The 54554-nt window shown below is 70.5% G+C and carries 50 protein-coding genes (1 of these 50 cut by a window edge); 22 read left to right on the top strand and 28 right to left on the bottom strand.

The window, feature by feature from the left end; genetic code table 11:
- Positions 1 to 125 precede the first annotated feature (125 nt).
- From M8C13_RS09875 to M8C13_RS09860, 4 genes are all read right to left on the bottom strand, one after another.
- Positions 126 to 422 carry an antibiotic biosynthesis monooxygenase family protein gene (locus M8C13_RS09875; protein WP_252480202.1) on the bottom strand — a complete coding sequence of 99 codons (297 nt, stop codon included), beginning with the start codon at positions 420 to 422 and terminating at the stop codon, positions 126 to 128.
- Positions 423 to 491: 69 nt separating this feature from the next.
- Entirely contained in the window at positions 492 to 1943 is a 1452-nt protein-coding gene (locus M8C13_RS09870) for an NDP-hexose 2,3-dehydratase family protein (RefSeq protein WP_252480201.1), read from the bottom strand.
- Between the two features lie 282 nt (positions 1944 to 2225).
- Positions 2226 to 3047: an NAD(P)H-binding protein gene (locus M8C13_RS09865; RefSeq protein ID WP_252480200.1), complete on the bottom strand. Its 822-nt coding sequence runs from the start codon at positions 3045 to 3047 to the stop codon at positions 2226 to 2228.
- Between the two features lie 85 nt (positions 3048 to 3132).
- Positions 3133 to 3777: an NAD(P)H-dependent oxidoreductase gene (locus M8C13_RS09860; RefSeq protein ID WP_308202778.1), complete on the bottom strand. Its 645-nt coding sequence runs from the start codon at positions 3775 to 3777 to the stop codon at positions 3133 to 3135.
- A 183-nt stretch (positions 3778 to 3960) separates the two neighbouring features.
- Here M8C13_RS09860 and M8C13_RS09855 point away from each other — a divergent pair, with 183 nt between their 5' ends.
- On the top strand, positions 3961 to 4923 hold the full coding sequence (locus M8C13_RS09855; RefSeq protein ID WP_252480198.1) for an NAD(P)-dependent oxidoreductase: 963 nt from the start codon (positions 3961 to 3963) through the stop codon (positions 4921 to 4923).
- A gap of 1 nt (position 4924) precedes the next feature.
- Positions 4925 to 6043 carry a DegT/DnrJ/EryC1/StrS aminotransferase family protein gene (locus M8C13_RS09850; RefSeq protein ID WP_252480197.1) on the top strand — a complete coding sequence of 373 codons (1119 nt, stop codon included), beginning with the start codon at positions 4925 to 4927 and terminating at the stop codon, positions 6041 to 6043.
- A 67-nt stretch (positions 6044 to 6110) separates the two neighbouring features.
- Here M8C13_RS09850 and M8C13_RS09845 read toward each other — a convergent pair whose 3' ends face one another.
- The 3 genes from M8C13_RS09845 to M8C13_RS09835 form a co-directional block, all read right to left on the bottom strand.
- Positions 6111 to 7253, bottom strand: coding sequence for a glycosyltransferase (locus tag M8C13_RS09845; RefSeq protein ID WP_252480196.1), 1143 nt, complete (start codon positions 7251 to 7253; stop codon positions 6111 to 6113).
- Positions 7254 to 7315: 62 nt separating this feature from the next.
- Positions 7316 to 8119, bottom strand: coding sequence for an ABC transporter permease (locus tag M8C13_RS09840; RefSeq protein WP_252480195.1), 804 nt, complete (start codon positions 8117 to 8119; stop codon positions 7316 to 7318).
- Complete coding sequence (locus M8C13_RS09835; RefSeq protein ID WP_252480194.1) at positions 8116 to 9126, bottom strand: ATP-binding cassette domain-containing protein; 1011 nt, start codon at positions 9124 to 9126, stop codon at positions 8116 to 8118. Before M8C13_RS09835 ends, M8C13_RS09840 begins: the two co-directional genes overlap by 4 nt.
- Positions 9127 to 9397: 271 nt before the next feature.
- On the opposite strand from M8C13_RS09835, the gene M8C13_RS09830 reads away from it, so the two are divergent.
- Positions 9398 to 9904, top strand: a complete 507-nt coding sequence (locus M8C13_RS09830) for a hypothetical protein (RefSeq protein WP_252480193.1) — start codon at positions 9398 to 9400, stop codon at positions 9902 to 9904.
- A gap of 99 nt (positions 9905 to 10003) precedes the next feature.
- Positions 10004 to 10462, top strand: a complete 459-nt coding sequence (locus M8C13_RS09825) for a hypothetical protein (protein WP_252480192.1) — start codon at positions 10004 to 10006, stop codon at positions 10460 to 10462.
- Positions 10463 to 10527: 65 nt separating this feature from the next.
- Here the strand turns inward: M8C13_RS09825 and M8C13_RS09820 are convergent, their stop codons facing one another.
- From M8C13_RS09820 to M8C13_RS09800, 5 genes are all read right to left on the bottom strand, one after another.
- Complete coding sequence (locus M8C13_RS09820; RefSeq protein ID WP_252480191.1) at positions 10528 to 10950, bottom strand: nuclear transport factor 2 family protein; 423 nt, start codon at positions 10948 to 10950, stop codon at positions 10528 to 10530.
- Between the two features lie 39 nt (positions 10951 to 10989).
- Positions 10990 to 11805, bottom strand: a complete 816-nt coding sequence (locus M8C13_RS09815) for an AfsR/SARP family transcriptional regulator (RefSeq protein ID WP_256508797.1) — start codon at positions 11803 to 11805, stop codon at positions 10990 to 10992.
- Positions 11806 to 12147: 342 nt separating this feature from the next.
- Positions 12148 to 12927 (bottom strand): SDR family NAD(P)-dependent oxidoreductase, encoded by a 780-nt coding sequence (locus M8C13_RS09810; RefSeq protein ID WP_252480189.1) that lies wholly within the window; start codon positions 12925 to 12927, stop codon positions 12148 to 12150.
- A 27-nt stretch (positions 12928 to 12954) separates the two neighbouring features.
- On the bottom strand, positions 12955 to 13860 hold the full coding sequence (locus M8C13_RS09805; RefSeq protein WP_252480188.1) for an MBL fold metallo-hydrolase: 906 nt from the start codon (positions 13858 to 13860) through the stop codon (positions 12955 to 12957).
- Positions 13860 to 14327, bottom strand: coding sequence for an SRPBCC family protein (locus M8C13_RS09800; protein ID WP_252480187.1), 468 nt, complete (start codon positions 14325 to 14327; stop codon positions 13860 to 13862). The genes M8C13_RS09805 and M8C13_RS09800 overlap by 1 nt, the downstream gene beginning before the upstream one ends.
- 136 nt (positions 14328 to 14463) lie before the next feature.
- On the opposite strand from M8C13_RS09800, the gene M8C13_RS09795 reads away from it, so the two are divergent.
- Entirely contained in the window at positions 14464 to 15729 is a 1266-nt protein-coding gene (locus M8C13_RS09795; RefSeq protein WP_252480186.1) for a beta-ketoacyl synthase, read from the top strand.
- Positions 15726 to 16940: a beta-ketoacyl synthase N-terminal-like domain-containing protein gene (locus tag M8C13_RS09790; RefSeq protein ID WP_252480185.1), complete on the top strand. Its 1215-nt coding sequence runs from the start codon at positions 15726 to 15728 to the stop codon at positions 16938 to 16940. Before M8C13_RS09795 ends, M8C13_RS09790 begins: the two co-directional genes overlap by 4 nt.
- 66 nt (positions 16941 to 17006) lie before the next feature.
- Here M8C13_RS09790 and M8C13_RS09785 read toward each other — a convergent pair whose 3' ends face one another.
- Genes M8C13_RS09785 through M8C13_RS09775 form a run of 3 tightly spaced genes read right to left on the bottom strand, consistent with a single transcriptional unit; the run spans position 17007 to position 19303 of the window.
- Positions 17007 to 17276 carry an acyl carrier protein gene (locus tag M8C13_RS09785; protein WP_252480184.1) on the bottom strand — a complete coding sequence of 90 codons (270 nt, stop codon included), beginning with the start codon at positions 17274 to 17276 and terminating at the stop codon, positions 17007 to 17009.
- 39 nt (positions 17277 to 17315) lie between these two features.
- Positions 17316 to 18266, bottom strand: a complete 951-nt coding sequence (locus M8C13_RS09780) for an aromatase/cyclase (RefSeq protein ID WP_252480183.1) — start codon at positions 18264 to 18266, stop codon at positions 17316 to 17318.
- A 26-nt stretch (positions 18267 to 18292) separates the two neighbouring features.
- Positions 18293 to 19303 (bottom strand): acyltransferase domain-containing protein, encoded by a 1011-nt coding sequence (locus M8C13_RS09775; RefSeq protein WP_252480182.1) that lies wholly within the window; start codon positions 19301 to 19303, stop codon positions 18293 to 18295.
- A 206-nt stretch (positions 19304 to 19509) separates the two neighbouring features.
- Between M8C13_RS09775 and M8C13_RS09770 the strand changes: the two genes are divergently transcribed.
- Both M8C13_RS09770 and M8C13_RS09765 read left to right on the top strand, forming a co-directional pair.
- Entirely contained in the window at positions 19510 to 20943 is a 1434-nt protein-coding gene (locus M8C13_RS09770) for an alpha/beta fold hydrolase (RefSeq protein ID WP_252480181.1), read from the top strand.
- Between the two features lie 32 nt (positions 20944 to 20975).
- Complete coding sequence (locus M8C13_RS09765; RefSeq protein WP_252480180.1) at positions 20976 to 21695, top strand: methyltransferase domain-containing protein; 720 nt, start codon at positions 20976 to 20978, stop codon at positions 21693 to 21695.
- A 72-nt stretch (positions 21696 to 21767) separates the two neighbouring features.
- On the opposite strand, the gene M8C13_RS09760 is transcribed toward M8C13_RS09765, so the two are convergent.
- From M8C13_RS09760 to M8C13_RS09750, 3 genes are all read right to left on the bottom strand, one after another.
- Positions 21768 to 22718 (bottom strand): NAD(P)-dependent oxidoreductase, encoded by a 951-nt coding sequence (locus tag M8C13_RS09760; RefSeq protein WP_252480179.1) that lies wholly within the window; start codon positions 22716 to 22718, stop codon positions 21768 to 21770.
- Positions 22719 to 22724: 6 nt separating this feature from the next.
- On the bottom strand, positions 22725 to 23861 hold the full coding sequence (locus tag M8C13_RS09755; RefSeq protein WP_252480178.1) for a nucleotide disphospho-sugar-binding domain-containing protein: 1137 nt from the start codon (positions 23859 to 23861) through the stop codon (positions 22725 to 22727).
- A gap of 103 nt (positions 23862 to 23964) precedes the next feature.
- On the bottom strand, positions 23965 to 24837 hold the full coding sequence (locus M8C13_RS09750; RefSeq protein WP_252480177.1) for a sugar nucleotidyltransferase: 873 nt from the start codon (positions 24835 to 24837) through the stop codon (positions 23965 to 23967).
- Positions 24838 to 24946: 109 nt separating this feature from the next.
- Here M8C13_RS09750 and M8C13_RS09745 point away from each other — a divergent pair, with 109 nt between their 5' ends.
- Positions 24947 to 26167, top strand: a complete 1221-nt coding sequence (locus tag M8C13_RS09745) for a class I SAM-dependent methyltransferase (RefSeq protein WP_252480176.1) — start codon at positions 24947 to 24949, stop codon at positions 26165 to 26167.
- Between the two features lie 8 nt (positions 26168 to 26175).
- Here the strand turns inward: M8C13_RS09745 and M8C13_RS09740 are convergent, their stop codons facing one another.
- Complete coding sequence (locus M8C13_RS09740; RefSeq protein ID WP_252480175.1) at positions 26176 to 27363, bottom strand: MFS transporter; 1188 nt, start codon at positions 27361 to 27363, stop codon at positions 26176 to 26178.
- Positions 27364 to 27464: 101 nt separating this feature from the next.
- Between M8C13_RS09740 and M8C13_RS09735 the strand changes: the two genes are divergently transcribed.
- Positions 27465 to 28298: a helix-turn-helix domain-containing protein gene (locus M8C13_RS09735; RefSeq protein ID WP_252480174.1), complete on the top strand. Its 834-nt coding sequence runs from the start codon at positions 27465 to 27467 to the stop codon at positions 28296 to 28298.
- Here the strand turns inward: M8C13_RS09735 and M8C13_RS09730 are convergent.
- A complete protein-coding gene (locus M8C13_RS09730) occupies positions 28268 to 29539 on the bottom strand; it encodes a glycosyltransferase 87 family protein (RefSeq protein ID WP_252480173.1) in 1272 nt (423 codons plus the stop codon). The two genes, M8C13_RS09735 and M8C13_RS09730, sit on opposite strands and share 31 nt — an antisense overlap.
- A gap of 94 nt (positions 29540 to 29633) precedes the next feature.
- Here M8C13_RS09730 and M8C13_RS09725 point away from each other — a divergent pair, with 94 nt between their 5' ends.
- From M8C13_RS09725 to M8C13_RS09715, 3 genes are read left to right on the top strand one after another with little or no spacing between them, the layout of a single operon-like run.
- Positions 29634 to 30749, top strand: a complete 1116-nt coding sequence (locus M8C13_RS09725) for an acyltransferase (protein ID WP_252480172.1) — start codon at positions 29634 to 29636, stop codon at positions 30747 to 30749.
- Positions 30750 to 30754: 5 nt separating this feature from the next.
- Positions 30755 to 30952 (top strand): sigma factor, encoded by a 198-nt coding sequence (locus M8C13_RS45365; RefSeq protein ID WP_308202777.1) that lies wholly within the window; start codon positions 30755 to 30757, stop codon positions 30950 to 30952.
- A complete protein-coding gene (locus M8C13_RS09715) occupies positions 30910 to 31059 on the top strand; it encodes a hypothetical protein (RefSeq protein WP_252480170.1) in 150 nt (49 codons plus the stop codon). Before M8C13_RS45365 ends, M8C13_RS09715 begins: the two co-directional genes overlap by 43 nt.
- 96 nt (positions 31060 to 31155) lie before the next feature.
- Here M8C13_RS09715 and M8C13_RS09710 read toward each other — a convergent pair whose 3' ends face one another.
- The 4 genes from M8C13_RS09710 to M8C13_RS09695 form a co-directional block, all read right to left on the bottom strand.
- Complete coding sequence (locus M8C13_RS09710; protein WP_252480169.1) at positions 31156 to 31704, bottom strand: RICIN domain-containing protein; 549 nt, start codon at positions 31702 to 31704, stop codon at positions 31156 to 31158.
- A 16-nt stretch (positions 31705 to 31720) separates the two neighbouring features.
- Complete coding sequence (locus M8C13_RS09705; protein WP_252480168.1) at positions 31721 to 36805, bottom strand: sialidase family protein; 5085 nt, start codon at positions 36803 to 36805, stop codon at positions 31721 to 31723.
- A 218-nt stretch (positions 36806 to 37023) separates the two neighbouring features.
- Complete coding sequence (locus M8C13_RS09700; RefSeq protein ID WP_252480167.1) at positions 37024 to 38193, bottom strand: serine hydrolase; 1170 nt, start codon at positions 38191 to 38193, stop codon at positions 37024 to 37026.
- A 107-nt stretch (positions 38194 to 38300) separates the two neighbouring features.
- Complete coding sequence (locus M8C13_RS09695; protein ID WP_252480166.1) at positions 38301 to 38903, bottom strand: TetR/AcrR family transcriptional regulator; 603 nt, start codon at positions 38901 to 38903, stop codon at positions 38301 to 38303.
- Positions 38904 to 38972: 69 nt separating this feature from the next.
- Here M8C13_RS09695 and M8C13_RS09690 point away from each other — a divergent pair, with 69 nt between their 5' ends.
- Positions 38973 to 40514, top strand: a complete 1542-nt coding sequence (locus M8C13_RS09690; RefSeq protein ID WP_252480165.1) for an MFS transporter — start codon at positions 38973 to 38975, stop codon at positions 40512 to 40514.
- Here the strand turns inward: M8C13_RS09690 and M8C13_RS09685 are convergent.
- Genes M8C13_RS09685 through M8C13_RS09675 form a run of 3 tightly spaced genes read right to left on the bottom strand, consistent with a single transcriptional unit; the run spans position 40498 to position 45379 of the window.
- Positions 40498 to 42318: an FAD/NAD(P)-binding domain-containing protein gene (locus M8C13_RS09685; protein ID WP_252480164.1), complete on the bottom strand. Its 1821-nt coding sequence runs from the start codon at positions 42316 to 42318 to the stop codon at positions 40498 to 40500. The genes M8C13_RS09690 and M8C13_RS09685 overlap by 17 nt on opposite strands.
- 11 nt (positions 42319 to 42329) lie before the next feature.
- Positions 42330 to 44462, bottom strand: coding sequence for an aldehyde dehydrogenase family protein (locus M8C13_RS09680; protein WP_252480163.1), 2133 nt, complete (start codon positions 44460 to 44462; stop codon positions 42330 to 42332).
- Complete coding sequence (locus tag M8C13_RS09675) at positions 44459 to 45379, bottom strand: ribonucleotide-diphosphate reductase subunit beta (RefSeq protein WP_252480162.1); 921 nt, start codon at positions 45377 to 45379, stop codon at positions 44459 to 44461. The genes M8C13_RS09680 and M8C13_RS09675 overlap by 4 nt, the downstream gene beginning before the upstream one ends.
- Before the next feature lie 694 nt (positions 45380 to 46073).
- On the opposite strand from M8C13_RS09675, the gene M8C13_RS09670 reads away from it, so the two are divergent.
- The 8 genes from M8C13_RS09670 to fabF all read left to right on the top strand — a co-directional run bounded on the left by M8C13_RS09670 (position 46074) and on the right by fabF (position 54009).
- On the top strand, positions 46074 to 46709 hold the full coding sequence (locus M8C13_RS09670; RefSeq protein WP_252480161.1) for a GNAT family N-acetyltransferase: 636 nt from the start codon (positions 46074 to 46076) through the stop codon (positions 46707 to 46709).
- A gap of 18 nt (positions 46710 to 46727) precedes the next feature.
- Complete coding sequence (lanKC, locus tag M8C13_RS09665; RefSeq protein WP_252480160.1) at positions 46728 to 49364, top strand: class III lanthionine synthetase LanKC; 2637 nt, start codon at positions 46728 to 46730, stop codon at positions 49362 to 49364.
- Between the two features lie 220 nt (positions 49365 to 49584).
- A complete protein-coding gene (locus M8C13_RS09660; protein WP_185001966.1) occupies positions 49585 to 49677 on the top strand; it encodes a SapB/AmfS family lanthipeptide in 93 nt (30 codons plus the stop codon).
- A 50-nt stretch (positions 49678 to 49727) separates the two neighbouring features.
- Positions 49728 to 49820: a SapB/AmfS family lanthipeptide gene (locus M8C13_RS09655; protein ID WP_252480159.1), complete on the top strand. Its 93-nt coding sequence runs from the start codon at positions 49728 to 49730 to the stop codon at positions 49818 to 49820.
- 132 nt (positions 49821 to 49952) lie between these two features.
- Entirely contained in the window at positions 49953 to 51254 is a 1302-nt protein-coding gene (locus M8C13_RS09650; protein ID WP_252480158.1) for an MFS transporter, read from the top strand.
- A 40-nt stretch (positions 51255 to 51294) separates the two neighbouring features.
- Positions 51295 to 51486, top strand: a complete 192-nt coding sequence (locus M8C13_RS09645; protein ID WP_252480157.1) for a DUF5708 family protein — start codon at positions 51295 to 51297, stop codon at positions 51484 to 51486.
- A gap of 267 nt (positions 51487 to 51753) precedes the next feature.
- Positions 51754 to 52713 (top strand): hypothetical protein, encoded by a 960-nt coding sequence (locus M8C13_RS09640; protein ID WP_252480156.1) that lies wholly within the window; start codon positions 51754 to 51756, stop codon positions 52711 to 52713.
- A 15-nt stretch (positions 52714 to 52728) separates the two neighbouring features.
- Positions 52729 to 54009, top strand: coding sequence for a beta-ketoacyl-ACP synthase II (fabF, locus tag M8C13_RS09635; RefSeq protein WP_252480155.1), 1281 nt, complete (start codon positions 52729 to 52731; stop codon positions 54007 to 54009).
- 48 nt (positions 54010 to 54057) lie between these two features.
- Here the strand turns inward: fabF and M8C13_RS09630 are convergent, their stop codons facing one another.
- On the bottom strand, positions 54058 to 54554 hold the 3' portion of the coding sequence (locus tag M8C13_RS09630; RefSeq protein WP_252480154.1) for an isopenicillin N synthase family oxygenase. Its footprint extends 409 nt past the window's final position; only the last 497 of its 906 coding nucleotides appear in the window; its start codon lies beyond the right edge, outside the window; it ends in the stop codon at positions 54058 to 54060.

Here is a 54554-nt window from a genome sequence, read left to right as displayed (position 1 = left end):
GTCGGGGTCACGAACGCACGACTCAGGAGCGAAAAAATCCCGCGCGCGGAGCGCGCCAATGTAACAGCAAACAGCTAGCGAGCACCTGACCCCGCGATCCCCTTCCGCGAAGATCGCCCGCCCGCTCAACCCACAAACGCGTGCCGCTCCAAGTAAAGATCCGACTCGCTCACCGCAAGCGCCCGCAACGCCCCCACATGCGCCCCGAACTCCGGATGCGCCACCGCGGCCCGCAACGCCCCGGCATCGGTCCACACCGCGATGTTCACGTACTGCCGCGGATCCTCACTGTGCCGGGACAACGTGTACCCCTTGATCCCCGGCTGATCCGCCATGAACTTCGCCACCTGCGCAAAGGCCCGCTCGAACTCCTCCGGATCCCCCTGGACCGTGAACCGGTTCACAAACGTCACGCCACTCATCAAAGTCTCCTTGCGGGATGCGGTGTTCTGCCGAAAGTCTGCGGCGGCAAGCTCGAACCCGGATCGAACTCAGCCGGACAACCCGTGCAAGCAAGCGATCAAGCTACGCGCCTGCACATTGATGTAGTTGCTGTGCCGCAACAGATCCACCAGCTGCGCGAGCGTCAACCAGCGATAGCTCGGGTGCTCCGGCTCGAAGTCCGAGGCCACCTCCACCACCAGGTACCGGTTGCGGGCGTGGTAGAACCGCCCGCCCTCCTCCGAGTGCACCGCGTCGAACCGGAGCTGCTCGTGACCGGCCGAGAGCACGGTGTCCAGCAGCGGCGGACGGGCTTCCGGGGGCAGCGCGTCGTAGTTGGAGACCGAGCACTGCACGGTCGGCGCCAGCTCGATCACATCGACGTAGCCGGGCTCGGTCTTGGCCTGCACCAACAGGTGCAGCACCCCGTCGATCTGCTTGGCCAGGAAGGCGACCACGCCCTCGTCGCAGGGTTCGATCAGGGGCTGGCTCCAGGCGCGCACCTCGCGGCCGGCCGCGGTGATGCTGGCCCCGATCACGTTGAAGAACAGGCCGCTGTCGTGGGAGATCTTGCCGTCCTCGTGCCGCCAGTGGCTGACCTCGCGCAGCGGGATCAGCTCGACGTGGCAGACCTGCTCGGTGCGCACGTCGGTGATCCAGCCGAGCACCTCGGCCATGGTGTGCCTGGCCACCGCCTCCGCCGAGTAGGACCGGATGAGCGCGGCGGTGAACTCGTCGCGGCTGTCGGCGAACAGCGCGAGCAGGTCGGGTCCGGCGAAGGGCATGCAGGACAACACGGTGCGGGCGTCCATGTTCACCAGGTCGTCCACCGCGAGCAACTGGTGCAGCTGGCCGAGGGTGAGCCAGCAGAACCCGTCCAGCACCTCCAGGTCCTCGCTGACCTCCACCACCATGTTGCGGTTGCGCTTGCGGTGGAACCAGGAACCCTGCTCGGACTGCCGGACGTCGGCCAGCACCCGGTGCTGCGTGCTGTCCCGGAAGTAGTCCAGGTACGGCACGGCCGAGCCCTGGTGCACCCTGGTGTAGTTGCTGCGGGTGGCCTGCAAGGTGGGCGAGAGCTGGAGACCGTTGCAGTTGCCGGGCTCGATCTTGGCCTGCATCAGGCAGTGCAGCACGCCGTTGAACTGCTTGACCAGGATGCCCAGGATGCCCACCTCGGGCTGGTTGATGATCGGCTGCTGCCAGTGCGGCACCGGGCCGCCCGGCACCTTGGCGTCCAGGCCCTCGATGGTGAAGAACTTCCCGGAGTCGTGGCCGATGTTGCCGGTGTGCCCGTCGACCCGCCAGCCGCGCAGGCTCTCCAGCGGCACGGTGCGGACGTCCATGTGGGACCGCCGCTTCTCATCGGCCATCCACCGGTGGAAGTGCTCCAGCTCGGTGATGCGGCCGGAGCGGGCCAGCACGGACCTCGCGATGAGGGTCGAGGCCGGCTCGTCGTCGAGCCCGGCGCCGGTCGGCTCGACGGTCGGGGAGTAGATCAAGGCGGTCCTCCAGGTTGGCTCTTCTCAGTGCTGGGAAAGACACGCAGCCCGCAAGCCGGATCGTGTTGCGCGGCCCAATGTTCATTTCCCGGACTCGATGCCGCCTGCATTCGCACTTGAATCCGCTACGTCAAATGGATGACAAAAAATTGCCGTGCAAGTGACACGTCAAATCACGTCACGCGTGGTGGCCACAAAAAGTCCGGGGGCTCCGGCACCCGCGTGACCTGCTGCCGTCACCCGAATGCCGGAACCCCCGGCGTGGCGTTCTTTTGGCGTTGCTCAGCCGCCGAAGGCCGCCGCGTTCTCCCGCACCCACTGCGCGAAGGTCCGCCCCGGCTTGCCGGTGACCTGCTCGACCGTGGGCTGCACGGTGGCGCCCAGCTCAGGCGGGTTGGTCCGCATGGCCAGGAAGAACTCGATGTCCTCGCCGGAGTAGCCCTGCGCGCGCCACTGCTCGACCACCTCGTCCTGGGTCAGCTCCAGGTAGCCGATCTCCCGGCCGAGCACCTCGCTGAGCACCCGCACCTTCTCCGGCGGGGTGAGCGCCTGCGGGCCGGTCAGCCAGTACTCCTTGCCGGTGTGCCCGTCGCTGGTCAGCACCGCCGCGGCCACCGAGGCGATGTCCGCGTCGTGCACGATGGCGCTCTTGACCTCGGAGAACCCCTCGCGGACCAGGCCGTCCCGCTTGATCGAGTCGGCCCACTCCAGGGTGTTGGACATGAACTCCACCGGCCCGAGGTAGGTGTGCTCAAGGCCGGCCGCGGCGACCGCCTCGTCCAGCGCGGTGCGGTCCAGGTCGCCCTTGAGCACGGTCACCTTGCGCACGCCTGCCTGCTTGAGCAGCGCCACGATCTCCTCGCCGTTGAACAGCGGCACGTAGTTGTCGCCGAAGCTGATCAGGTGCGCGGCGGTGATCCCGGTGAACGCCTCGGCCAGGCTGTCGGTGTTGTCCAGGTTGCCCTGCACCACCTCGACACCGGCGGGCAGATTCGCCTTCGCCGGATTGCGGGTGAGTGCGCGAACCTGGTGCCCGGCCGCCACCAACTGCTCGACCAGCGGGCGGCCCACGTTACCGGTGGCACCCGAGACAAAAATGGTCATTGACTCTCCTTCTCCAGATAATTCGACGCCAGCGCAATCAGGGAACCGTCGAGACGGAAATGTACCGATTCTGTACAACCGATAATCAGCTCAGGCTTTCCGCGACCTGCTTGGCGCGTTCCATCACCGCGGCCTCGGCCTGCTGCAGCGAGGCCGCGCCCTTGGCCTGCTCGGCCGGGTCCTGCGCGGTGAAGGCGGCCAGCGTGTGCTGGGCGATGACCAGCTCCAGCTCATAGCCCAGCACCTTGTCCAGCACGGTGCGCAGGTACGGCGCGCAGTGGTCCATGCCGGCATCCGGCGCGCCCTCGCCGTAGTTGCCGCCGTAGGCCAGCACCACGGTGGCCGGGCGGCCGCCGAGCGGCTTGTGGCTCGGGTCGTAGGGCAGCGTGCGGCCCAGCACCAGCGACTGGTCCAGCCAGGCCTTCAGCGTCGAGGGGATGGTCCAGTTGTACATCGGCGCGCTGATCAGCAACGCGTCCGCGGCCAGGATCTCGGCCACCAGCTGCTCGTGCAGCGCGGCCGCCGCCTGCTGGTTTTCCGTGCTGGGCGGCGCCATCAGGGTGATGACCGCGTCCAGGTCCAGATGCGGCACCGGTTCGGCGGCGAGGTCCCGGTAGGTCACCGTCCCGTCCGGGTGCTCCTTGTCCCACACCGTGCGGAAGGCCGCGGCGAGCGTGCGGGACACCGAGTTCACGGAACTGGACGAGTCAATGTGCAGCAGCTTGGGCACGGCGAACCTCTCAGGGGCTAACAGGCGCGCGCCGGGCGGCGCGCTCGTGGCGGGCTCACCCTGGCCTGTTCGGCTCGAACCACGTCGGAGCCCGGCTTGGCGTCGGGCGGGACTTGAGTCAGCCGTGACCGGCCCGGTCCACGATGCGGCCGAAGTGCCAATTCGCAGCGGAGGAAGGACGACATGTCCGCTAACGGCAGCGCGGTGGTCCTGGGCGGCACGGGATTCGCCGGACGGCACGTGTCCGCGGAGCTGCGCGAGCGTGGCTTCGACGTGGTCGTCGTGGCCCGCAGACCGCCGGATCACGAGCAGGCGGGCCGGTTCCTCGCCATGGACCTCGCCCGGCTGCCCGCCGAGGAGCTGGCCAGGGAGCTGGCCGCGATCGGCCCGAGGGTGATCGTCAACGCCGCGGGCAGCAGCTGGGGCCGCACCGAGGAACAGATGTGGGCGGCGGTGGCCACCCCGACGTTCCGGTTGCTGGACGCGCTGGCGCAGCTGCGTCAGCGGCCCAGGGTGGTGCAGCTCGGCTCGGTGCTGGAGTACGGCGAGGTGAAGGCGGGCACCACGGTCGGCGCGGCCACCGTGGCCCGGCCGACCGGCGCCTACGGCGTGGCCAAGCTGGCCGCCACCCAGGCGGTGCTGAGCCAGACCCGCACCGGGCGGCTGTCCGGCATGGTGCTGCGCATCGCCAACCTGGCGGGCCCCGGCAGCCCGGCGGTCAGCCTGCTCGGCCGGGTCGCCACCCGGCTGCTCAGCGCCAACGGGCAGCCCGCGGTGGTCGAGCTGGACCCACTGCTGGCCTACCGGGACTACGTGGACGTGCGCGATGTCGCCGATGCCGTGGCGGCCGCGGCGCTGTCCCCGGTTTCCGGGCGGCTGGTGGACATCGGGCGTGGCCAGAGCGTCTCGGTGCGCACCCTGGTGGAGATGTTGATCTCCTGTAGCGGGCGGCCCGCACAGATCGTGGAACGGCCGGGGTCGGGGATCCGGCACTCCACCGAGGAATGGTCCCAAGTGGACATCAAGCCGGCCGGGCAGCTGCTCGGCTGGCGGCCGCACCGCTCGCTGGCCGAGGCGGTCGAGGCGTTCTGGCACGAGTTCTGCCAGCGACAGGTCAAGACAAACGCGAATGGGAGTGCGGTCTGACATGACTACCTACGTCTGGGACTACCTGCCCGAGTACGAGGCCGAGCGGGCGGACCTGCTCGACGCGGTGGAGACGGTGTTCCGTTCCGGCAAGCTGGTCCTGGGACCCAGTGTCGAGGGCTTCGAGCAGGAGTTCGCCGCCTACCACGGCGTGCCCTGCTGCACCGGGGTGGACAACGGCACCAACGCGGTCAAGCTCGGCCTCGAAGCCCTCGGCATCGGCGCGGGCGATGAGGTGATCACCGTGTCCAACACCGCCGCGCCGACCGTGGTGGCCATCGTCGGGACCGGGGCCACCCCGGTGTTCGTGGACATCCGCGAGCACGACTACCTGATGGACGTCGACCAGGTGGCCGCGGCGATCACCCCGCGCACCAAGGCTTTGCTGCCGGTGCACCTGTACGGCCAGTGCGTGGACATGGCCCCGCTGCGCGAGCTCGCGGCCGAGCACGGCCTGGCGCTGCTGGAGGACTGCGCGCAGGCGCACGGCGCCCGGCACCACGGCCGGCTGGCCGGCACGATGGGCGACGCGGCCGCGTTCTCCTTCTACCCCACCAAGGTGCTCGGCGCCTACGGTGACGGCGGCGCGGTGCTGACCGCGGACGCCGAGATCGACGCGCGGATGCGGCGGCTGCGCTACTACGGCATGGAGAAGACCTACTACGTGGTGCAGACGCCCGCGCACAACAGCAGGCTGGACGAGGTGCAGGCGGAGATCCTGCGGCGCAAGCTGCGCAGGCTCGACGACTACGTGGCCGGGCGTCGCGCGGTGGCCCGGCGGTACGAGGAGGGCCTCGGCGACCTGGCGAGCCGTGGGCTGGTGCTGCCCAGCACGAACGAGGGCAACGAGCACGTCTACTACGTCTACGTGGTCCGCCACCCGGAGCGGGACCGGATCATCGAGGCGCTCAAGCGGTACGACATCTCGTTGAACATCAGCTACCCGTGGCCGGTGCACACCATGACCGGCTTCGCCTACCTGGGCTACGACAAGGGTTCGCTGCCGGTGACCGAGCGGCTGGCCGAGCAGATCTTCTCGCTGCCGATGTACCCGGCGCTGCCGGAGGACTTGCAGGACAAGGTGATCTCCGCGGTGCGCGAGGTGCTGCTCGCGCTGTGAGCACACCAACGGAAAGGGGCCACCCGGTCGGCGGGTGGCCCCATTCCGTTGTGTGCAAAGGGTTTGCTCAGACCAGCTTCTCGATCTCCCTGACCACCTCGGCCTGCGGGGTCAGCCCGGCGATCTCCCGGGAGATCTCCTGCGCGCTGGCCCGGTAGCCGGAGTCGCCGAGGATCTTGGTGATCGCCCCGGCCACCTCGGCCACCGGCGGGTTGTTGCCGTCCAGGGTGATCGCGGCGCCGCGCTCATCGATCCGGCGCACCGAGACCGCGGAGGTGGGGATCTCCGGCAGCACCACCTGCGGCACCCCGGCGTTGAGCAGGGTCATCACGGTGACCCCGCCGCCGTGGTGCACCACCAGGTCCGCGGTCGGCGCGACCACGTCCAGCGGCACCCAGCCTGCCTTGAGGTCCGGGAACTCCGCGCGCAGCTGCTGGGCCACCGGCTCGGTGGTCGCGATGACCACCTCCACCGATCCGTCGCTCAGCGCCGGGTTGGCCAGCAGCGGGCGGAAGAAGTCCGGGCCCAGCGCGGGCACGAACTTGCTCCGCGAACCGGAGGTGATGACCACCCTGGGCTTGTCGCCCTTGGCGCACATCCACCGCTGCAACCCGACCTGCTGGTTGCCCGGCGCCCACCGCATCAGCCGCGCGGGCACCGCGTCGGCCGGCCGCAGGCTGGGCGGGGTGATGTCCAGGAACAGCTCGGCCTCCGGCATCTCGGCCAGGCCCAGCGCGGCCAGCTCCGGCTCCAGCTCCGCGGCCGCGCCCTGCCAGTCGGTCTCGGCGCGGTCGTAGAGGGCGTAGGTGTGGCTCACCAGCGGCAGGCCCAGCTGGTGCGCGACCAGCTGCGCGTGGTGGTTGTACTCGCCGCCGATGATCACATCCGGCCGCCACACCTTGGCCAGCGCCAGGGTCTCCTGGTAGGCCGCGGCCGACAGCCTGCCGAAGCCCCGCCCGATGAAGTCCAGCTGGGCGGTGAAGTCCTCCGGGATGGGCAGCGGCTCGCCGGCCCGGTCCTTGAGCATCGCGTCCGCGATGCCCACCGGGGTCACCCCGTAGGCGGGCAGGCCGACGTGGGCGATGAGGTCGCGGTTCTCCTCGGGACAGGCGACGATCACTTCGTGCCCCGCGGTGCGGGCCGCCCACGCCAGCGGGATGCCGGCGTGGACGGGAGCCGAGCCGCCCCCGGTGATGAACAGGAATCGCACAGTTTCTCCTTGTACATCAGGGACCGGGAGCCACGGCCGCACCGCGCCCAGCGGTCCACCAGCTACTTGCTGACGGCCTTCGTGTACCGGCGGATGGCCAGCGGGACGAAGATCGCCAGGATCAGCGCCACCCAGAGCAGGGAGGCGGTGATCGGGTACTGCAGAGGCAGCACGTCCGGCGCCACCCGGCCGGGCGGGATGTTGCCGAAGAGCTGCCGGCAGGCCTCGACGACGGCCGAGACCGGGTTCCAGTCCGCGACCACCCGCAGCGCGGGCGGCAGCACCTCACTGGGCACGAAGGAGTTCGAGATGAAGGTCAGCGGCAGCAGCACCATCAGCATGATGTTGCCCAGCACCTCGGGCGACTTGATGGTCAGGCCGATCGCCGCGGTGATCCAGGACGCCGCGTAGGCGAACAGGAACAGCAGCAGGTAGCCCAGCACCGCGTCCAGGAAGGAACCGCGGATCCGCCAGCCCATCAGCAGACCGGTGATGGACATCAGGATCATCACGATCACGTTGTTGACCGCGTCGCCGTTGGTCCGGCCGACCAGCACCGCCGCCTGCGAGATGGGCAGCGAGCGGAACCGGTCCACCAGGCCCTGCTTCATGTCGTAGGCGACGCCGGCCCCGGTGTTGGAGGCGGTCATCAACATGGTCTGGGCCAGGATGCCGACGATCATGAACTCCCGGTAGTTCGCCCCCTTCATGTCGATCGCGCTGCCGAAGACGAACCCGAACAGCAGGGCGAAGGCGATCGGCGCCGCGCTGGAGAACACCACGATGTCCGGGTTGCGCAGGTTCTTCAGGATGCTGCGCTTGCTCAGCGTGAGGCCGTCGCTGATCGCGCTGGTGACCACGTTCACTTGACCTGCTCCTTCGCCTTGCCGCGGACCTCGTCGCCAGTGCTCGTCGCGCCGCCTTGGTATTCCTCGCTGCCGGACTCCCCGGTCAGGGCCAGGAACGCCTCGTCCAGGGTGGGCCTGCGCAGGTTCGCGCCGACCAGGGCCACCTGCGCGTTGTCCAGCAACCGGATGCTGGTGATCAGCGCCTCCGAGCCGCTGCTCACCGGCACGATCACGTGCTTGCTCTCCTCGTCCACGGTGATCTCACCCTGCGCCAGGCCCTGCAACGCCTGCTGCGCGGCAGGCAGGTCCGCGGTGTCAGCCACCGCCAGCTCCAGCCGCTCGCCGCCGACCTTGGCCTTGAGCGAGTCCGGGGTGCCCTCCACGATCACCTTTCCGTGGTGCAGCAAGGTGATCAGGTCGGCCAGCTGGTCGGCCTCCTCCAGGTACTGGGTGGTCAGCAGCAGCGTGGTGCCCTCCCGGACCAGCTCGGCGATCACGCTCCAGAGCGCCAGCCGGTTCTGCACGTCCAGGCCGGTGGTCGGCTCGTCCAGGAACAGCACCTCGGGCTTGGCCACCACCGCGCAGGCCAGGTCGACCCGGCGGCGCATGCCGCCGGAATAACCCTTGACCTGCCGGTCGGCCGCCTTGCTCAGGTTGAACCGCTCCACCAGCTCGTCGGCCCGCCGCTTGGCCGCCGCGCCACCGAGGTGGTAGAGGCGGCCGATCATCTGGAGGTTCTCCCGCGCCGTGAGGTCCTCGTCCACCGCGGCGTACTGGCCGGACAACCCGATCCGGCGGCGCACCTTGACCGCGTCGGCCACCACGTCCAGCCCGGCGACCGTCGCCCGGCCGGAGTCGGGACGGAGCAGGGTGGAGAGCACCCGCACCATCGTGGTCTTGCCGGAACCGTTGGGCCCCAGCAAACCCATCACCGTGCCTTCCTGGACGGCCAGGTCGAGCCCGTCCAGTGCGATGGTCGAGCCGAAGCGCCTTCTCAAGCCCTCGGCGACGATCGCGTTCGTCATCACTCCTCCATCACCTTGCTGGTGGTTCGTGCTGTCACGGTTGGGCTCACCGAGGGGAGCCCAGTGTCGGTCCAGTCGCTGGACCTCCGGTCGAATGCAGCCGGATCCCTTGCGGTCAAGGGGGAATCCAGCCCTCCCATAGCGCGCGTCGCCAGCGTGGTCGCACCGCACCTGGGGGGCAGCGGCGGTGTCGTCGCGGACCATCCCGCTGCCAGGTGCCGGTCTCTTGTCTTGTCGAGCAGGCCCGGACCGGGCCGGAAGTGGATGACGGATGTTCAGAAGCACACTGCGCACCATCGCCGCCACGGCGGCCATCGCGGTCGCCGCAATGCTTGTCCCTGCAACAGTTTCCGCCGCGGCCGGGAGTTCCGCACCCAGCTCTGTGCGGGACGTGATCGGGCCGCCCATCGGGGTGTGGGACGGCCGGATCAGCCACCCGGACGGTCACATCGATATCAAACTCTCCTTCCGCCTCAACGGAACCCTGTGCTTAATCGCGCCGCCGCCCGACCCGGGCGGCGGCATCGAGGGCAGTGGCCGCTGGCGGCTGACCGACCCGAACTCCTTCAACTTCAACGGCAGGGAGCGCTACTTCGACGGCTCCGGCGCGACCACCGGCTCGCTGACCTTCGACATGAACGCCGACTACCAGGGCCTGACGGAGTTCGTCGGCAAGGGCACGGCGACGCTGTTCGACGCGCAGGGCAACGAGCTGGGCACGCTGCCCACCACCTCCCGGTTCAAGCGGATCTCGCTGGTGCCGGTGAACTGCTCGTAATCCGGCATCCCGGCCGTGGTCTGAGGTCTCAGGCCACGGCCGGTCGGCTGCATGTCCCACCGAACAGGCCCGCGCCGGGCCGGAAATGGATGACCAACGATGAGAAGGACGCTGCGCACCACCGCCATCGCGGTGGCCGCCACCACCGCGATGCTTGTTCCCGCAACGGCTTCGGCCGCGGCCGGGCCGCCGATCGGGGTGTGGACCGGCAAGATCACCTTCCCCGCGATGCAGGTCGATGGCAAACTCTCCTTCCACCTCAACGGCTCGCTGTGCTTCCTCACCAAGCCCGAGGACGGGGTGGAGGGCAAGGGCCACTGGCGGCTCACCGGGCTGACCTCCTTCGACCTCAAGGGCAGGGAGCGGTTCTTCGACAGCAGCGGGACCACCACCGGCTCGCTGACCTTCGACCTGGACGCCAAGTACCAGGGGCTGGCCGGCTTCACCTCTGCCGGCACCGCGACGTACTACGACGCGCAGGGGACCGAGCAGGACACCGTCCCCATCTCCGCCCAGTTCCAGCGGCGGTCGGTGGTTCCAGCGCCCTGCCCGTCATAACAGCCCTGCCCTTCCCGACAGACAGCCCTGCCCGTCCTGGCACTCCCGCCGGCCGTGGCCTGAACTCAGGCCGCGGCCGGCCGGTCGCGAACCAGCGTGCGCGAGCGCACCAGCAACCTCCCGTCCCGGCGCACCAGCTCGTCGGTGACCGCGAAGGTCGACTCGAACCGCACCTTGCCCTCCTTGTCGGTCAGGGTGACCAGCGAGCCATAGCCGACCGTGAGCTCGCCGTCGGCGTGCTGCTCCATCTCGTAGTGGTCGTTCCAGTGCCGGGGCACGTTCTCCCGGTACCTCGGCAGCGCGGCCTCGGCGAAGGCCCGCATCGCCGCCCTGCCCTCGAGCTTCTTGCCGTGGTGGACGTGGTGGGTGACCCCGTCCTCGGTGAACGTGCTCAGGTAGCCGTCCAGGTCCAGCCGGTCCAGCAGCGCCATCTGCCGGGCGTAGAACCTCAGCACCTCGACGTACAGCTCGGCGCCTACCTCCGCCATGCCCCGTTCCTTTCCTTGGTGGTCAAGGGATCTCGATGCCTAGGCGAAGCCGACCCGGCGGGCGGCGGCCACCGGCTCGGGCTGGTCGAGATCCAGTTCGGAGCGCAGCACGGCCTGCTGGAGGTTGCGCAGCCGCAAGGAGGGCTCGACCCCCAGTTCCTTGTTCAGCGTGTTGCGCAGGGTCTTGAACGCCTGCAGGGCCTGCCACTGCCTGCCTGAGCGGTACAGCGAGACCATGTAGTGCGCGCAGAGGTTCTCGTGCATGGGGTGCCGGGCGGTGAGCACGGTCAGCTCGCTGAGCACCGACTGGTGCCTGCCGAGCCCGATGTCCGCCCCGATCCGCGCCTCCAGCACGTTGAGCCTGCTCTCCTCCAGCCGGGCCACCTCGATGCTCAGCGGCATCCCGATCCGGACGTCGACCAGTGCCTGCCCGTGCCACTTGGCCAGTGCCATGCCGAGGAAGTGGGAGGCCGACTCGAAGTCCCGCGCCTCCACCGCCCGGTTGCCCGCCTGCACGAGGTTCTCGTACGCGCGGACGTCGACGTTCTCGGGGTCGATGTCCAGCACGTAGCCGTCGAAGCGGGTGAGCAGCACGTCCTTGGCCGTGCCCTTGGCCTCCTCCGGCATCGCGGACTCGATGAGCCTGCGCAGTTGCAGGATGTAGGTCTGCAGCGTGGTCCGGACGCTGAGCGGGGGGCGATCACCCCAGAGCTCCTCGATCAGCGTGGGCACCGAGACGATCTTTCCGGCGTGTAGCGCGAGCAGCACCAAGACCTGCCTTGGTTTGGCGGCGGTAGGTGCTACCGACCGCCCGTTCAATGTTGCCTCTAACTCTCCCAGAAGACGTACGTGCATTAAGAAACTCCCCCAGAGTTCGGATTCAGCGAGCGGGGCTGCGCACCCCGTGGAATCCACGATGCTACGTCGATGTAGGCGGGATCTGCCGCTGATTCAGCGACCAGTTAACCATGCCTTGCCCCCAGACCGCCCAGTACACGGCCTGCGATCAGCCTAGAGGGTGATCGCGAGATGGTCGAACAGCGCACTTGAACCTCACTCAAATCCAGCGTGCACAATTTTCCGTACAAACATGACTTGACAAGGTGTTCGATTTTCTGATAGCCACCCCAAGTACACTATCTCATTTCTATAACGCAGGTGGTAAAGGACGCAACTGTCAATAGGAGATAGCGCGTGTTAGTAGTTGCCCAATCCGCCGCAAACGTTGAGCGCCTGGGCGGTGATCGCGGCCGCCGCGTCCGTGGTCAGGTACCCGACCAGCCCGGCCACCTCCTCGGGGGTGGAGTAGCGGCCCAGCGGGATCTTGGCGTTGAACTTGGCCAGCACCTCCTCCTCGGTGGTGCCCCAGTACTCGGCGAAGCCCTGCCGGACCCGGACCGCCATCGGGGTCTCCACGTAGCCGGGGCACACCGCGTTGACCGTGATCCCGGACTTGGCCAGCTCAAAACCGACAGACTTGGTGAAGCCGAGAACCGCGTGCTTGGAGGCGGTGTAGGGCGCGGCCAGCATGACGCCCTGCTTGCCCGCGGTGGAGGCGATGTTGATGATCCGGCCCCAGCCCGACTTGGCCATGCCGCCGGCGTTGAGCACCTCCCTGGTCACCCGGAAGACGCTGTGCACGTTGGTGTTGAACACCTCGTGCCAGATCGCCTCGTCCATGGTGGCGATCTCGCCGCCGCCGCCGCGACCGGCGTTGTTGACCAGGATGTCGATCCGGCCGAACCGCGCCACCGCGGCGGCCACCGCGGCCTGGATGTCCGCAGGCGAGGTGACGTCGCAGGAGGTGCCCTCGGCGGTGTGGCCCTCATCCCGCAGCTCCTTCATCACGGTGGCCACCCGCTCGGCGTCGCGCGCGCAGCCGAAGACGGCGATGCCCTGCGCGGTCAGGTTCTTCGCCACGGCCAGCCCGATCCCGCTGCTGACACCGGTGACGAAGGCGATCTTCTGGTTGCTCATGCTGTTCTCCTCCAAGGGGTTCAGGGTCTAGGCGGCGCAGTGCGGCAGGCCGCCGTGGAACTCGGCCATCTCCCGGAACGAGGCCCCCACGTCCAGCCGCGCACCCGGCGCGAGGCCTTCCAGCTCGGCGTAGGCGCGGTGCAGGTTGCCCACCAGGCGTTCCGGGTCGACCAGCGCGGCGAACGGGCCGAGATCGGCCGCCCTGGCCACCTCCAGCGCGCGGGCGCCGTCGCGCAGCCCGTTCTCGGCCAGCTCCCGCACCCAGCGCAGGTAGGCCTCGGTGGCGTCGAGCACCTCGGGCCCGGCCACCGGGCCGTGGCCGGAGACGACCACCGCGGGATCCAGCGCGCGCATCCGGTCCAGCGCGCGCAGCGAGCCCTCGATCGAGCCCATCAGCACGTAGGGGGTCACGCCGGACCACACCACGTCGCCGGCGAAGAGCACCCGGCGCTGAGGCACCCAGGCGATGACATCGCTGGCGGTGTGCGCGGGGCCGACCATCTCCAGTTCCACGGTCAGCTCGCCCACGTGCAGCCGCAGCCGGTCGGTGAAGGTGACATCGGGCAGGGTCAGCTCCAGCTCGCCCCACTCCACGCCGGGCCACAGCCCGCACATCGCCAGCCCGGCCTCCGCGGAGTCCGCGCGGGTCTGCTCGTGCGCGATCACCGTGGCCTTCGGGGTGAACTCGGTGTTGCCGAAGACGTGGTCACCGTGGAAGTGCGTGTTGACCAGCAGGTCCGGCCCGCCCGGCACGAGCAGTCCGGTCTGCGCGCGCAGGTGCCGTGCCCTGGCCTGGGTGGCCGCGGTGTCGATGAGCACCGCGTGGCCCTGGGAGACGATGAGCCCGGCGTTGTTCAGGCACCAGCCGCCGGGCAGCTGCTCGTAGGCGTGCACCCCGTCGGCGACCTCGCGCAGCCGCGGCTCGGCGGACATCAGACCACCTCGGCGAAGCGCTGGAGGGTCTCACCGGGGCTGGGGCCGTCCAGCGCCTGGAAGATCCGCTCGGCGTCCGGGCCGTGCTTGTCCAGCCGGATGTGCGCCAGCTCCACCCTGGTCTGGCCGGGCCCGGCCGGGGTGAAGGTCACCTCGATCTCGCTGGCCCGCTCGTCGTCCGGGATGGACTGCCAGCGGCCGTCCACCCGCCAGGTCATCCGCAGCCGGTGCGGCGGGTCCCAGTCCAGCACCACGCCCCAGGCGATCTCGTTGCCCTCGGCGTCCCACTCGTAGTACCGGCCACCGGCCCGCGGCTCGATGGCCAGGCCGACCCTGGGCGCGCGCAGCAGCACGTGCGAGGGCGGCCACCAGTCGGCCGGTCGCTGGGTGAAGACCTCGAAGCAGTGCCGCGGGCTGGCCGCGACCACGACTGACTTGCGCACGTCCGGGATGACGCGTTGGGGCATGGGAATCCTCCGGCTGCGAGTAGTGCTGGCCGGGCCAGGCTCGCCGGGGTGGCTCGATCCCCTTTTGAACGGGCCTGGACCGTGAGTCGAGAGACCGCCCGCACGCTGCGCCCTGACGGCATCTCAAGGAGGCCCCATGGCCCGACGGGCAGTCATTACTGGAATCGGCGTGACCGCGCCGGGAGGAATCGGGACCCAGCCGTTCTGGGACCTGTTGGTCAGCGGCCGGACCGCGACCCGCAGGATCACCGCGTTCGACCCGAGCGCGCACCGCTGCCAGGTCGCCGCCGAGTGCGACTTCGACCCGCTGCTGCACGGCCTGAGCCGCCAGGAGGTCAGACGGACCGACCGCGCCACCCAGCTGGCGATGGTCTCGGCGCGGGAAGCCGTGCTGGACAGCGGACTGGACATCGACGGCGCGCTGGCCGAGCGCACCGGGGTGGCGCTGGGCAGCGCGGTCGGCGGCACCACCACGCTGGAGCGGGAGTACGCCGTGTTGTCCAACGGTGGCAAGGACTGGGTGCTGGATCCGGCCTACGCCGTGCCGCACCTCTACGAGGGCTTCCTGCCCAGCTCGATCGCGGCCGAGGTGGCCATCCGCACCGGCGCGCTCGGCCCGGCCTCGGTGATCTCCACCGGCTGCACCTCCGGCATCGACTCGGTCGGCTACGCCGCCGAGCTGGTCAGGGACGGGGCGGCGGACGTCATGATCACCGGCGCCGCGGACGCGCCGATCTCGCCGATCACGTTGACCTGCTTCGACTCGATCAAGGCCACCTCGGCCCGCAACGACGACCCGGCCACCGCGTGCAGGCCCTTCGACCGCAACCGCACCGGGCTGATCCTCGGTGAGGGCGCGGCCGTGCTGGTGCTGGAGGAGTACGAGCACGCCAGGCGGCGCGGCGCCACGATCTACGCGGAGGTGGCCGGTTACGCCGCCCGCTGCAACGCCTTCCACATGACCGGGCTCAAGGCCGACGGCCGGGAGATGTCCGAGGCGATCAACCTGGCGATGGCCGAGGGCGGGCTGAACCCCGAGGACATCGACTACGTCAACGCGCACGGCTCCGGCACCAAGCAGAACGACCGGCACGAGACCGCGGCGGTCAAGCGCAGCCTCGGCGAGCACGCCTACCGCACGCCGATGAGCGGCATCAAGGCGATCGTCGGCCATTCCCTTGGCGCGATCGGCTCGATCGAGATCGCCGCCTGCGCGCTGTCGATCAAGCACGGGGTGGTGGTGCCGACGGCCAACCTGACCGAGGCCGACCCCGAGTGCGACCTGGACTACGTGCCCGGCGCCGCGCGGGAACGCCGGCTGGGCGCGGTGCTCACCGTGGGCAGTGGGTTCGGTGGCTTCCAGAGCGCGATGGCGCTCACCGCAGGGGGGCGGGCGGCATGAGCGCTCAGGACGTGGTGGTCACCGGCATCGGCGTGACCGCGCCGAACGGGACCGACGCGGAGAGCTACTGGGCGGCGACGCTGAAGGGGGAGTCCGCGATCCGGCGGGTCACCCGCTTCGACACCACCGGCTACCCGGTCCGGCTGGGCGGCGAGGTGCCGGAGTCCGAGGCCGAGTTGTCCTTCCCGCGCAAGCTGATGCCGCAGACCGACCGGCTCACCCGGCTGGCCATGGTGTGCGCGGACGCGGCGCTGTCCGACGCGGCGGTGGACCCGGCGGCGCTGGAGGAGTATTCGATGGGGGTGGCCGTCTCCGGTGCCACCGGCGGGCTGGAGTTCGGCCAGCAGCAGTTGCAGAAGCTGTGGGGCCAGGGCTGGGAGGAGGTCAGCCCGTACATGTCCTTCGCCTGGTACTACGCGGTCAACTCGGGCCAGATCTCGATCAGGAACGGCATGCGCGGCCCGAGCGGGGTGGTGATCTCCGAGCAGGCAGGCGGCCTGGACTCGCTGGCCTTCGCCCGCAGGCGGGTGCGCAAGGGCACCGGGGTGATGACCGCGGGCGGCCTGGACAGCATGCTGTGCCCGTACGGCCTGTCCACGCTGTCGGTGGCCGCCGGGGTGTGCCGGGGTGACGATCCGGACCGGGCCTACCTGCCCTTCCACCCGGACAGCCGCGGTTTTGTGCCGGGCGAGGGCGGCGCGGTGCTGATCCTGGAGTCCCGCGCGGCGGCGGCCGGCCGCGGCGCGCCCACGGTGTACGGGGTGCTGGCCGGCCACGGCGCGGCCTTCGACCCGGAACCGTTGAACGGCAACGCCTTGGTGCGGGCAGCGCGGGCCGCCCTGACCGAGGCCGGGCTCACTGCCGACGCGGTCGACGTGGTCTTCGCCGACGCGGCCGGGGTGCCCGCCCTGGACGCCGCCGAGACCACCGCGCTGCGCACCCTGTTCGGCAACCGGCGGGTCCCGGTCAGCGCACCCAAGGCGCTGGTGGGCAGGCTGCTCTCCGGCGGCTCCGCGCTGGACGCGGCCACCGCGCTGCTCAGCCTGCGCGACGGCATGATCCCCGCGGTGCCGGGCATCGAGCCGGAGGAGACCGACCCGGCCATCGACCTGGTGGTGGGCTCGCCGAGGGCGCAGGAGATCAGCACCGCGCTGGTGCTCGCCCGCGGCCACGGCGGCTTCGCCTCGGCCATGGTGCTGACCAGGCCGTGAACAACGCGGACGGGGCGGGTGCGCCAGCTGCGCACCCGCCCCGTCCTGTTGTGCCGGATCGGCCCTTCAGGCCGTGGTTCCCGCCAGTGCCACCTGCTGGTTGACCAGGTCGATCAGGTGCCGCGGGGTCTCGATGTCCGCGGCTGCCGACTCCGGGACCTTGATCTTGAAGTGTCGTTCCAGCCTGCTCGTGGTGTCGATGATGGCCAGCGAGTCGAAGCCCAGGTCCATCAGGTTGGTGTCCAGGATGTCGCCGTCCAGTGCGACGGTCTCGTCCTCGCCCACCGCGCGGGCCAGGAACTCCTTCAGCTCGTCCAGGGTCAGCTGGGTCGTCATGTGGAGATCACCTTCTTCTCGGGATTGTGGATCACGGGGTCAGCGCGCTTCGACGTGCTCGCGCGCCTTGGCCAAGGTCGCCCGGCTGTTCGCGCCCAGGGCGTTGCGCACGGCGGTTCTGGCCGCGGCCAGCGACTCCGGCGGGTTGGGCAGGGCGGCGATGCCCTCGGGGTCCAGGAACACCTGGTGCCGGGCGGTCACCGTGACCTGACCGTCCGAAGTGGACTCGAACAGCCATTCGCCGTTGTGCGCCCGCAGCGCGGCGGGCAGCTTGACCTGCTTGTAGGAGATGCGCCGGTTCGGTTCGCAGACCCGGCCGGAGACCGTGGTGTGCAGCGAGCCGTCCGGTGAGCGGGTGTCCATCTCCATGTGCTGCAAGCCCGGCGTGTCCTCGCGCAGGTCCAGGCGGGCCACGTGCGGGAGCCGCTCCGGCCACCTGGCCGCGTCGTAGAGGAAGTCGTAGACCGCCTCCACCGGGCCGGCGATGGTCACGGTGTCGGCGAACTCGAACAGCAGCTCGGGCTCCTCCGCCGCGCGCTCGGCCACCCGCTTGAGGTTGGCCAGCTCGGCCACGCTGTTGGTCTCCACCGCGCTGGCGATGCGCGCCAGGTTCGCCGGATCGTCGCCGAGGGCCCGGTAGTGGTGGTCAAGCACGATCACGCAGCCGCCGCCGGGGTTCGGCCGCACCGTCCAGGCGCCACCCATCGCGGCCACTGGGTCCGCGGGCACGACCTGCTCGAACTCCACCCGGTGCCGGTCGGGGAACAGCCTGCGTCGGGACTCCCAGCTGCGCAGGTCGCCGTTGGCCAGCGCGCAGATCCGGATGCGCTCCTCGGTGTCGTCACCGGCCACCCGCTCGGCGTGCACGGTCGGCGGGAAGTACAACGGCCACCGGGACACGTCGGCGACGATCCGGTAGACCGCCTCCGCCGGTGCGGCCACGTCGATCTGGTGGGTGACCTCGGTGCGGGTCACGTCGGTGCTGGTCATCTTGCGCCTCTCTGCTTGGCCCGCGCTCACGCGGTGGGAATGGGCGAGGACAGGGCGAGCAGCTCGCGCCGGGCCGCGGCGGTGGCGTCCTGGTCGGCCTGGTCGCCGCGGTGGCGGTTGGGCAGCACCGGCAGCACCCGGCCGCCGCCGCGCACCACCGAGGGCTGGCGGCGGCCCAGCACGCTCAGGCTGGTGCCCGGCCCGGCCTCCACCAGCACGCAGTCGCCGTGCTCGGCCAGCAGCGCGGTCAGCGTGGGCGCGAAGTAGACGGTCTCGGCGGCCTGCCTGGCCCAGAACACCGGGTCCCGCGCGGTCTCGGCGCTGAGCACGCCCTGGGTGTAGGCGGAGTAGAGCTTCAGCCGCGGTTCGCGCAGCCGCACCGCACGCCAGCCGGGCAGGGTGGCGGCCACCGCCTGCTCCACCACCGGGCTGTGGAAGGCCTGCCGGGCGAAGACATCCCGGCAGACCACCTCCCGCTCGGTCAGCGCCCTGGCCGCCCGGTCCAGCGGTTCGCGTTCCCCGGCCAGCAGCAGCTGGCGGGGCGCGTTCACCGCGGCCAGGTGCACGCCGGCCCGCAGCACGTCCGCGACCTCCTCGACCGAGGCGGACACCGCGAGCATGCCGCCGGGCGGGGTGGCCGCGAACTCGGCGACCCGGTCGGTCATCAGGCCGATGCCGTCGGCGAGCTCCAGCACCCCGGCCAGGGTGGCCGCGGCCATCTCGCCGACGCTGTGCCCGAGCAGGGCGACCGGCCGGACGCCCCAGTCCAGCACCATCCGGCCGAGCGCGTGGTTCACCGCGTAGAGCAGCGGCTGGGCCACCGAGACGTCGTGGTACATCGGCGAGGGCTCCGGCGCGAGCCATTCCGCGCGCAGCCAGGACCCGTCCGCGCCGAAGAGCTCGAAGGCCCGGTCCATCCAGGCGGTGAACACCGGCTCGTGCCGGTACAGGCCGGCCGCCATCCGCGGGTGCTGGGCGCCCTGGCCGGGGAACAGCAGCACGACCGGCGGCGCGGACCGAGCTGTCGCTGTGGACATCTGCGCTCCCTTTCCTCGGTTGTCGCCGAGGTTGCGGGCGGCCTGTCGAGGCTCGCCTGAGCCTGGCCGGATCGCGGCCGGAAGGCCATAGGGCGTGTCCTAGCCAGGTCGAGCCCGCTTCCACGCGCATTCGAGGCGGGCTGGCGACTCTGCGCACAGGGAACTCTGAGGCGTTCTCCCCAATTCTGGAGGTCGAGCTGAGCGCCATGACTAATGAATCGCCACCGGCGAGCCTGTCCGAATTCTATCGCCAGGAACCGGTCTGGTCCGGCTCGGCGGCGGACGGAATTGACTACGCCACCATCGAGGTCCCGTTGAACTACGCGGATCCCGGCGGCGAACGACTGTCGATTGCCATCAGCCGGAAAAAGGCGACGGATCCGGCCCGTCGGCGCGGCATCCTGCTCACCCTCAACGGCGGTCCCGGCGGCTATTTCGGCCTCGGCACGCGTTTTCCGGCCACTCTGGCCAAAACGAGGCTGACCGAGCGCTACGACGTGATCGGGTTCGACCCGCGCGGCACTGGCGCCTCCACCCCGCTGCTCGCCGAGATCACCGCCACCCAGGCAAAACCCGACTCCAGGCCGCCGGAGAGCCGGTTCGCGACCATCGCCGAGGACGCTCGGGCACGCGAGCAGGGCTGCATCCGGGCGGGCGGACAGCGGCGGCTGCACTTCAGCACCCGCAACCTGGTCAGGGACATGGACGTGATCAGGGCCGCGCTGGGCGAGGACAAGCTCAACTACCTCGGCTACACCTACGGCACCTATGCCGGGGCGGTCTACGGCTCGATGTTCCCGGACCGGCTGGACCGCAACGTGCTCGATTCCTGTGTGCACCCGGACTGGTCCTGGCGGGAACAGCTGATGGCGCAGGGACCGGCAAATCGGGCGAACCTGGAGAAATGGGCGGAATGGGTCGCGGGACGATCCGGACATTTCTCACTCGGTGATTCCGCCGAGGCGGTGCTGGCCACCGTTGAGGAAGCCGTGGCCGCACTCGGCGCCCAGCCGGAGAACACCGGGCTGCGCACCCTGCTGGACTGCGCGCTGGGTTCCCGTTCCGCGGACCGGGCCCGCTGGACCGAACTGGGCCTGCTGGTCGCCGACCTGCGCACCGGCGACCGGGCGCTGGCCGAGAAGTGGCTGGCGGACGAGCGGATCTGGCCGCCGTCGGAGACCGAGGGCGAGACCCGCTGCGGGGTGCTGGACGCGGTGATCATGGAGAAGCCCTGGCCGAGTGACCTGGAGACCTACTTCGCGGACATGCGCGAGTACCGGGAGAAGTACCCCTACGCCAACGGCGTGATGCGCGCCCAGCCGTTCAGCGGCGCGCCCAGCTCCTTCACCCCGCCGGAGTCGCCGGTCGAGCTGCGCCGCGAGGGCTACCCGGCCGGGCTGGTCGTGCACGCCGACGGCGACCCGATCGACCACTACCCGGGCGGCGCGGCCCTGGCGAAGCGGCTGGGCCACCGGCTGATCACCATCGAGGACTCCGGCCAGCACGAGATCTACGCCTTCCGGGGCAACGCGGCCGTGGACGAGCTGGTCGAGAAGTACCTGCTGGACGGCGAACTGCCGGCCGCGGACACCGTGTGCGCGAGCACCGTGCCGCGCCCGAACGTGCCCGCCGGAACCTGAACCCCCCATCCCACACCGAGGTTGGTGATGACATGTACGGCGCGGACTACGCCGAGATCTACGACCTGATCTACGCCAGTCGCGACAAGGACTACGCGGGCGAGTCAGCCGAGCTGGCCGCGCTGGTGCGCGCGCGCAAACCCGACGCGGACTCGCTGCTCGACGTGGCCTGCGGCACCGGCGGGCACCTGGCCTACCTGAAGCAGGACTTCGGCACGCTGGCCGGGCTGGAGCAGTCCGAGCACATGATCGTCAGGGCCAACCGGGCGATGCCGGAGATCCCGGTGCACCAGGGCGACATGCGCGACTTCCACCTCGACCAGACCTTCGACGCGGTGGTCTGCATGTTCAGCTCGATCGGCTACGTGGGCAGCACCGCCGCGCTGGACCGCACGCTGAAGAGCTGCGCCCAGCACCTGAACCCGGGCGGGGTGGTCATCATCGAGCCCTGGTACTTCCCGGACCAGTTCCTGCCCGGCTACATCGCCGACGACCTGGTGCGCTCGCCGGAGCGGGTGACGGTGCGGGTGTCGCACTCCACCAGGGAGGGCGACCAGGTGTCGATGACCGTGCACTACATCGACGCGCAGAAGGACTCCGGCATCCGCCACCACACCGATGTGCACGCGATGAGCCTGTTCCAGCGCGAGCAGTACGAGGCGGCCTTCGAGCAGGCCGGGTGCAAGGTGGAGTACCTGCCCGGCGGCGGCCGGTTCAACTGCGGCCTGTTCATCGGCACGCGCGCCGACTAGCCACAACGCCGCTGGGCCGGTCCCGAAGTCAGGGACCGGCCCAGCGGTGTTTTTGTTGCGCTACAAGGGGTTTCAGCTACCGACGACCTGTTCGGCCACCGCGGTCCGCCACATGTCCCGCAGCGAGTCCGCCAGCGGGATCCGCGGCGACCAGCCCAGCAGCGCTCTGGCCAGCCCGATGTCGACCAGCGTCCAGTCCCCACCGAGGCTTTCCACCCGCCGGTTCCGCTCGTGCAGCATCTCCGGCGGCAGACCGGCCGCGGCGACGAAGGCGCGCACCAGCTCCCGGATGGTCACCGCCTGGCCGCTGCCCAGGTTGATCACGCGGCCGGTCACCTCGGCGGTGGCGGCCAGCCGGACCGCCTCGGCGGCGTCGCGCACGTCCAGGTAGTCCCTGGTCGCCTCGGTCACGGTCACCGCCAGCGGCGTGCCCGAGTCCAGCGCCGAGCACAGCATGGCGACCAGCTTGCCGACGAAGCTGGCCGGCGAGGGGTGCGGCCCGGAGATGTTGGACAGCCGCAGCACCACCGCGTCCACCGCACCGGCCTCGGCCGCGGCCAGCACCGCGGCCGAGCCGGCCAGCTTGGTCCGGGTGTAGGGCGTGCTCGGCGCCGGCCGCACCCGCTCGTCGATCAACGTCCCGGCCGGCACCTCGCCGTACTCCAGGATGGAGCCCATGTGCACCAGCCTGGGCCGCCAGGGCAGCGCGCCCACCGCGTGCACCAGCGCGTGCGCCAGGCCGACGTTGGTGCGGGCCAGCTGTTCCTCGGTGTTCTCCCAGCCGTCCGTGGCGTTGGCCGCGTCGGTCGCGTTGACCACCACGTCCACCCGCTCGGCGCGGAGCAGCTCGGTGATCGTCTCCGGCGCGGCCCGCGCCAGGTCCAGCCCGGCGAACCGGTGCCCGGCCAGCTGCGGCGAGGGGTTGCGCGCCACCACGAGGACCTCGTCACCGTGCTGGGCGAAACTCGCGCACACCTGCTTGCCGAGCCATCCGGTGCCGCCGAGCACCGCCACCCTGGTCACCGTCGCCTACTTCGCGACGAGCTTCTCGAGCACGGGCACCAGGTCCGCGGGCGAGGGCAGCTGGGCGATCTGATCCCGCACCTCCCTGGCCCGCACCCGGTAGCTCTCCTGGTCGAGCAGCGCCTTGGTGGACTCCAGCAGCAGCTCCGGGGTCAGCTCCCTGGGCTCGATCCGGCGGATGGCGCCGAACTCGGCCAGCTTGCCGATCGCGGCCAGCGGCTTGCCCATGCCGGGGATGACCACCTGCGGCAGCCCGTGCGTCAAGCAGGTCATCATAGTGCCCGGCCCGCCGTGGTGCACCACGGCGTCGCAGCCGGAGAGCACCGAGGTCAGCGACTGCCAGCCCACCGCGACCACCGACTCCGGCAGCTCGCCCATCTGCGGCACCAGGAAGTCGGCCACCGCGACCACCAGCTCCGCCTCCAGCGCGCCCAGCGCCTTGAGCAGCTGCACCAGCACCGGCAGCCCGCCTGCCTGCGGCTGCACCGAGCCGAGGGTGACCAGCAGCCGGGGCTTGGTCCGCGGCTGGAGCACCCAGCCGGGCAGCAGGCCGGGCTCGCCGTAGGGCACGTACCGCATCGGCTGGGCGCCGGGGATGGACTCGCCCAGCAGCGGCGGGGTGTTGTCGATGACCAGGTCCGGCTCGGGCAGCCGGTCCAGGCCGTGGCGGGCCAGCTCCGGTGCCAGCTCCTCGTTCAGCGCGGGCACGATCGGCAGGTCGCCGGGGCCGACGGTGTGCTTGACCCACGGCACCCCGTTGACCTTGGCCGCGATCGCGGCGGTGGCGAAGGAGTAGGACTCGGCGACCACCAGGTCGGGCCGCCAGCCGGCCACCAGGTCGAGGGTGCCTTCCAGCGTCCGCTCGGCGAGGCGGGCGAACCCGGCCCCGGTCATGCCGCCCATCTGCTCGTGCGACTCGGGGAACTTCAGCGGGTTGCCCGCGCGGTCCTTGCCCATCACGTCGCGCATCTCGATCGGCCCGGACACCGCGGCCATCGGCAGGCCGGAACCGCGGACCACCGCGTCCCAGTTCTCCGGCGCGGCCACCAGCACCTCGTGCCCGGCCGCGCGCAGCGCCCAGGCCAGTCCGACGACCGGGAAATACAGCGGGTGGGCGGGACCGGTGTTGACCAGAATCTTCATCTTCACACCTTAGGAATGAGGACAGCGGAGCTGGAACAGAGCGCGGAAAAGAAGGGTGCTGGGAATTGCTCGAACCCGGCTGGAGACCGGCTGGACGCGGCACTCAGGCAGGGGCGAGTTCGGCCGCGATGGCCATGACGTATTCGCCGTAGGGTGAGCGGGCCAGCCTTTCGCCGAGCCGGTGGCATTCCTGCGCGCTGATGAATCCCATGCGCAGTGCGATCTCCTCCACACAGGCGATGCGCGCGCCCTGCCGTTCCTCCAGGGTGCGCACGTAGTGGCCGGCCTGCAGCAGCGACTCCGGGGTCTCGGTCTCCAGCCAGGCGAAGCCCCGGCCGAGGTCGACCAGCCTGGCCCGGTCCCGGCTCAGGTAGGCGCGGTGCACCCCGGCCAGGTCCGGCTCGCCCGGCCCGGTCGGCGGCAGGTTCTTGGCCAGGTCGACGATCTCGTTGTCGTAGAAGCCGAGCCCGGTGACCGCCCGCAGGCCGCGCCGGGACACCGGGCGCCTGCCGACCGAGAGCAGCCGCCCGTGCTCGTCCGCCTCGGCCGCCCCGCACCGGCCCGGCTCGGCCGCCTGCGAACCGAACAGCACACATCCGCGCAGGTCAGCGCGTTGCTGGGCGAGCACCGAGTAGAACCGCTGGCCGTGGAAGATGTGGTCGCCGTGGATCAGCGCGACCGGGTCCTCGCCGATGTGGTCGGCCGCGAGGACCACCGCCTCGGTGGTGCCGCCCGGCTGGTCCCGGTAGTCGATGCGCAGCCCCAGCTGCCCGCCGTCGCCCAGCAGGTGCCGCAGCCGGGGGATGTCCGCGGGCGCGGCGATGATCAGGATCTCCCGGATGCCGGCCAGCATGAGCACGCTGAGCGGGTAGTAGATCATCGGTTTGTCGCCGACCGGCAGCAGTTCCTTGGGCACCGCGAGCGTCATCGGGTGCAGCCGGCCCCCCGATCCACCCGCGAGTATTATTCCCCGCATGCCCGCCTCCCGGTGTCTCACCTGTCGCCACAGCGGCGGGTGCAGTACCGCAGGCGTGGTCTGAGCCCAGCTCGACCACCACTCAATCCGGCGCACTTATGGTGCGAATATGTCTACCTGCCGCATCTGCCGGGGCCCGGTCTACCAGTTCTTCGATTTCGGCCAGCAGCCGATCTCCGACGCTTTCCGCAAACCGGAGGACACTTCCGAAGAGTTCTTCTTCCACATGGCCATCGGTGTGTGCCAGCAATGCACGATGGTTCAGCTGATGTCGGAGGTGCCAAGGGAGAAGATGTTCCACGAGGAGTACGCCTACCACTCCTCCACCTCGGTGCGGATGCAGGAGCACTTCGCCGGCACCGCGCTCCGCCTGCTGGAGACCGAGTGCGCCGGGGTGGCCGACCCGCTGGTGGTGGAGCTCGGCTGCAACGACGGCATCATGCTGCGCACGGTGGCCGAGCGGGGCGTCCGGCACCTGGGCGTGGACCCCTCGGCCAACGTGGCCAAGGAGGCCGCGAGCAAGGGTGTCCGGGTCCGGGTCGCCTTCTTCGAGGAGTCGGTGGCCAGGGAGGTCCGGGCGGTGGACGGGCCTGCCCAGGTGATCTACGCGGCCAACACCATCTGCCACATCCCTTACCTGGACTCGGTTTTCCGCGGCGTGGACGCGCTGCTCTCCGACACCGGCGTGTTCGTCTTCGAGGACCCCTACCTCGGCGACATCGTCGAGCGCGCCAGCTTCGACCAGATCTACGACGAGCACTTCTACCTGTTCTCGGCCACCTCGGTGCGGGCAGCCGCGCGGCAGTTCGGCTTCGACCTCATCGACGTCGAGCGCCTGCCCACGCACGGCGGCGAGGTCCGCTACACCATCGGCCGCCCCGAGCACCGCCAGCCGTCGGCGCGGGTGGACGAGCTCATCGCCGAGGAACGTCAGCGCGGCATCGACGACCTGGCCACCCTGGAGCAGTGGGGCACCGAGGTGAAGCGCAACTGCGGCGAGCTGGTCGCCCTGCTGCGCAAGCTGAAGGAGGAGGGCGCCACCGTCTACGCCTACGGCGCCACCGCCAAGAGCGCCACCGTCACCAACTACGCGGGCATCGGCCCGGACCTGGTGGCCGGGGTGTTCGACTCCACCCCCGGCAAGCAGCACCGGCTCACCCCCGGCGGGCACCTGCCGGTCCGCCCGCTGTCGGAGTTCACCCCGCCGTACCCGGACTACCTGCTGCTCTTCGCCTGGAACCACGCCGAGGAGATCATCAAGCGCGAGCAGGCCTTCCGCGAACAGGGCGGCAAGTGGATCCTCTACGTCCCCCAGGTGCACATGCTGTGACCAGCCTTTCACCGGCGGTCGGCCGGTCCCACCGTGCCCCGGCCGGCCGCCATCGAGACGATCAGTTGCCCGGTCGCGGCCAGGCACAGCAGCAGGACGGGCGCCTGCCAGCCCGCGGTGGCGGTGTGCAGCAGCCCGAAGACCGCGGGGCCGGCGGCGGCCAGCAGGTAGCCGATGGACTGGGCCATCGCGGACAGTCCGCCCGCGGTGGCCGCGTCCTGGGCGCGCAGGCTGAAGAAGGCCAGGGCGAGCACCAGGCTGGCGCCGCCGCCGAGGCCGAGCAGGATGCTGCACAGCACCGCCTGGTCCGGGGCCAGCAGGAGCACCAGGTAGCCGGCCAGCAGGAGTGCGGAGCTCGCCGCGGCCGGTGCGCGCTGGTCCCGCGTCCAGCGCAGGGCGGCGGGGGTGGCCAGGCTGGTCAGCACCGCGACCGCCTGGAGCAGGAACAGCAGCCAGCCGGCGGTGGCCGCGGTCACGCCGTTGTCCTGGAACACCTGGGGCAGCCAGGTGACCACGATGTAGAAGCCCAGGGACTGCAAGCCCATGAAGGCGGTGACCGCCCAGGCCAGCGGCGAGCGCCAGGGCAGCCGGTGCGCGCGGACCGAGGTCGCGGGTGGCTGGGCGGCGCGCAGCTGCGGGAGCCAGAGCAGGATGGCCACCAGGGCGAGCAGGATCCAGCCGCCGAGGGCGGTGTGCCAGCCGCCGGGGGCCAGTTCGCTGATCGGGACGGCCACACCGGAGGCCACCGCCGCGACGCCGCCCATCACGGTGGCGTAGGCGCTGGTCAGCAGGCCCACCCTGGTCGGGAAGTCGCGTTTGACCAGGATGGGCAGGACCACGTTGCCGACGGCGATGCCCGCGCCGACCAGCACCGTGCCGGCGAACAGCGCGGGCGCCGCCGGTATCCAGCGGGTCGCGATGCCCAGGGTCAGCACGACCAGTGCGAGGCCGAGCAGCCGCTCCGGGCCCCAGCGCGCGGACAGGCGCGGGACCACCGGGGACAGCGCGGCGAAAGCCAGTAGCGGCAACGTGTTCACCAGGCCCGCCGCGGTGGGGGTCAGGTCCAGATCCGCCTGCACGCGGTCCAGCAGTGGGCCGACGCCGGTGATGCTGGCGCGCAGGTTCGCCGCCACCACCAGCAGTCCCCACACCAGCAGCGCCTGGCCGGAGCGCGGCTTCGACCGCGTGCTCGTCATGGCCACCATGATCGGTGCGCCCCCGGATCAGAGCCAGGCCGCGCGCAGGCTGGCCCCGGCACGGCCACGCTGGCCGCCGGGCCGCGCCCTACGCTGCCGGTATGGGCAAGCCGTTGGGCGACTTCATCCGGGCCAAGCGGGACAGCGTGCAGCCGGAGTCGCTGGGCCTGCCTGCGCGGGACAGGCGGCGCTCGCCGGGGTTGCGGCGGCTGGACCTGGCGGCGCGGGCCGGCATCAGCGTCGAGTACCTGACCCGGATCGAGCAGGGCCGGGACACCAACCCCTCGACCGCGGTGGTCAACGCGCTGGCCGACGCGCTCAGCCTGGACCCCTCGGAACGCAACCACCTGCGCTACCTGGCGAAGATCACCCGCGGCGGGTGCGCCGTCCGGATCCAGCCCGTGCCACCGCCCCGGCAGGTGCGGCCGTCCGTGCTGGCGACGCTGCGGCTGCTGGAACCGGGCATCGCGATCGTGACCAACCGGCTGGGCGATGTGCTCGCCTGGACGGGCGGTTTCGAGTCGGTCGCGGGTGCGGCCGGGGTGCTGGACGCCGCCGCCCCGAACCTCACCCGCTACGTCTTCACCGACCCGCGCGCCCGGAGCTTCTTCGCCGACTGGGACGACATCGCCGATCAGCAGGCCTTCGACCTGTGGCTGGCGCCGTCGGTGGAGAACCTGGAGTGGCTCACCGCCGAGCTCGCCCCCGTCGCCGGACCCGAGTTCGCGCGCCGGCTGAAGCGGCATGTGGTGCCGCCGCGGGGAGTTCTCCGGCTCAGCCACCCGGCGGGACCGGAGCTCCGGCTGGTCCGGGAGACGCTCGAGCTCGCCGCGGACGCGCAGCAGCTGGTGGTGTTCCTGCCCGCGGACGAGCACACGGCCCAGGCCGTCGACCAGCTCCGCGGTCAGCGTCGCCGGCTCCGGTCCATCTCCTGACCCACCGCGAGCACGACCAGCGCCCCGAAGGCGAGCCAGACGTAGACGTTGCCGGGAATGTGTTGCCAGAAGCTCCAGTGCAGCTCGCGGTTCTCCGAGTGCGGCAGCAGGGTGAAGGGACTGGTGCAGAACAGGAGCACGGCCGCGGCGAGCAGGGTTCGGTGCGACCAGGTGCGGGCGCGGGCGGCCAGCAGCAGGAAGGCCGGGACGCACCAGACCCAGTGGTGGGACCAGGAGACCGGGGAGGCGAGCAGGCCGCCGGCCGCGATGACCAGCAGGGCGAGCAGGTTGTCCCTGGTGCCGTGGGCGATGAGCACCGCGAGCAGCATGGCAAGTGTGGAAAGTCCTAGCCACAGCAGGGAAATCGCTTCCTGGCCAGGGTCAAGGCGCTGCAGCAGGCCGCGGAAGGACTGGTTCGGACCGTAGGCGAGGCCGCCGATGCGGCTCGGGTCGGTCAGGGCGTGGAACCAGTACTCGACAGAATCCGTTGGGGCGAAAGCGAATCCGAGCACGGCGAGGATGACGAAGGCGGCGAGGGAGTTGGCCGCGGACCGCCAGTCGCGGCGCAGCAGGAAGTACAGCACGAACACCGCGGGGGTCAGTTTGATCGCCGCGGCCACGCCGACCAGCAGGCCGCGCAGGCGGCGGTCGCGGACGGCCAGGCAGTCGATCACGACCAGGGCCATCAGCAGCAGGTTGATCTGACCCAGGTTGACGGTGGAGAGCACGGGTTCCAGGCCGATCGCGGCGATCGCGGCGGTCAGGCCGAGCGCGTGCGCGACATCCCGGTGCCGGCACAGCCTTCTGGTCACCACCAGGCAGACCGCGGTCAGCGCGAGGAAGCTGGCCGTGGTGAGCAGGACGGTCGCCAGCCAGGCGGGCAGGGCGGCGAAGGTGCTGAACAGGACCGCGGCCGCGGGCGGGTAGGTGAACGGCAGCCGGGGACCGGGGAGCGGGCCGGGGAAGTCGACGTAAAGCGGGATGCCGTGCAGCCAGGCGAGTCCGCCGTTGCGGTAGACCTCCAGGTCCAGCAGGCTCCGGCTCAGCTGCGCGAGCGACAGGCAGGCCAGCGCGACCCACCACAGCACCCAGGCCACCTGGCGGGCACGGGCCCACCTGCGGCGGGTCCGATCGTCCGAAAAGGACTCCCACAGCCTGCGGCGGCCGGTGGCGAACGCCTCGGCGGACATCGGGGGGACGTCCGCCAGGGCCTGTCTGGCCGCCGCGATCTCGTTCTGCATGGACACTAGTTGCCGATGACGGTCCCAGCGTTTCATCGGCCGGGGTGTGACTGTCCTCATGAAACACTGCGACCCCCATCGGCAACTAGTGTCCATGAGCCCAACTCGCCACGCCCCGATGCGCCACGAGGAGTTCCTCGCGCTGAAGCGGTTCCCCGCACTGGACGGGGTGCGCGCGATCGCCGCGCTGCTCGTCGTGTTCTTCCACAACCAGGGCCCCGACCTGTTGCAGGGCTGGCTCGGGGTGCAGGTGTTCTTCGTGCTCTCCGGCTTCCTGATCACCACCCTGCTGCTGCGCGAGCACGCCCGCAACGGGCGGATCAACCTGCCGAACTTCTACCGGCGGCGCGCCTTCCGCATCCTGCCGATGTACTTCGTGGTGCTGCTGCTCACCGCCGCGGGCCTGCTGGTCGCCGGGCAGTTCAGCGCGAACCCGCTGGGCCGCGACTTCTGGCTGTACCTGGTCTTCTTCAACGAGTTCGGGCTCGGCGGGCCGTACGGGCACTCCTGGTCGCTGGGCATCGAGCAGAAGTTCTACCTGCTGTGGCCGCTGCTGGCGTTCACCCTGTTCCCGCGCAGCCGCCCGCTGGTCACCGCGGCGCTGATGGCGCTCGCGCTGGCGATCATCCCGTTCACCGTCTCGAGCGACCCCAAGGGCTGGTCGGTGCACTACTTCACCGTGCTCATCGGCTGCGCGCTCGCCATGGTGATGCACCACCCGCGCGGATACGCCCTGGTCAAGCCGCTGACCAGGCCGTGGGTAGTCGGCGCGGTGTGCCTGGCGTTCCTCGGCGCGCACCTGTCGGTGGCCACCGTGTCGACCCTGCTGGACAACGCGGTGCCCGGCATCCCCGGCTTCGTCGCGGTGGTGCCGCTCTACGCGATCGCGGCCGCGCTGCTGCTGCCCGCGCTGCTGGCGCCCGGCCTGCCGCAGCGGCTGCTCTCCACTCGCCTGATGGTGTACCTGGGCGAGCGCTCGTACTCAATCTACCTGGTGCAGAGCATCGCGCACGGCATCGTGGTGGTGGTCGCGCCCGGCGCCGCCGGGTTGCTGCTCGCGGTGCCGACCTCGCTGGTCGCGATCGGTCTGGCCGATCTCTGCTACCGGTTCGTGGAGCGCCCGCTGATCGAGCTGGGCCGCCGCCGCGAAGCCCTGTCGGCCGGCTCACACCGTCCACTTGGGAATGCCGCGGAGCCGGTCGGCAAATAGGAAGCGTGGGTCAAGCTCTACGACCGCCACGCCGCGATCTGCACCGCTACCTGGCATTCCGGGTGGACGCCCAAGTCGCGGACGACCTGGTGTCGGAGGCGTTCCTGATCGGCTGGGAACGCCGGGACACCTTCGACCCGGAACGGGCCAGCCTGAAGGCGTGGGTGTTCGGCATGGGACCGGCAGCGACGCCGGCCTGCTGATGCTGGTCTCCCGCGGCCTGGCCAGCGGGGTGATCCCGGCGGAGGTGCGGGCCGCGGTGTTCAAGGCGCTGACCTACCTGCCGAACCTGGAGGCAACACCTCGGTGACCTCGAAGGTGGTCGGCGCGCTGGGCGCTCAGGGCTGACCGGTGGTGGCGCTCCTGCGGGCCCGCGAGGCCCGCAGGAAGCCCATCACCAGCGTCGTCAGCCCACGCCGCCCGGCGGCGGCACCGGCCAGTTCACCAGGGCCCAGCGCTGCCAGCCCTGGTTCGAGCAGTCCAGCTGGAGCACGTCGGCAGGCGCGACCCGGGTGCCCGCGACGCTGAGGCACTTGTCGCTGTGCTGGGCCCGCCATTCCAGGGTCACCGCGACCGGGTCGTGCTGGACGGTGCGCCAGCGCTGGTGCGGCACGCCGGTGCAGGGCTGCTGCACCAGGTCCTCGCCGACGCCCGTGCCCGCGTTGAACACGGTCGCGCACAGGCCGGAGCCGGCCGACTGGTAGCCGTACCAGCCCCCGCCGTGCTCGATCACCCGCCAGGACTGGGACTTCGAGTTGTCGCACACCTCGTAGCCGAGGTACGCGCCGGACTCCTTGCTGCCCCACAGCGGGGTGAGGCAGCCGCCCTTGCCGGGCTCGGCGCCGTTGGTGGAGATCAGGAACAACCTCTCCGCCGCGGCCTGCGCCGGGGCCAGGCCTGCCATGGCGAGCAGGCCGGTGACGGCCAGCGCCAGAACTGTTCTGCTGGATCTCATCGTGGACACGTCCTTCTCAGCCTTGGAGCGCGGTGAGCTTCTGCTTGGCGTTGGTGAGCTTGGCCTGGTACCGCGGATCGGCCTGGGCGAGCCGGGTGTAGATCTCCACCGCCTCCTTGGCCATGGCGATCGCCTCCGGCTTCTTCCCGTTGCCGACGGCGTAGTCCGCGCCGGGGCTCAGCAGCCACTCCCCCAGGCGGTCGGCGTGCGCCGGATCCCGCGCTGCCAACTGGCGGGCCACCCCGATGCCGTCCACCACCCTGGTCAGCGCGGCCGGGCGGTCGCCCTTGTTCCAGGTGCGAATCCCTTGCCAGACCAGGGAATCGGCCTCGTTGAGCTGGTGCTGGAGCTGCTGCGGCTCCTGCTGCGCCAGCTTCCGGTAAGCCGCGATCGCCTCACCCAGCAAGGAGATCGCCTCGTCGTGGCGGCCGGTGTCAGCCAGGTAGCCGCTGACCGGAGTCCGGATCCACTGACCGAAGACGGTGGCGTAGCCGGAACCCTTGGCCACCAAGGTGCGGGCCAGGTTCACCCCGGCGAGCGCCTTGTCGCGCCCCTTCTCCCGATCGCCCTTGTTCCAGATCCGCGTGCCTTGCGCCACCGTGACATCGGCCTCGCGGAGCTGGTGCTCGGGGTTCTGCGGCTCCCGCTCACCGAGCTTCTGGTAGACAGCGATCGCCTCGTCCAGCAAGGAGATCGCCTCGTCGTGGCGGCCGGTGTCGGCCAGGTAGCCGCTCACCGGAGCCTGGATCCAGCGCGCCAGGGTGGCCGCGTAGCCGGGGCTCTCGGGCACGATCTCGCGGGCGATCGCCAGCGCCTCCTTGGCCTTGACCACGGCCTGCTCCCGCTCCGACCGGCTCCAGTGCGCGGCGGCCGCGGCCAGCAGTGCCTCGGCCTGCTGGTGCCGGGTCTCGGTGGAGATCCGGGAGATCGGCTCGGGCGCGGACCAGGTGATGCCGTCGGCGCTGGTGGAGACGTTGACCCGGTGGTTGTCGGCAGCGTCCCGCCAGATCGCGGCGAGCTTGCCGCCTGCCACGCCGAGCGAGGGCACCCCGACCGCGTGCGCGGCGGCGTGCAGTGCCCTCGGCGCGGCCCAGCCGCCGCCGTCGGCGGTGTCGCTGACCGAGAGCCCGTCGTTGGCCGCGTTGCGCCAGACCGCGAAGGCCTTGCCGTTGTGCACGGCCAGGCTCGGCGCGCCGTCGGCCGCGGAACCGGCCAGCGCCCGCTGGTCGCTCCACCGCACGCCGTTGGCGCTGGTGGCGAACCACATCGCCGGATCCGCGTCGTAGCCCCGCCAGAGCTGGACCAGCTTGTCGCCGAGCGCGGTCAGCCCCGGCGCGGTGCTGGTGCCACCGTTGTTGACGGTGGGCTGGGGCCGCTTCCAGTTCTTGCCGTCGTGGCTGTAGGTGACGTACTTCGTCCCATCCGTGCCGGTGCCCCGGAACATCACCTGCACCTTGTTGTTCTGCACGGCCACGCTGATGCCCTGGCTGCCGACGGTGACCGGCACCAGCCGGGCCGGTGCGCTCCAGGTCTTGCCGTCGGTGCTGGCGGACATCGCGATGGTGCGGTCGTTGTTGCCATCAGCCCAGGAGAACGGCCCGCTGCGCCAGAAGGCCAGCAGCTTGTCCTGGAAGGCCACGATGGCGGGCGCGTCACTGGCGGTGTGCGTGCCGGAGACGGTGGCCGGCGGCGACCACTGCTTACCGTCCGCGCTGCTGGCGATCAGCACCTCGTTCTGCTTGCCCTGCCAGGCCAGGAAGTGCTTGCCCCGCAAGGTCGCGCGGCCGGAGCCGCCCAGCTCACCGACCGACCTGCCCATGTCACCGGGCGGGGTCGGGCCAGGGTCCACCGGCCCCTCGATCGGGTAGTCCGGGTGGGTCGCCTTGGTCTCGATCCGCAGCGCCCGCATCAGCGCGGTCACCGTCTGCGGGTCCTGGGCGGCCGGGTTCTGGGTGAGGTCGGCGGCGTAGTACTCGATCCGCTCACCCAGCGCGGCCCGGCGTGCGCCGGCCACCGTGGCCAGGCAGCGGGCCACCGGGTCCTGGCTGGTGACCCCGGCGGGCGCCCCGGTGCAGTCGCGCAGCTCGGCCTTGCTGAACACGGACTGCTCGTGCAGCGCGTCCTTGTTCGCGCTCAGGTTCAGCGCGGCCTTGGTGTACAGCACGGCCAGCGGGCTCGCCTCGCCCAGGAGCTTGCTGCGGTTGAGCGAGGACGGGATCGCCCTGGTGCCGTAGAGCAGTTCGCGCAGCCGGGCGTCGCTCTGCAACGCGGTCGGGAAGCCGACCTCGGTGAAGGCCCGCAGCACCCGGACGTTGGTGTCGATGTTCTTCGCCGAGTCCAGCTTCTCCTGGTTGAGCCGGTTGGCGACCAGGCCGTAGTAGGCGGTGCGCCGCTCGTGCAGCTGGCGGTCGACCACCTCGTCCACGTAGTGCGGGTTGGGCCGGTGCATCGTCCCGGCGGCCTGGTACGCCTCGACCTGTCCGACCTTCTTGGCCAGGTCGGCCGGGCTCAGGCCGCAACCGGTCCACGGCTCGTCATCGGAGGGGATGGCGCCGGGGTAGTTGCACACCTCCAGCTCGCCGCCGCCGCTCATGAGGGCCACCTCGTTGTCGCCGCGGCCGGGAATGTCGGCCATCACCGCGAAACTGACCCGGACCTCCGCCAACTTGTGCGTCTGCACGGTCGTGGTCTTGTGGCAGCCCGGCGGCGGGTCGGGGTGGTACTTGCACGGGATGGTGATCGGCGGCCTCGGCTTCTTCTCCGTCCAGTCCCGCACGCTGGAGACGTGCGTCCAGCAGGTCCACATCCGCATGTTCGGGTTGAGCTGCTTGAGCATCCGCACCGGGGCCGGCAGGTGCTCGCTCTTGATGAACGCGGGCATGTGCCGCACGACCTTGTCCTCGGCGGGCTGGTAGCAGTGCGGCACCGGGCCGGCGTCCACCTTCATCTCGCCGACGACCGGCTGGTTCCGGTCGCCCCACAGGTTGTAGGGCCGGACGGTGGGGTTCACCGAGCTGTCGTTCTCCAGCTGGGTCAGGCTGTTGGCGAACTCGGCGATCCGGTTGCCGTTCTCCTCCTGCAAGCCGGTGAACAGCGTGTTGGTCGCCGTCCACGGCCCGGTGACCGGCCTGCTGCGCGGCTGGTTGAACCGCCGGGCCGCCGCCACGACGTCCTCGCCGGCCTTCAACAGGTCCTCGACCCGCGCCACGGTGAGCTTGCCGTTGAGCTCGACCAGCTTCTCCTTCGCGGCCAGCGGCTGGTTCTGCTGCATCAGCAGGGCGTAGGCGCGCGCCGCCGCGGCGAACAGGTCGGCGTTGGGAGTGCCCGCCGCGGGGTAGTTCTGGCCGTACTGCGCGCCGAACCTGGCGGTGGCGTACCTGGTCAGGTAGTTCACCGCGGAGGCCGAGCTGTTGGTCTCCAGCACCGAGTCCGAGGGCACGTCGTCACCGGCCCGCATGAACACCTTGGACCGGGCCAGACCGTTGCCCGCCGAGGAGAACGCCTGCGCGGCCTCCAGGTAGTTGTCGCCCAGCCGGTTGTCGTAGGACGGGATCGGGTGCCCCTCGCGGGCGGCGTAGTCCAGGTACTTGCCGACGAAGTCCTTGAACTCCTTGGCCGCGCCGTCCTGGAGCGCGGCCATGGTCTGCTGGTGGTTGCTCTGCACGTTGGTGGCCAGGCCGAGCAGCGCCGAGTGCAGGGTGCTGATCTCCTGGGTCAGCTCGAAGTTCGACCGCTCGATGGCCACCAGCACCTGGTTGAACTTGTCCAGCATCTCGCTGTAGATCTTGTTCAGCGCCGCGTCGATCTGGTCGAACCGGGCGTTGACGTTCTGCTGGAACTGGACCAGGAACTCCTTGAGCTGCGTGAAGCTCTCCCGCATCTCCTTGTGCATGGCCTGGATGGCCTGCAGCTCGGGGCTGGGGCCGCCGCCTCCGCCGCCGAGCAGCCCGACCAGGGTGACCACCAGGCCGACCACCGCGCCGATCACGGTGCCGATGGCCGGGATCACCGAGCCGATGGCGGCCCCGGCCGCGATGGTGCCCAGCGCGGTGACCGCGGCGATCATCGGCACCACGTTCTTGCCGATCGCGTACAGCGCCTCGGCGAACTTCACCACGTCCTTGGCGTAGCGCGAGTTCAGGATCTTGGCCACGGTCGCCACGGCCATCAGGCCGCCCTTGACCCCGTCCAGCACGGAGTCGAACTGCTTCATCCGCTCCTCGAACTGCTTCTGCTCCTCATCGGAGGGCCGGACCAGCTCGCCGGTGACCGGGTCCACGTGCTTCTTGACCCACTCCATCGCCTGGCCCAGCGGCGTGTTCGGCGAGTTCGGGTCGCCGAGCACCTTGATCAGCGGCTTGATCTGCTTGTTCAGCGCCTCCAGCCCCTGCTTCGTGCCCAGCTTGAAGGCGGCCTGGATGGCGTCGACGTCGATGACCTTCTTGATCTGCGGCAGCTGCTTCATGGTGTCGATCGGCGCGGCCGGGTCCACCGGGGCGGCCTCGGGCACGGTGGCCGTGCCGAGCCGCGCCTTCCAGGTGCCGTTGAGCGTGCCGTCCCGCTTGACCGCCTCGCGCAGCGCGGTCCAGATCCGCGGCGCGATGTCGGAGGAGGTCACGCTGAACTGGTGCAGCACCCCGCGCAGCTCCTCCGGGGCGTTGGTCGCCTTGAGGTCGCGCGCGGTCAGCACGGTGAGCAGCACCTTGAGCTGCGGTCCCTCCTTGTCCACCTCGGGCACGGTGTAGAGCGCCTCCACACCGCGGCCGAAGACGTCCGGCACCAGGTCCCGTTCGGTGGCGGGCGCGACCGCGGCGGCCACCACCTTCTCCACCTTCGCCGCGTGCCGGTCCAGCACATCGGCCGTCGCGGCCGGGTTCTTGGCCCGCCAGTCGACCAGCTCCGCGGTGAGGATGAGGTTGCGGTCGTACACCCGGCCGGCGTCCTTCAGCTGGACCGCGGCGTTGAACAACGCGTTCGACAACTGCTCCGGCGGAAGGCCCGGTTCGGCCGCTACCGCCTTCGGCGCGCCGAGACCACTCGCCAGCACCGCGACGGCCACCACCGGGGCGACCACACCTCTGGCGAACCCTGTCACATTCATCGAAAGTTCCTCGCGATCGGGGGAGACCCGGTTGAGCAGGTCGTTGCGCGGTACCGGAGTTCACCCGGACCGGCCCCCGGACGCCAGGGTGTGGCCGTATTCCAGTTCCGGCCCGTTGCCGGGATACGGCCACTGACCAGCGAGAACAGTCGATCGCGCGACGACCCGACTGCCCTCGGGGGCAGCCGGGTCGTCGGCGAAGTGCGCGGGTGGCCGGATCAGCTGGTGCAGAACACCGCGGCCTGCACGGCGGCCGCGGCCTCGTTGGTGGCCGGGTCGGCGATGTCGCCGCTGCGCAGGTTGGCGGTGCGCAGCGAGGCGGAGAGCACCATCCGGGTGCTGCCGTCCGGGCTGGCGAAGGCGAAGGTGAGGTAGCCGTGGATGCCGCCGGTGTGGCCGAGCATGGTCCCGCAGCCGGGGCCGCCGTCGCGCTGGATCAGGCCGAGGCCGTAACCGGCGTTGTCGGCCATCGGCCGGGTCTTGCGCATCTCGGCCAGCAGCGGCGGGCTGAGCAGCTCGCCGCCCAGCAGCGCGGCCAGGAAGGTGTCCACGTCCCGGGTGGTGGTGATCATCTCGCCCGCGGCGCCCGCCCAGGACGGGTTGAGCAGGGTGACGTCGACGGTGCGCACGGACGCCGCGTCGCGGTAGGCGTAGTAGCCCCTGGCGTGCGGGCCGGGGATGTTCTCCTGCGCGCCGGGCAGGCTGGTGTCCCACAGGCCCAGCGGCAGGATGACCCGCCTGCGCAGCTGGCTGGCGTAGGAGGTGCCGGTGACCTTCTCGATCAGCAGCCCGGCCAGCAGGTAGTTGGTGTTGGAGTAGGACCAGTCCGCGCCGGGCTCGAAGTTGGCAGGCTTGGCCAGCGCGAGCCGGACCAGCTCGGCCGGCTGGTAGGAGCGGAACCGGCTGTCCACAAAACGCTCGCCCGCCAACGGGATCAGCGACTCGATGCTGCCGTCCGGCCGGTGCTCGCCGGAGTAGTCGAACAGGCCGCTGGTGTGCTGCAACAACATCCGCACCGTGATGCGACCGTCCACAGTGAACTCGGACAGGTAGTCGCGCACCGGCTGGTCCAGCTTCACCTTGCCCTCGCCGACCAGCTGGAGCAGCACGGTGGCCACGAAGACCTTGGTCACGCTGCCGGTGCGGAAGCGGCCGTTGGCCGGCACCGGCGCGCGGCCGCCCAGCTTGGTGGCGCCCGCGCTCGCGGTCCAGTCGCCGCGGCGGTCGTGCACCCTGAGCTGGACGCCGAGCGCGCCCGCGGCCAGCAGTTCCGCCATCGCCGCCCGCACCTCCGGCCGGTCCTGGGGCGCCGCTGCCGAGGCAGGCACGGCTCCGGCCAGCAGCGCGCCCGTGGTGAGCAGGGCCGTCAGCATCCGCGTGCTTCTCATCCTGGTTCCTTTGCTCCGCGACCGTTGGCCGACGGTAACCAGGCCCGTTCTACGCCCACATCGAACTCCAGGCGGACCACCGGGTCCTGCGCGGGGCGTACTGGTGGTCAGCCGCGCGGGGCCAGCAACTCGCGCAACGCCAGGTCCAGCGCGGTCAGCAGGTCGGCCGATCCCGGCGCGCCCAGCGGCAGGTGCAGCAGGCGCAGCGCGAAACCGTCGCTGAGCGCGAGCAGCAGGTCGGCCAGGGTCAGCACCGGCAGGTCCGCGCGCACCTGACCGGCCTCCTGGGCGATGCGCAGGTAGGCGGCGGTGGCGGTGCGCATGTCCCGGTCGTTGGCGTGCAGCCGCTCGCTCCAGTCCGCGCGCACCGCGGCGCGGGCGGTGAACGCGGTCACGATGATCATCTCGGCCCGGCGCTCGGCGTCCAGCGGCAAGGTCTCCAGCAACAGGTCGCGGAGCAGGGTGAGGTAGTCGCCGTCGGCGGAGAGGGTGGCCCAGCGGCGTTCCAGGCGTTCGCCGGTGAGTTCCAGGGCGAACTCGAAGATCTCTTCCTTGGTGGCGAAGTACTTCTGCACCGCGCCCGCGGACATGCCGGCCTCGGCCGCCACCGTGCGCACGCTGACCGTCTCGATGCCGTCCCTGGCCACCAGCCGCAGCAGCGCCTCGGCGATCATCCGCCGCCGCTGGCCGTGGTCCACGATCCTCGGCACCCGACCTCCGATTGCCCCGTTCGCCCGCTTGCGGATACGATCGTATTCTAATAGGGGAAGGGGCCGCTCATGGCACAGGCCGTCACCGAGGCGCGGCACACGAAGTCCCAGCAGCTCGCCGCCGCGCTGACCAAGGGCCCGGTCGAGGTGCTCGACTTCCTGCTGCCGCTGTGGGCGGGCGCGGCCCTCGGCCTGTCCCCCACCCTGGTCGGCACGCTGACCGCGGCCGAGACCCTGGTCTCCTTCCTCATCCGCCCGCTGGCCGGCGTGCTGGCCGACCGGTACGACCGGGCCCGGCTGGCCGCGCTCGGCGCGCTCGGCTACGCGGCCTCCTTCGCGCTGTTCGCACTGGCCACCGGGTTCGGCCTGGCGCTGGTCGCGGCGGTGGTCGGCGGCGCGGGCGGCGCGCTGTTCTGGGTGGCGCTGCGGGCCAAGGTCGGCGAGGACCTGCCGAACGACAGCGGCGCGTTCAGCAAGCTGTTCGCCGCCGAGGGCGTGGGCACGCTGATCGCGATGGTCGCGGCCATCTCCCTGGTCGCCCAGATCGACTACCCCGGCGTGTTCTGGCTGTGCGCGGCGGCCTGCGTGGCCGCGGCGGTGGTGCTGGCCACCCAGAAGTCCCCCGGCAGGCCCGCCGTCGACTCGGCCTCGCCGAGGCTGCGCGAGCTGGGCGGCCGGATGTACCCGCTGCTCGGCGTCATCGTGATCACCGCGATCGCCGAGGCTGGGGTGGCCCTGCTGCTGCTGATGCACCTGCAACGCGGGCACAACCTGCAGCTGGGCGCGATCGCCACGGTGTTCCTGCCCGGCTTCATCGTCTACAGCGTGCTGCCGGACTACCTGCACGGCGTGGTCACCCGGCTCGGCCGGACCAGGGTGGTCACGGTGGCGCTGCTGCTCAGCGCGGTGTTCGCGGTCGGCCTGTCCTTCGCCCCGCACCCGGTGGTGCTGGCCGGGATGTGGATCCTCTCCGCCGCCGCCTTCGCCGCGGCCATCCCGGTGGAGCAGTCCATCGTGGCCGAGGCCGCCGGCGGCAGCCTCGGCCGGGGCATGGCGATCTACGAGAGCGCCACCCTGCTCGGCGCGACCATCGGCACCTTCGGCGCGGGCCTGCTCTACGACCAGGGCACCGGCTGGCAGATCGCCTGCGTGGTGGCGGCCGTGCTGCTGGCGGCAGCCGCGCTGCTGATGCGCGGCGCGATCCAGCGGATCGGGGTCTCCGACCGGGTGCCCGCGCCGGAACCGGCCGCGGTCAGCGAACCGGTCGCGGTCACCGAGTCGGCCGTGGTCGCCGAAGCGGCCCCGGCCACCGAGGCCGCCCCGGAAACCGTTGCCCCCGAAGCGAAGCCGGACAAGCCGGACGCCCCGGAGCTCAACGTCTGGGCCGGCCACGCGGTGATCTTCGTGGTGGCCCAGGTGGTGCTGGCGATCATCGGCTACAGCTGGCCCTACGAGGCCATCTTCAACGGCCCGCACCCCGCCGAGTGGTACTGGAACTCCAGCGGCCACCTGCTGCTCAACCTCGGCCGGATCTGGTGCGCGGTGTTCGTGGTGGACACCATCTGGTCGGTGGGCCGGGTGCTGGTGTACCGGCTCAGGAACCGAGGCTGAGCACCGCCCGCGCCACCCGGTCGTTCTGCCCGAACGCCTCGATCTCCGGCTCTGCCCCCGGCCGGTGCACGGTGCCCACACTGGGCCCGACCGCGAACCGGGCCGGGTGCGCGCGGCCGTCCGCGGCGAGCAGCCGGTGGTCGGCCGGGTGCGCGGCCAGCCGCCCGGTGCGGTAGCTCCCGGTCTCGTCGGCCAGCTCCTCCTCGGCGCACTCACCGCGGTCGAAGAGGTTGCGCAGCAACGCATCCGCGCTCTCGGCCAGGTTCGGCTCGGCCAGCCTGGCCTCGATCAGGAACCGCGCCGGCACCTCGCCGGGCACCCGGGGGCTGCTGGCCACGAACCGGCCTGCCGACTCCTCGGCCCGCACCTTGGCCTCCGGGCCGAGGAAGCGCAGCACCCCGGCCTGGGAGAGCGCGAGCAGCTCGGCCAGCCGCCTGCCCGGCGGCCCGCTGGTCAGGAAGCTCATGAACGGCAGGAACCAGCCCTCGACCTCGGTGACCTGCGACTTCGCCGTCAGCCGCCCGGCCCCGGCGAGTTGCAGCACGGTCAGCACGGCCCAGGAGATGCCGCCCAGCCCACCCAGGTCGGGACTCCAGTGCGACTGGCTGCGCCGGTCCAGGTCCGCCCGCACGTGCTCGCGCACCCACTCCTGGAACGCCTCCGCGTCCGGGAAGCTCTGGCCGGCCAACGGATCCGTCCAACTGTCCGGATCAGCCCGGTCGGCCGGATCGGGCACCGCGCGGGCCACCAGGTCGTCCAGTTCCGGGCTGCCCCAGTCGTAGGTGTCCAGCCCGGCCAGGAACTCCGGCCAGTCCAGCCGCACCCGGTCCGGGTGGCCGAGGAACAGCTCGTGGTAGTGCCCGTAGGCGATGTCCTTGCACACCAACGGCCACAGCTGTGCGCAGAAGCTCAGCTGACCCGCCGGCACGGTGTCGGTGCGGAAGTACCTCGGCAGCTCCGGCGCACCGGCCAGCAGGGCGTTGTCCGACTTGGCGTGGTAGGGCACACCGGTGCGAGAACCCGCGTACAGCAACGGTTCCAGCCCGGAGGGCTCGTACACCAGGTCCCCCTCCAGGGTGCGCCGGAACTTGCCGCCCCTGCCCTCGGTGAGCAGCACCATGGTGTCGATGAAGGTCAGCCCCAGCCCGCGCAGCAGCACCGGTTCCCCGGCCGGCACCGCGGCCAGCGCGGCCGGATCGGCCTGGCCCCTTGGCAGGTAGCCCAAGCCGTGCCGGTCCGCGAACTCCTGGCAGGCCAGCTCGGCCGGGGTCGCCCGCACGTCCACGTGCCCCTGCGCGAGCACCACCGCGTCCACCACCAGGGTTTCCCCACCGGCCAGCAGAACGTGTTGTCCCGCTTCGGTTTCCCACAGGTCCACCGCCCGGTCCCGGTGCACCCGCACCTGGCCGAGCCGGTCCGCGGCGCGCTGGAAGACCCAGGAGAAGTACGCGCTCGCCAGGGGCCGGGAGGCGAACCACCGCGAGGTGGTCCGGCCCACCTCCTCGGCCAGCTCGTCCCTGGCGAGCGCGTCGGCGCCGGCGGAGCGCGCCCAGTCCCACAGTGACGGGACGTCGTTGTCCGCGCCGGAGAACAGGGTCACGCCTGCCGCCCGCGAGTTCATCCACAGCAGATTCGGCTGCGCCCGCCGCCAGATCCGCCCTGGACCCGCCGGATACGGGTCCACCACGTGCACCTCAACCGGCCCAGTGGCCAAGGCGCACAACCTGTCCAGTACCCCGGTGCCGCGCGGGCCCGCGCCGATGACGCAGACCCGCAGCGGACCGGGGGCCGATAACGCCCCCATGATTGGTCTTCCTACGCTGACACGCGGCGGGCAGGCACGCCCACCGGCGGTTTGAGGTGGTCGGCGACCGCCTTGGACACCAGCAGCGGTTCGGCGATCCGCCTGCCGCCGATGGCCGCGTAGTTGGCCATGATGCCCAGCCCGCCGAAGGGCTCGTTGCCGTTGTCGGTGCTGAGCAGGGTGGCGTTCTGGTAGACCTCGTGCCGCCGGGACAACAGCTCCACGGTGGCCGGCAGGTTGCCGTAGACCATCGCGCCCATCGCCCGCTCCTCGAAGAACGGCGTGGTCAGCGTCTCGTGCAGGGCGTCGAGGTCGGTGTAGCTGACCACGTTGAAGATCGGCGCGAACAGCTCCTCGTAGCTGGAGCGCCTGGTCAGCTCGCGACACAGCACGGTGGGCTGCAACCGCCGGGTGCCCAGCTCGACCTGGCCGCCGTGCACGATGTGCGCGGAGTTGCGGTGCAGGTACTCCAGCGCGAAGCCGAAGGCCTGGTCGTAGTACATCGAGCCGTAGTCGGCCCTGGGGTCGGAGTAGGAGCCGTAGACCAGCTCGTCGATCCGCTTGCCCAGCAGGTCGAGGAACCGCTCTCGCACCGAGGAGTGCACGAACATGACATCCGGCCCGAAGCAGTCCTGCCCGGAGTTGATCAGGCGTATGTCCACCGCGTCGGCCACCGCGAGGTCCACGTCCGCGTCCGGCCCGACGATGATCGGGTTGATGCCCTGGCCGAAGTAGAGGAACAGCTGATCGGCGCGCAGCTGGCCGCGGATCCGCTCGGCGTTGGCGTAGGTGCCGGTGAACAGCACCAGCTCGGCCTCGGCCACCGGGCCGCAGGTGAACTGCCGCTGGGTGCTGGCCGCCAGGGTCACCGGCAGGTTGTGCGCGGGGGCCAGCAGCTCGTGCAGCCTGGTCAGCGGGGACTGGATGTGCGCGGAGGGCCGGAACACCACGCGCTCGCAGTACAGGCTCGGCACCAGCACGTAGAGCACGTAGGCGTAGAGCGGGATGTTGGAGGGCATGAACACCGCGGTGCTGCGCACCAGGCGCGGCTGGTACGCGGTGACCTCGGCCTCGGCGCCGCGCAGGGTGCGGATCGCGGTCTCCAGCTCACCGACCGCGGTGCGGTGGTTGGACACCTCGCAGAGGATCGCGAGCACCTCCTCGCGGTGCTCCTCCAGGAAGGTCTCCACCGCTCGCAGCGCGGCGGCCCTGCCCGGCAGCGGCACCGCGGTCGACGGGGGTTCGGGCACGGCGAGGGTTCGAACCTCGCCTGCGGTGTCCACGGCATGTGCTGGGAACGCGCGCATGTCGTCCTTCCCTTTGCGGTTGAGCACGGTGATCGGGGTGGCCGAGTTCCGGCCGGGTCGTTCGCGCAGCGGCACACCCTCGACGCACCACCGCCGCACCGAGCGCAGCGTCGCGGCCCGGACCGGCCGCAGCTCCAGCAGTCGTCGCAGGCCCTGGCTGGCTGCCGGGGTCCCGTCCACGACGGTCACGTTCATCCGGGTGATCGCCTCGACCGCCAGGTCGAGCCGATCGGCTGGCAGCACCACCGCGCTGCCCTTGCTCAGCCACCACAGCAACACCAGGACCAGCGCGTACGGGTGGGAGAACGGCAGCAGCGGCAGCACCACGTCGGTGTCCCGGAACCCGGCCCGCTGCTGGGCCCCGCGCACCGCGAAGCGCACCGCGCCGCCGGAGCGGACCACCGCGTCCCGGGGACCGGCCGGCCACACCTCCAGCGCGTGCGCCCGCTGCCACCAGCCGGTCAGGTCGAGCTCGAAGCCGTGCGGCGCGGCGGAAGCCTCGCGTTCCAGCTCCGCCAGCGGCAGCCGGAACTCGGCGGCCTCGGCGGGCAGGCCCTCCGCGCCGTCGTGCAGCAGCCAGCGCACCGGCGCCTTGCGCAGGATGGCCGCGTGCTCTTCGGTCGGCCGATCGTTGTCCAGCAGCACCACGGTGGCGTCCACGTGCAGCAGGGTCAGCAGCGCCACCACGTAGCCCAGGGAGTTGCCGCCCAGCAGTGCCACCCGGTCACCGGGTGCGAACCCGTTGTCCCGCAGGTGTTCCGCGAAGACCCGACAGCGTGCGCGCAGTCCGTCGAAGGAGGTCACGCCGGACTGGCCGATCAGGCCGACCCCGGTCATTGACGGGCCAGGCGCAGGTCGTAGGGGTCGGTCAGGTGCGCGACGAACTTGTGGTCGGCGCCGATGTTGCCCAGGTGCCTGCGCAGGATGTCCACGCTCATCTCCCGGATCCGAGCCTCTTCCCGGTCGTTGCCGGACTCGAACTCGGTGTCCATCCGCAGCGCCAGCGGGACCGCCTGCTCCAGCACCTCGTAGATGTGGTCGGCGTAGCCCTCCTGGATGCCGGTGCGCAGCGCGTGCAGCCCGAAGCTGATGTGCCGCGACTCGTCCCGGCACATCGCGATGAAGGCGGACTTGATGCCGTTGAACATGTTCACATCGCGCAGCGAGTGCACCAGCGCGCGCTGCCCGATCAGCGCCAGCACGCCCTCGGTGATCAGGTGGAACAGCGTGCACGCTTGCAGCCACTGCCCGTAGTCCAGCGGGCGGGCGGCCAGGTCCTGCACGATCCGGGTCTCCAGCAGGCTCAGTTCCTTGTGCGCCGGGGTGACGATGTTCCAGGCCTCGGCCAGCATCGCCCTCGGGTTCTCCGGCATCTCCAGCACCTCCTCGCCGAGCCGGAACACCGCGCGGGCGTGCCGGGTCTCATCGGCGATCTGGGTGCCCAGGAACAGGGCGTACTCCTCGTCCGGACAGCCGGTGAGGATCGGGCCGAGCATGTCCAGGCCGGTGTACTCGCCGATGATGAAGGTGGCGATGGCCTCCTTGAGCATCACCCGGACGCTCTCCGGCAGGCGCGGGTGGTGCAGCATGTCGTGGTCGCGGCCCAGCGAGAGCTCCTCGGCGGACCACTGCTGGCGCTCCCAGCGTTGGTACAGCTCGATCGGCTTGGGCTTACGGCCCGTCACCAGGTCCGCGTGGCGCAGGACGGCGTCCGCCGGCAGCTGCGGCAGCTCGCCGAGCTTGGCCTCGTCCATGAGAAACGTGCTCCACCTGGTCACAACCGACCTCCAGTTTCATTCGCGCACACAACTTCCCCAAAAGCGGTGATAAACGCGAGTAAAAGGACAGGGGGTGCAGATTCCTGCAGAGCGCGAACGGCGGCGAAGCGTCAGCGATAGGCCTGCGACGTGGCCTAATGTGGCCGACCGTACCTGAGCCTCAAGCGTGACTCAACCGGAGATGGGCTCGCGCTCATCGGGTATTTTGATGCACTGGAGGCCAGCCTCCAGGCCCAGTGGGGGTTGTTCACCCCTCGCGCGCACGTCTTCACCAGGAGTAGCTCGTAAGGATGAGACCGGCAGTCCTGCCCTGGTCCCTCTGACCTAATTCTTCCGGTTGACCACGGTAGGTCTTCCTAGTACTTTCCTCGGCAGATGCAGTCTGTACTGGGGTTTTCGCACAGAGGTGCGAGCTAGGGCACGGCGACGTGTGCCCCTGAGCGCGGACAGCGGCGACAGCGGCGACGTGTGTGCTAAGCACAATATTTGTAACAAACTGGGGCAGTCGAATTGATCGACTCGACGTGAGTCGAATTCACGCTTCGGGCTCCCTGCGCCCGGCGGGATCGTCCACTCACCCAACGTTTCGAAGTGAATTGTCCTTCTTTATACACGCCTGATGTGCGAGGTGCCGGCGATGCCGCGCGAACAAATATGCACTCTGGAAAGCATGACCGCGGCCGACTACGTCGCCGTGGAGGGCTGGCTGCGCCCGATGGCCACCACCAGCGCGCTCACCTGCGACATGAACGACCTGGTCACCGCCGAGGCGCTCAAGGAAGCCAACGAGAGCGGCAAGGTCCGCAACTTCATGGTGGTGACCACGGCGGGTGACCGGGTCGGCGTGGTGAGCTACCGCCCCAGCGGCGGCCACCGGGCCTACATCATCGGCGGCGCCATCGGCGATCCCGCGCGGTGGAGCTCCGGGGTCGGCGGCGAGGCCATGGGCCTGCTGGTGGACCACCTGTTCCACCAGCTCAACGCGCACCGGGTGGAGTTCGCCGCGGCCGCCTACAACAAGCACACCATCAGCATGCTCACCAAGGGCGGCTTCGTGCTGGAAGGCGTGCTGCGCGACTTCTACTTCCTCGATGGCGAGTACCACGACAAGACGATCTGGTCGCTGCTGCGCGATGAGTTCGTGGCAGGCGCGCGCCAGTTCAAGGAGCACGCCCCGGTGCTGGACCTGGTGCCCGCCAAGGAGAAGCAGCGGGCGAAGGAGCTGCTCGCCAAGTACATCGCCAACGAGCCGGGCTCCTCCTGGCTCAGCTTCGCCGACCGGGCCGCCCGCGAGCGCCCGTACTAGAGCGAGAGGACCGGTGCGATGAAACCCTTGGTAGAGCTGTACTCCCTGGCCGACCGGGTGTTCTTCGAGGACCCCGTGCGCTGGGAGCCCGAGACCGCCTTCCCGCTCTCCGACGGCGAACTGCCCGAGGGCTGGCGGCGTTCCGGCCGCGGTGAGTGGGTCATGCTGCGGCCGCCGGAGGACAAGCTGCCCGCGCAGGGCTGGAAGATCCACGTCTCGGCCACGCCCTCGGACGCGGCCGAGATCGTCGAGACGGTAGCCGCGCACTGCGTGACGAACTGGATCCCGTTCAAGTTCTTGCGCAGCGTCGCGCTGCTGCGGGCGTTCAACCTCAAGTACGCCCCGCGCGCGGCCAGCGGCAAGCTGGTCACCATCTACCCGAGGGACGAGGTGGAGCTGGCCGCCACGCTGACCGCGCTGGACGCGAAGATCGGCGGCAGGCCGGGCCCCTACATCCTCACCGACCTGCGCTACAACCAGGGCCCGCTCTACGTGCGCTACGGCGGGTTCGAGGAGCGCTACTGCACCAACTCCGACGGCGAGCGGGTGCTGGCCATCCAGCGGCCGGACGGCACGCTGGTGCCGGATGACCGCAGGCCGGTGTTCCACACGCCGGAGTGGGTCACCGTGCCCAGGGTGCTCGCCGACAGCCTGGCCGCGCGCAACGCCACCGGCGCCACCCTGGACTACCGGATCGTCGAGGCGATGCACTTCTCCAACGGCGGCGGGGTCTACAAGGCGATCCGCAACGCCGACGGCGTCGAGGTGGTGCTCAAGGAAGCGCGGCCGTACGCGGGGCTGGACAAGGACGACGCGGACGCGATCTCCCGGCTGGAGAACGAGGCCACCGCGCTGCGCGCGCTCGACGGCGTGCCCGGGATCCCCCGGCTGCACGAGGTGGCCCAGGTCTGGGAGCACCGGTTCCTGGTGATGGACCTGGTGCCCGGCATCAACCTGCACCACTGGCTGGCGCTGAACTTCCCGCTGGTGGGCAGCTCCACGCCGGAGCAGCGCCGCGCCTGGGTGGCGCGCGCGATGCGGGTGCTGGCCAAGGTGACCGAGCTGGTGGCCGCGGTGCACGAGCGGGGCATCGTCTTCGCCGACCTGCACCCGGCCAACATCATGATCAACGAGCGGGACGGCGAGGACGAGATCTTCCTGGTCGACTTCGAGGCCGCCTCGCCGATCGCGGAGAACCGCAGGCAGCGCTTCGGCCACGCCGGGTTCACCAACCGGGACAAGACCGGCGCGGACATCGACCGGCACGCCCTGGCGGTGCTCAAGCTGTGGCTGTTCCTGCCGCTGACCTCGATCGTCGGCCTGGCGCCTGGCAAGCTGGCCGAGCTGGTGGAGATCGCCACCGGGCTCTTCGAGCTGCCCGCGGACTTCGCCTCCTCCATCCTCTCCGTGGTCGGCGAGGTGACCCCGCCCAACCCGACCGTCAGCACGCTGCCGCGCACCGGGCCGGTGCGCGCGGGCGCGGACTGGGAGGAACTGCTGCCCTCGATCGCCGCGGCGATCACCGCCAGCGCCACCCCCGACCGCCGGGACCGGCTCTTCCCCGGCGACCTGGAGCAGTTCCGCTCCGGCGGCGGCACCTTCGCACACGGCGCGGCCGGCGTGCTGTGGGCCTTGTCCAGCACCGGTTTTGAGCTCGACCCCGACCACCTGCGCTGGCTGCTGGCCGACGCGGAGAAGCCCAGGGAGAAGATCGGCTTCTACGACGGCGCGCACGGCATCGCGCACGTGCTGGACCTGCTCGGCCACCCCGGCCCGGCCGCGGACCTGTTGTCCCGCACCGATGAGACGCTGATCGGCGATGTCACGCTGTACAGCGGCCTCGCCGGGGTCGGGCTGAACCTGTTGCACCTGGCCGAACGTCAGGACGAACCGGCGCACCGGAAACGGGCCCTGGAGGTCGCGCGCCGGCTCGGCGCGGCGATCACCAGTGGCGAGCCGCACGGCGTGGACAAGCCACCCGGCGAGCTGGGCCGGGCGCGGCAGGCAGGCACGCTGGGCGGGCTGCTGCGCGGCTGGTCCGGTCCGGCGCTGTTCCTGCTCCGGCTGTACCAGTCCACTCAGGACGGTCAGTGGCTGGAGCTGGCGGTGCGGGCGGCGCACCGGGACCTGGACCTGTGCGTGAGCGCGCCGGACGGCTCGCTGCAGGTGGACGGCGGCTACCGGATGCTGCCCTACCTGGACGTGGGCTCGGCCGGTATCGCGCTGGTGGCCGACGAGCTGGTCAGGGAGATCGCGGACGAGCGGCTGCTGACCGCGCTGCCGCTGCTCGCGCAGGCCTGCCAGAGCGAGTTCATCCTGGAACCCAGCCTTTTTCACGGCCGCGCCGGATTGCTCGCGGTAATCTCTGGACTTTCCAGGGGTGCGTCTGAAATAATTAGTGACAAGCGGGTGAAAGCGCATCTCGACGGGATGCACCACTACCCACTCGCCTACTGTGGACATGTCTCTTTCCCCGGTGACGGATGTAGCCGCTTGTCCATGGATATCGCAACGGGTAACGCCGGCGTGCTGACCGCGTTGAGCGCGGCGCTGCGCGGCGGAACACCGTTTCTCCCATTCCTGTCCGGCACGGATCACCGTGCCCGGTCCGGGGGTACACAACAAGGCCAGGCGAACATTCAACTGGAGGGGTGAACCATGGCTATTCTCGACTTGCAGGGCCTGCCGGTGAGCGCGGCGGAGCAGATCGTGGCCGCCAGTCCCATCAGCATGGGCTGCTGACAAACCCAAAGACCAGCCAGGAGCGCGCTGCCTGGCTCTGTGGACATGATCCTTTTCCACGGCGACGAATGTGGCCGCTTGTCCATGCACGACGCACCACCAAGTCAGGACAAACGAATTTCGTCAAGGAAAGGTGAATACAATGGCTATTCTCGACCTGCAGGGCCTCGACACCAACGCCGCCGAGCTGACCATGACCGGCAGCACCGTCTCCAACGGCTGCTGAATCAGCTCCACCGGTAACACCTGCACCCACCCGAACATTCTTCAGGAAAGGTGAATACAATGGCTATTCTCGACCTGCAGGGCCTGGACACCGCCGCGGCTGAGCTGACCATGACCGGCAGCACCGTCAGCAACAACTGCTGAATTACCGGGTGCGGCGAGTGAGTTGATCGCTCGCCATCCAGGTGACGTCCGGTGCAGGCGCTCGCAGTGCCTGCACCGGACTTTCCGCACCTCGCCCGGGACCTCCCGGACGGATGGGGAAGGCCCGAGACCATGACAGCAGCGCCGACCAGGCGGCCGGGCGGACGGCACCGCAAGCCGCCGCCGGGCAGGCACCGGCTCCGCAAGGACCGCCGCTCCGGGCAGTACTCGGTGGCGCAGTTCGCCTTCGGGGTCAACCTGGTCGGCAACGGCATCGGTGGGGTCGGCCTGCCGCTGTTCGTGCTGGACGCGACCAACGACATCGCCTTCACCGGCGTCATCGTCACCGTCGCGGTGATCAGCTCGATCGGCACCGGCCTGTTCATGGGCCCGGTGATCGACCGGTTCGGCATGCGCGCCTCGTGGATCTTCTCCATCAGCATCGGCTCGGTGATCACCGTGCTGATGTACACCCTGCACCTGGCCGGCATGCTGCCCGCCTGGCTGCTGCTGGCGCTGTGCTTCGTCCGCGCCGCGGCCGACGAACCGGGCCGGGTGGCCACCTTCGGCCTGCTCCCGGCCCTGGCGGAGAGCGCGGGCCACCCGCTGGAGCGGGCCAACGCCACGCTGCGCGCGATGAACGCGATCGCCACCATGGCCAGCCCGATCCTGGTGGGCGTGATCGTCAGCCTCTTCGGCAGTGCCACCATCCTGCTCGTGGACGCCGTCGCCGGCGCGCTGGCCGCGGTCATCGTGGTCCTCTTCCTGGTCCGCGCGGTGGAGCAGGTCCCAGCGGATGAGCAGCAGCAGGAGGAGGCCGAGGAGTTCGACCGCCTCAGCTACCGGCAGCGCTTCGTGGCCGCGGTGAAGTTCTTCTGGGGCGACAAGCTGCTGCGAGTGGTGATCATCGCCACCACCGTGTTCAGCGGCCTGGACACCGGCCTGGCCAGCATCGGGCTGACCGCCTACGCGAATGAGGTGCTCGGCTCGGTGGCCTGGTACGGCGGTCTGGTCGGCGCCTTCGGCGTGGGCTCGCTGATCGGCACCATCGGCTACGGGGTGCTCGGGCCGCGCCTGCCCAGGCGCGGGGCCTACCTGACCGCCTACACCGGCATGGCCCTGCTGCTCCTGCTGCTGGCCGTGCAGACCGACGTGCCGATCGCGCTGGCCATCATGGCGGTGGCCGGCGTGGTGACCAGTCCGGTGGACCTGCTGTTCATGCAGGCGCTGCAGGAACGGGTGCCCAAAGCGATGTTCGGTGGAGTCACCAGCATTGCTACTACTATCGTGTCAGGGCCGAGCCCGATCGCAGTCTCCTTGCTCACCTGGCTGTTGGCCACGATGGGCAGCCATCAATCCTTCGTGGTTATCGGAAGCTGCTATCTTCTGCTCGCGCTGTCACTGTTCCTTGTCCGCCCGCTGCGACAGCTGTGAGCGGGCACCAGCGTCACTGGGAGGTTCCTTGTCGAAAAACGTGAAGTCGCTGTTCATCGGCGCGTTCATGCTCATCGTCGGCCTGATTCTCGCCTTCACCACCAAGGGAGTCGAGACGCCGATCATCTCGCTGGACAAGGTGGGCGTCGTGCTCGCCGTGCTCGGCGGTATCGAACTGGTCATCACCGGCGCCATGATGATCTTTCCGTCGAAGAAGGACAGCCGCGCCTGAACGCGGGGCAACGGCCGGGAAAACTCTCCCCCAGGGAGTTTTCCCGGCCGTTGTGCGTTTTGGGCAGATCACGTTCATGAATGCTGTTTCACCCGATCGGGTTGTTCCGCGGCGTTGGTCGGTTACCATTGTTCCGTTGGCCTGTGGTTCGCACCGGCGCGCTCGATGAGTTCAGGGGTTGATGCCTCGCGCGAGGCTCCTCATCGATGCCCTTCACCGCCGCACCACTGGCCCTGGAACTTGTGGTGACCATCCCTGGAGGCTGCCGTGGCCGATGCCATCTACTTTCCCGGACTCGTTCCGACGACCTTTCCCACGATCGCGAGCTTCCTGCAGGAGAACGAGTACGCGCAAGAGCGGCTGCGGATCGCGGACGAGGTCCTGGGCTACTCGCTGATCTCGGCCTACGAACATGCCGAGATCTACGACTGGGAGGTGTACGAGGCCGGCTACATGGCGCTGACCCTGGCGCTGGCCGACTGGGCCGATGACCACCTGGACCTGTCACCGGTGGTCTTCGGCGGGCAGAGCTTCGGTGCGATCATCGGATCGGTCTACGCCGGCGTTCTGTCCTATGAGGACGGTCTGCGGCTGGTGCGGGAGAGCGCCAAGGTGGAGGTCGACTACTTCGAGGGACTGGCAGAACCGCTGGGCTGCTTCTTCTTCTATCGCCTCGACGGGGCCGCCGTGGATAGGCTCGTCGCACGCTGTCAGGCCGAGGGCCGCAAGGTGGAGGCGTCGATCTACCTGGACAACTCCGTGCACGCGGTCTCCGGCGTGATGGCCGACCTGGAGTACTTCCGCGAACTCGTCCGCGAGGAGGGTGGATTCCCGTTCTACCTGATGAACCGCGCGGAGCACTGCACCATGGTGACCAGCCTGCGCCAGCGGCTGGAGACCGAGGTCTACCGCAAACTCAACTGGCGCCCAGCCCGCGTCCCGATGCTCTCCGACGTCACCGGTGAGCTGATCACCGACCCGGAAGCGATCATGGCCGACCTGCTGGACGGCTGGGTCACCCCGGTGCGCTGGTCCACCGTGGTCGAGGGGATCCGGCGGAGCAAGGCACAGCAGGCCTACATCATCGGGCCGCGCAACATGTTCTCCCGGCTCACCGGGGACACCGTGCCGACCGCCGTGGTCACCCCGAAGGCCGTGCAGGAGTACCTGGACAAGGGTTTCGCCGGGCCGCGCGGCCGGGTGCTGCCCGCGGCGGCGAGCGCCTGAGCCGAGGGGAACGAGATGAGCAAGAGCAGCGAGGCGGTACAGGCCGAGTTCCGTCGATTACGACGCCGGGTAGTGGTCACCGGCTGGGGCGCGGTCACCCCGCTCGGGGTCGGCGTGCCCACCACCTGGTCGGCGATGCTGGCCGGACAGAGCGGGATCCGCCGGGTGGCCTCGATCTCCGCCGACGACCTGGGTTGCCAGATCACCGGCGAGATCCACGACTGGGACCCGGAGGCGCACCTGCCGCGCAAGATCGCCAGGCGCACCGACAGCTACGCCCAGTACGCGCTGACCGCGGCCACCGAGGCGGTGGAGGCGGCGAAACTGGTCTTCGACCCGGAGCTGGCGGCCCGCACCGGCGTGCTGGTCGGCAGCGGCTACGGGCCGGTGAACTACAACAACAAGCTGCCGGACCTGTTGCGGGAGAAGGGTCCGCGCGCGATCAGCCCGCTGTCCCAGGTGACCGGCGCGATGGACAGCGCGGCGGTGGAGATCAGCCTGCTGTTCGGCACCACCGGTCCGTGCCGGGCGATGAGCACCGCCTGCGCCACCGGCACCGACTCCATCGGCGAGGCGGCCCGGCTGATCCAGTACGGCGCGGTGGACGTGGCCATCGCCGGCGGCGCGGACAACTGCATCAGCCGCGCGGACCTGGCCGGCTGCGGCAACGCCCGCGCGCTGACCAACCGCAACGACGCGCCCGAAGAGGCTTCCCGGCCCTTCGACGAGGACCGGGACGGGTTCGTGATGAGCGCGGGCGCCGGCGTGGTGGTGCTGGAGGCGGCCGACCACGCGATCGAGCGCGGCGCCCCGATCCTGGCCGAGGTGGCCGGGTTCGGCGCCAGCGCGGACTCCTACCACTGGACCGCGCCGCACCCCGAGGGCACCGGGGCGAAGGCCGCGATGCGGGCCGCGCTGGCCGACGCGGGCATCGCGCCCGAGGAGGTCGACTACGTCAACGCGCACGGCACCAGCACCCCGCTCGGCGATGCCAGGGAGGTGCGCTCGATCCGCGAGGTGCTCGGCGAGCGGGCCACCCGGATCCCGGTCAGCTCCACCAAGTCGATGACCGGGCACATGATCGGCGCGGGCGGCGCGGTCGAGGCGATCGTGTGCGGGATGGCGATCCGGGAGGGCGTCGTGCCGCCCACCATCAACTGCCACAAGCCGCTGGATGCGGAGATGAACTTCGTGCCGCACACCCCGCAGCAGCACGACATCCGGGTGGCGATGAACAACTCCTTCGGCTTCGGCGGGCACAACGCCGTGCTGGTGCTGCGCCGCTGGGCGGTCTGAGACCCGCGCCCGTGCCCGGTGACCTCGACCCGGGCACGGGCGCATCACTCAGCTGGGCGCGCCGAAGAGCTTCACCGTCTTGCGCGCGATCCACTGCCCCGCGGTCACCGTCTCCCCCGGCGCGTCGTGGTTGGGCTGGTAGAAGAACGGGATGGACAGCCGGGAGGAGGTGTCGCCGCGCGCCGGGTTGACCACGCGGTGCAGGGTGGACTGCCACCGCCCGCCGGTCCACAGCGCCATCAGGTCGCCGATGTTGACCACGAAGCTGCCCGGGATGGCCGCCACGTCGTGCCAGCCCTCGCCGTGGCGCACCTGGAGGCCGCCGAGGTCGTTCTCCTGGCACAGCACGGTGAGCACGCCGAAGTCGGTGTGCGCGCCGCGCCGCAGCTGACTGGGCAGCGGCGGTTCGAGCTGCGGGTAGTAGTAGTTGGCGACCAGTGCGGAGACGTGCCGGTCGAACCGGTCGGCGAAGTGCTGCTCCGGCAGGTCCAGCGCGAGCGCGGACAGCCGCAGCAGGTCCGCGGCCAGCTCGGTGAGCGCGGCCA

The sequence above is a fragment of the Crossiella sp. SN42 genome (genome assembly GCF_023897065.1).
Taxonomy (GTDB): domain Bacteria; phylum Actinomycetota; class Actinomycetes; order Mycobacteriales; family Pseudonocardiaceae; genus Crossiella.
The sequence above is the reverse complement of the archived record's forward strand: the minus strand, read 5'-3'. Positions and strand labels throughout refer to the sequence as shown.

Coding starts and splice junctions, on each gene's coding strand:
- M8C13_RS09750 (WP_252480177.1), bottom strand. CDS start 24,837: ATGCGGGGAATAATACTCGCGGGTGGATCGGGGGGCCGGCTGCACCCG.
- M8C13_RS09775 (WP_252480182.1), bottom strand. CDS start 19,303: ATGTCCACAGCGACAGCTCGGTCCGCGCCGCCGGTCGTGCTGCTGTTC.
- M8C13_RS09790 (WP_252480185.1), top strand. CDS start 15,726: ATGAGCGCTCAGGACGTGGTGGTCACCGGCATCGGCGTGACCGCGCCG.
- M8C13_RS09725 (WP_252480172.1), top strand. CDS start 29,634: ATGAGCCCAACTCGCCACGCCCCGATGCGCCACGAGGAGTTCCTCGCG.
- M8C13_RS09850 (WP_252480197.1), top strand. CDS start 4,925: ATGACTACCTACGTCTGGGACTACCTGCCCGAGTACGAGGCCGAGCGG.
- M8C13_RS09755 (WP_252480178.1), bottom strand. CDS start 23,861: ATGAAGATTCTGGTCAACACCGGTCCCGCCCACCCGCTGTATTTCCCG.
- M8C13_RS09705 (WP_252480168.1), bottom strand. CDS start 36,805: ATGAATGTGACAGGGTTCGCCAGAGGTGTGGTCGCCCCGGTGGTGGCC.
- M8C13_RS09800 (WP_252480187.1), bottom strand. CDS start 14,327: ATGCCCCAACGCGTCATCCCGGACGTGCGCAAGTCAGTCGTGGTCGCG.
- M8C13_RS09745 (WP_252480176.1), top strand. CDS start 24,947: ATGTCTACCTGCCGCATCTGCCGGGGCCCGGTCTACCAGTTCTTCGAT.
- M8C13_RS09650 (WP_252480158.1), top strand. CDS start 49,953: ATGACAGCAGCGCCGACCAGGCGGCCGGGCGGACGGCACCGCAAGCCG.
- M8C13_RS09855 (WP_252480198.1), top strand. CDS start 3,961: ATGTCCGCTAACGGCAGCGCGGTGGTCCTGGGCGGCACGGGATTCGCC.
- M8C13_RS09805 (WP_252480188.1), bottom strand. CDS start 13,860: ATGTCCGCCGAGCCGCGGCTGCGCGAGGTCGCCGACGGGGTGCACGCC.
- M8C13_RS09670 (WP_252480161.1), top strand. CDS start 46,074: ATGACCGCGGCCGACTACGTCGCCGTGGAGGGCTGGCTGCGCCCGATG.
- M8C13_RS09795 (WP_252480186.1), top strand. CDS start 14,464: ATGGCCCGACGGGCAGTCATTACTGGAATCGGCGTGACCGCGCCGGGA.
- M8C13_RS09730 (WP_252480173.1), bottom strand. CDS start 29,539: ATGCAGAACGAGATCGCGGCGGCCAGACAGGCCCTGGCGGACGTCCCC.
- M8C13_RS09675 (WP_252480162.1), bottom strand. CDS start 45,379: ATGGACGAGGCCAAGCTCGGCGAGCTGCCGCAGCTGCCGGCGGACGCC.
- M8C13_RS09815 (WP_256508797.1), bottom strand. CDS start 11,805: ATGCACGTACGTCTTCTGGGAGAGTTAGAGGCAACATTGAACGGGCGG.
- M8C13_RS09685 (WP_252480164.1), bottom strand. CDS start 42,318: ATGGGGGCGTTATCGGCCCCCGGTCCGCTGCGGGTCTGCGTCATCGGC.
- M8C13_RS09835 (WP_252480194.1), bottom strand. CDS start 9,126: ATGACGAACGCGATCGTCGCCGAGGGCTTGAGAAGGCGCTTCGGCTCG.
- M8C13_RS09875 (WP_252480202.1), bottom strand. CDS start 422: ATGAGTGGCGTGACGTTTGTGAACCGGTTCACGGTCCAGGGGGATCCG.
- M8C13_RS09710 (WP_252480169.1), bottom strand. CDS start 31,704: ATGAGATCCAGCAGAACAGTTCTGGCGCTGGCCGTCACCGGCCTGCTC.
- M8C13_RS09820 (WP_252480191.1), bottom strand. CDS start 10,950: ATGGCGGAGGTAGGCGCCGAGCTGTACGTCGAGGTGCTGAGGTTCTAC.
- M8C13_RS09690 (WP_252480165.1), top strand. CDS start 38,973: ATGGCACAGGCCGTCACCGAGGCGCGGCACACGAAGTCCCAGCAGCTC.
- M8C13_RS09765 (WP_252480180.1), top strand. CDS start 20,976: ATGTACGGCGCGGACTACGCCGAGATCTACGACCTGATCTACGCCAGT.
- M8C13_RS09740 (WP_252480175.1), bottom strand. CDS start 27,363: ATGACGAGCACGCGGTCGAAGCCGCGCTCCGGCCAGGCGCTGCTGGTG.
- fabF (WP_252480155.1), top strand. CDS start 52,729: ATGAGCAAGAGCAGCGAGGCGGTACAGGCCGAGTTCCGTCGATTACGA.
- M8C13_RS09770 (WP_252480181.1), top strand. CDS start 19,510: ATGACTAATGAATCGCCACCGGCGAGCCTGTCCGAATTCTATCGCCAG.
- M8C13_RS09780 (WP_252480183.1), bottom strand. CDS start 18,266: ATGACCAGCACCGACGTGACCCGCACCGAGGTCACCCACCAGATCGAC.
- lanKC (WP_252480160.1), top strand. CDS start 46,728: ATGAAACCCTTGGTAGAGCTGTACTCCCTGGCCGACCGGGTGTTCTTC.
- M8C13_RS09785 (WP_252480184.1), bottom strand. CDS start 17,276: ATGACGACCCAGCTGACCCTGGACGAGCTGAAGGAGTTCCTGGCCCGC.
- M8C13_RS09700 (WP_252480167.1), bottom strand. CDS start 38,193: ATGAGAAGCACGCGGATGCTGACGGCCCTGCTCACCACGGGCGCGCTG.
- M8C13_RS09680 (WP_252480163.1), bottom strand. CDS start 44,462: ATGACCGGGGTCGGCCTGATCGGCCAGTCCGGCGTGACCTCCTTCGAC.
- M8C13_RS09810 (WP_252480189.1), bottom strand. CDS start 12,927: ATGAGCAACCAGAAGATCGCCTTCGTCACCGGTGTCAGCAGCGGGATC.
- M8C13_RS09825 (WP_252480192.1), top strand. CDS start 10,004: ATGAGAAGGACGCTGCGCACCACCGCCATCGCGGTGGCCGCCACCACC.
- M8C13_RS09830 (WP_252480193.1), top strand. CDS start 9,398: ATGTTCAGAAGCACACTGCGCACCATCGCCGCCACGGCGGCCATCGCG.
- M8C13_RS09865 (WP_252480200.1), bottom strand. CDS start 3,047: ATGACCATTTTTGTCTCGGGTGCCACCGGTAACGTGGGCCGCCCGCTG.
- M8C13_RS09735 (WP_252480174.1), top strand. CDS start 27,465: ATGGGCAAGCCGTTGGGCGACTTCATCCGGGCCAAGCGGGACAGCGTG.